Here is a 57,671-nt window from a genome sequence, read left to right as displayed (position 1 = left end):
ATGCGAGCGATTTTTCAGCTTGTGACCTGCACATTGCTGCTACTGGTCACCTTCACCGACTGTCGCGCTGACAGTACCAATACCAGAAAGCCGAACGTTGTTCTGGTCATCACAGATGATCAGGGATACGGGGATATCGCCGCGCATGGGAATAAGATGATCCAGACGCCAAACCTGGATCATCTGTATCGCCAGAGTCTGCGTCTGACCAATTTCCATGTCGACCCGACCTGTGCGCCGACCCGCTCTGCTTTGATGACCGGACATTACTCCACGCGGACAGGCGTCTGGCATACAATTATGGGTCGCTCGCTGATGAATACCAACGAGGTCACCCTCGCTGAAGTGATGCAGAGTAACGGCTACAAGACGGGCATGTTCGGGAAATGGCACCTGGGCGACAATTACCCACTGCGTCCCCAGGACCAGGGTTTCGAAACCGTCGTGCAGCATGGCGGCGGGGGAGTCACGCAGACCCCGGACTACTGGCAGAACGATTACTTCGACGACTCTTACCTGCGTAACGGCAAGCCGGAGAAGTTCGAAGGCTATTGCACGGACATCTGGTTCCGGGAAGCGCTGAACTTCATCGAAACGAACAAGTCGGAACCGTTCTTTGCTTATATCTCGACCAATGCCCCTCACAGCCCGTACCTGGTTGATCCCAAATACAGTATCCTCTACGAGCGGAAAGGGGTGCCGAAGCAGATGGCTGCTTTTTACGGCATGATCACCAACATCGATGAAAACATGGGGCTGCTGGAACGTCGTCTCAAGGATTGGGGACTCGATGAGAACACGATCCTGATCTTCATGACCGATAACGGCACCGCAGCCGGTTTTAAACGTCCCCAGCCGGAAGACCTTTCCAAGAAACAGCAGCGACGACTTTCCAAAGGCAAACCGATCGTACTGGAAACCTGGCCCGGATTTAATGCGGGCATGCGGGGTACGAAGGGTTCAGAATACGACGGCGGACATCGCGTCCCGTGTTTTATTCGCTGGCCGGCCGGAAAACTGGACGGGGGGCGGGATATCACCCAGCTCTCGGCGCATATCGACATCCTGCCCACACTGGCCGAACTCTGTCACCTGACGATCTCCAGCGAGCTCAAGCTGGACGGCACCAGCCTGGTACCCATTCTCAAAGGGAAGAAAGACGCGTTGCGTAATCGGACCCTGGTCGTCCACTCACAACGGATCGAAACGCCGGAGAAGTGGCGGAAATCCTCTGTGATGACCGAACGCTGGCGACTGGTAAACCAGACGGAACTGTATGACATTCAACACGATCCCGGGCAGACCAAGAACATTGCGCCTGAATTTCCCGGCGTGGTGAAGTATCTGTCTGCGGAATACGAAAAGTGGTGGGAAAGCCTGAAGCCCCGCTTCACTGAATACGTGGCGATCGGCGTCGGTTCCCGGTTTGAGAACCCCGCCCATCTGACCTGCCACGACTGGCATGCTCCGATTCAGCAGGTCCCCTGGAATCATCAGCAGATCGCGAAGAATCCGATCGCCAACGGCTTCTGGATTGTCAACGTGGAAGAGCCGGGCACGTATGAAATCACCCTGCGGTGCCGACCGGAATCGGCCCATCATCCACTGAAAAAGGGTGTCGCCCGGATCCAGATTGGCGATCAGAAACAACGGCAAGACGTCGATGAAGGCGATCTTTCGACGACCTTCACCCTGGACCTGACGAAGGGACAGAAGAAGCTGCAGACCTGGCTGGATGAAGGGAATGGCGTCTCACGGGGTGCCTTCTTCGTCGAAATTTTTCGTAAAGAAAAGCCGTAACGTCGCAGACGAGATTCGGGTTCAGGCAGTTCGTGCCTGGGCGATCCCCATGCGGGCCTGAATGCGATCGGTCTCGATCAACTGCTTGAGTCGCCGCTGATTTTCTTCCAGTTGATCACGCGAATTCTCCGGGTGCCAGAGGTGAAATACGGGGGCTGCAAAACGGGCGTCTTTGTGAAACACTCCGTTACGGATCAGACGCAGGACGAGGTCTGAATCTTCCATGCCCCAGCCGGTGTAGTCTTCATCGAAGCCATTCACGGCGAGCAGATCTGCCTTCCAGGCGGAGAGATTACAGGTTTTGGCGCCTTCCCACTGCCGGGCAGTCCGGTGGCGGTAGTGTCGTCCCAGGGGCAGACGGCACAAAGGCAACAGACGGTTGATACTCCCCTCGCGTCGGGCGGCGAACCATTGCGCCCAGGTCCAGACTTCCACGGGCAGATTCTCTTCGAGTACCCGTTTTGAAAATGACTCTGACAGCAGCACCCGGTTCCCCGACAGAAACCAGCCGGCTTCCGCGTGCTGTTCGTGTTGGGCCAGGAACCAGCGAGCGGGAATGCAGTCCCCATCGGTGAAGACGATGTAGTCGGCCTCGGCAGCTTCGATGGCCCGATTCCGAATTGCTCCTGCGCGGAAGCCTTCATCGGGGTGCCAGATGTGTTTGACGGTGAACGGTGCTGTTGCCTGGAATGCTTCGATGACCGTTCGGGTTTCGTCCCGTGAACCGTCGTCGGCGATGAGCAGTTCATCCGGTGCACGCTGCTGACTCAGATAACCTGCCAGCACTGCTTCCAGGGCAGTGGGCCAGTTGTAGGTGGTGATGACGACAGCAAGTCCGGCCATGGAATTTCAGAGCTCTTCCTGTTTTTCCCGATTGAGAACCATCAGCTTCAGGTACCGATAGTAGGTGCCTTCCGCGTTGGATATCGCCAGCATGAAACCTTCTTTCCCGTCCAGAAAACCGGCCCGCAGAAAGTAGGTGCGGATAAAGGTCCACGTGCCGTGACAGATGGCCTTGCACAGGCTGGCCTGCTGCTGTTCTTCCGCCATCATTTTCGCACCCGCGGTAGAATAGGAATTCATCGTATTCAGAATCTGTTCCAGCGTGAGCAGAGATTCGTGAATGATGGGTTCCTTGAGTTTGCCTACTTTGCCCTGCACGACAATCCGCTCGTGGACCAGATCGTCGCTGAATTCGGCTTTGCCCCGACGAAAGAGGCGCACCACATGATCGGGCCACCAGCCACTATGCTTCATGTATCGCCCGCAGTAGTTGGACCGGCGGGGCATGGAATAGGCATCGTAGCGTTTGGGCATCTGGATGACGCGTTTGATTTCGGTCTGCAGGTCGTAAGAGATTCGTTCGTCAGCATCGATCGACAGGACCCACTCATTCGAGGCGTATCCGAGTGCGCGGTTTTTCTGAGGTCCAAATCCGGGCCAGTCGGTTTCGTAAACGTGCTCTGTGTATTCCTTGCAGATGGCCACCGTCTGGTCAGTACTGCCGGAATCCAGGACGATGATTTCATCTGCCCAGGCAATCGACGCCAGGCACTCGCGAATCGTAGATTCTTCGTTTTTAACAATGACGATAACCGATAACGACATAAAGCTGGCTTTTAAACTTCAGTAAGAATGGTCTATGTTTCACAGGAAGGTCGAACAAACATCAAGATTGTCAACCGCGCGCGATCCTGTTAAAAGAGGAATCCTGATCGATGTGAATACTATTATGATCAATTATGCCTTTTCCTGAAAGCTTGCCATGAGTTTGGCAGGAAACTGTAATCTGGAAAAGGGCAATCATCGAAATCATGAGATGCCAGGGTAAAATTGTCTGAATCCCCTCCCGCAGCACCACACCACTTTTCCTTATTTGATGACAGCGTTCCCTATACAACCATTCGCTGTCTCAAAGAAGAAGACTTACGTTCCGTGTGGCTGCTCGATATTCAGGGACGCGGACTGACTACAGTCAAACGCTGGCCCGCTGACTGGAAGCTCCGCTGGAAGTCACTCTTTGGTCAGTCACAGCCGCAACGCCAGGTGACGGGTGCCTGGCGACTGCTGCAGGCAGGGGTCAACACTCCTCAGCCGGCGACGCCCCTGTATCGTTCCGGCCCATTCTATCAGCTGGAAATGCCTTATATTGAGGGGACGACGGTTTACGAGGTCTTCAAAGCAGCCGCTCCGGAATCCAAGTCAGAGCTGTACCCTATCGCGCGGGAACTGGGGTCGATTGTACGTCGCCTGGCAGATGCTCAACTGCGGCACCGGGACCTCAAGCTGGAAAACATTGTTCTCAAGCAGGGTGAATCAGGGCAGAGTGTGCCCGCGCTGTGGCTGATCGATCCGGTGGGAATCCGTCGCTGTGCTTCGCTGGAAAAATCGCTGATCTGCATGCTGGACCGACTGGCGATCCAGCCACTCAATGAGGGGCTCCCCCTGCCCCTTTCGCTGCAAGTCATCTGTATACGTGCAGCGATTGAAAATCTGCCCCGGGAACACCGCAGGCATTTCTTCTCAAAGCTCAAAAATCAGCTGAAACACTCTACAGAACAGGGGGGGAACCGCTGATTGATCTTGCCCTGTCTGGCGAAAAGCAATACAAGCGGGGGCGTCGTTTTTCCTGCATGATCTCCCCCCGCCTTAGCATGCCTGTCTTCGCATGTAAGGCACCGATTCCTCAGGCCTGACATGAATCAATTGCCCGATAACCCACTGTATTTTAAATCTCCCCAGGTCGAAGCCACTTCCGGAGCCATCTGGCTGAAGCGGGCGCTGATCTTATGGGCCGTATTGTGGGTCGTGGTGAGTGTGAAATTTATCGTTCAGCCCGAACGAAAATCGGTTTATCCCTGCTTTGCAGACTCTTCGATCAACTGGTGGGCCGACCGCAACCTGTATGACAACGAAGCCTACAGCACCGGGTTTCGCTATAGCCCCACATTTGCGGTGGCATTCTCAGCTTTCGCAGTTTTTCCTCCGACCGTCGGGGGGATTCTCTGGTCCGCTTTGAACATCGGTTTGCTGGTCTGTGCGCTGCGACTGCTGGTTAAGGAAATCTTCCCCGGCTCTTGGACACGAATGCAGGAAGCGGGCTTTCTGATCCTCTGCTTGGTCGGTTGTACGCGCGCGATCTGGTCAGCCCAGAGTAATGCCCTCGTCTTTGCCCTGGCGGCGCTAGCGGTCGTCTGTCTCAAAAAAGAGCGCTGGTGGGGAGCCGCTTTTATTCTGGCTGCCGCCGTGCATATCAAGCTCTGGCCAGCTGCATTGGCGTTACTGTTGATGGCTCGCTTTCCGTTTCAGCTGGGTCCCCGCTTTGCGACCGCCTGTGCAGTGCTGGTGCTGCCCCCATTTTTGACACGCCCCTTGCCGGTCGTCGTTCAGCAGTACCAGAACTGGTATGACCTGTTGACCGGTCCGTATCGTACACTCAGACAGGCGGGATTGCGGGATGCTTACACGATTGCCGAGAACTTCGGGACCTACATTGACGATCGGGTCTACACACTTCTGCAGTTAGGAATGGCCGGACTGGCGCTTTCGTGGTGTCTGCGTCTGGCCCGCATCGCCACCTCGAAAGAAGCGTATTTCACCGGCGTCTTGACCACCTGGGTCTGCTGGCAGCTACTCGTTGGTCCTGGTACCGAACGTTTAACGTTTCTGCTGGCCGCCCCCATCGCCAGCTGGGCGCTGATCGTGAGTATGCAGGAACGTTGTTACCGTGGACTCGCTCTGACAGCCTGGCTGTTACTCGTCCCCCTGGGAATGGGTGCTGTGGAACGCGTCCTGCTGCCGGTCGCTGCCTGGTCACCGGCGATTTTACCGCTGGGAATTCTCCCGTTGATGGCCTGGCAGATGGCCTATTTTGAAAGCCGGGCACGCGAAAACCGGATGAGCCAGTCAGAGGGAGCAGACACGACAGAGGCTGCTCAGAATGCTTCCCTGGCCGCTTAAGAAGTATCTAAGCGGCTTTAGTCTGCTGTTGTTCCAGCAAAGAAACGACCGCATCAAAGACCTGATTGGCGGATAAGTCTTTCATACAGCGATGATGCCCCAAAGGACAGACCCGCTGCTGACAGGGACCGCAGTCCATCGCAAGCTGGAGGTGTTGTCCGCGTTCGTAAAACGTTTCACTCCACATAATATGTGTCGGGCCGAACAGGGTCACCACAGGCACATCAAACGGGGCTGCGAAGTGACGGGGACCGGAATCGGTGGTTACCAGTAACTCGGCCTGTTGAATCGCGGCCTTCGTGAGCCCCAGGTGCAACGGTTCCTCCGCCAGCGAAGTCACCAGGGGATGACTTGCCTGCGCGACGATCTGCAGGGCTTCCTCTTTTTCAGCGGGTCCACAGACCACCAGCACGGAACGCTGTAAGTCCGTGGCCAGGCGGTGTGCGAGTTCCGCGAAATTCGCGACCGGCCAATGTTTGGCAGCGCCGAACGCGCCACCCGGATTCAGACAGATCAGTGGATGACGTTGAAACTCCGCTGACTGTTTATTCCAGAAGCTTGACCAGCGCTGTTGATCGGCGTCGGTCACAGCCAGTTCCATTTTCCGCGAGAGCCCGGAGCCTGGTTTTGAATCAGCCTGCTCTACACCAATGATATGCGCGACGATCCGCAGGTATTCATCGATCGCCGGATGAGGAACCTGACGATCACCGGCTGGAAGCGCATCGGTCAAGAGCCAGCCCCGTCCATCCCGCTGGATACCCACGCGTCGGGGGATCCCCGCCAGAAAGCTGAGACAGGCACTGCGAAAGGAATTAGGAAACAAGACTGCCAGATCGAAGCGTTCCCGTCTGAGTTGACTCAGCAACTGGAACTGCGATTTCAGACTTTTCTCATTACCGCTGGCCAGGGAGCGATCGACCAGATCGAGTCCATTGAGGACTTCAGCCACGTATGGCTTCTGAATCGCTGTGATTTCCGCGTTGTGAAACTCATCACGTAATGCCCGTAAGGCGGAGGTCGCCATGACGGCGTCTCCGATCCAGTTGGGTAGAAAGACTGCAATTTTCATCCGGCTTTTCGTTTCGGAGGCTCAATAGGTTGATGGAGAGGCAGGATATCGGGCTGCCCGGCGGCTTCCCCGCGGATAATGCCCAGAATCTGTGTAGTGGAAATGCCCGGGGTAATTCCCAGTGCTTTGACTTCCCCGCCGTAGGCTTCGACCAGTTCCCAGCCGACAATTTCCTCTTTCGAGTAAGTGCCACCTTTGACGAGTAAATCTGGTTTGAGTTCATTGATCAGTTCACAGGGCGTCGACTCATCGAAGATGACGACATAGTCGATTCCTTCCAGAGCCGCCAGCATCAATGCACGATGTTCCTGTCCGAAGATTGGTCGATCCGGTGCCTTGTTCAGAGAGCGTACGCTTGTATCACTGTTGAGCGCGACGATCAGGCAGTCCCCTTCTGCGGCCGCCTGTTCCAGGTAGGAAACATGTCCCACGTGCATGACATCGAAACAGCCGTTGGTCAGGACGACTTTCTGTCCCAGTTTCTGCCGGGCCGAAACGTGCCGTTTGAGCTCTTCCAGCGAAAGCACTTTTTCACTTGTTGCACGGGCTCCCATGAGCAGGTCAGCCAGCATTTCTTCGCGGCTGATCGTGACGACGCCAATCTGTTCGACTTCCAGGCCGCCAGCCACATTCGCCAGGCGGGCAAGGTCCGCGGGGGCAATTCCAGCGGCACTGCCGACGCCGATGGTTGCCAGCACCATATCTCCGGCACCGGTGATGTCGTAAACTTCCCGTTTGCGGGTCGGCAGCAGTTCTGTTACACCGTCGGCCTGTGTTAACGCGATGCCATCACTGTCGAGCGTGACAAAGACATAGTCCAGGTTCAACTGTTCGCACAGCAGCTTACCAGCACGAAAGGCATCCGATTCGTTTTCAATTTCAAATTCGACCGCCCGGGATGTTTCGAGTCGGTTCGGTGTGATCGCGGTGGCACCTGAGTAGATCTGGTAATCGCGGCCCGGACAGGGGTCTGCAATCACGGGCACATTTGCCTCGCGGGCTGCCTGAATCACACAAGCCAGCACGTCCGGAGTACAAACACCTTTGGCATAATCGCTGACCAGGATCGCCTGTTGTTCGGGAATTAAAGGCAGAATTACGTTGAGTAACTGTTCGGAAGCGGTCGCATCAAGGGGCGTATTCACTTCCCGATCGACACGTAGAATCTGGTGCGGATGACGCTGCTGCGCCCGTCCGATGAACCGCTGCTTGACCGTGGTGGGTCGACTCGCATCGGCGATGATGGCCGAGCAGTCAACGCCCCGCTTCTCCAGGGCTTCCCGGATCACAACGCCATCCAGATCGGTGCCTGTCACCCCGGCCATGGTCACTTCCGCTTCCAGACCGATTAACATGTTGGCTACGTTGGCGGCTCCGCCCAGGCGGACTTCCTGGGTATCTTCCCGCAATAGAATCACCGGTGCTTCCTGGCTGATCCGTTCGGCATCTCCCCAGGTATAGCGGTCCAGAATCAGGTCTCCCAGCACAAGGATTTTCGGATGACCCAATTTTTGAATTGTATTGATTAAATGATATGACATTGATCGGCGTTTCAGACGAAGTGATAAATCCAGTTCAGTCAACGTGATCTGAAGAGAACTTCAGCCGCGGAATCATCATCAGAACGCGATTTTGAGTCAATGCCTTTTTTGTCAACCTGGCGACTTTAGAAAGGATAGCAGCCAAGTTTTCGCAGGTGACTGATGCAGAACCGTCTTGCCCCTGTGAAAACAGGAAGCAGACCGTTTTTTCTGCTGAGTTACTCCCCAAACTGGAGCTTGAGCAGTAGATCTTTGACTGCGGTCATGGGGATTTCGTCCTGCTCAATCGCCTTGGAAGAGCTGATAAAAACAGGCGCTTCCGCGTCTTCCCGCCCCGGTGTCGGCAGGCGACCGTGGCTTCCTTTGACCAGCGTTGCATCCAGACTGGTCAGATCCATGTAGTAGCGAAATCCCAGTTTCTTCCTGGCAAGACGACGGGCCAGGCGAAGTTTGGGGAATTTGATTTCCGGATCGATAAACAGTTCCACAGGATCGTACCCTGGTTTGCGATGAATATCGACGGTCCGTGCGTAATCGGGGGCGAGCCGATCATCCAGCCAGAAATAGTAAGTGAACCAACTGCCGGGAGCCGCCACGACGACCAGTTCGCCCGAACGTTCATGGTCGATTCCAAATTCGGCCTGTTGTCCTCGATCGAGGATCATCTCGATGCCGTCGATTTTTTCGAGTAGTGCTTTGACTTGTGCCACATCCTCAGGCTTTTGCACGTAAACATGGGCCAGTTGATGATCGGCGACGGCAAAAGCAGGTGAGGCACCGCAGTCCATGGTTTCCCAACCCAGGGCTTCCTGTCTGACCTGAAGCCAGCCGTGTTCCCTTAAAATGCGGTTGATGTGCACCGGCTGAGCAACATCCGTGATGGCATATTCGGAAAGCACCACTACTTCAGCACCGGCGTTTTGAGCGACGTTAATCAGACGTCCCGCTTCGTGATCGATGTCGCGGATATCCTGATCGATGACGGGATCTGATACGCCCAGACGTTGCAGGTTATAATCCAGGTGAGGCAGGTAAACCAGGTTCAGGTCTGGTTGTTTCTCCCGAAACACTTTGATGGAGGCATCGACAATCCAGCGGGAACTGGAGATATCCGCACCGGGGCCCCAGAACCGTAGTAAGGGAAAAACTCCCAGGTCAGACTGTAGTTCATCCTTGAGAGAAGCGGGCTGGCTGTAGGAATCAAAGACTTTCCTGCCATCAGCTGGATAACTGGGACGAGGTGTAACCGACCATTCCACCGGGGCATACATGTTATACCACCAGAACATTTTCGCTGTGGTGTAATCGGGGGCTCGTTTTCTGGCTGCTTCGTAGACTCGTTCTCCCTGAACGAGCTTGTTCGACTGCTTCCAGAACATGACCTCAGCCAGATCGCGGAAATACCAGCCATTCGCCACGATGCCATGATCGCGCGGCATCAACCCGGTCAACAGGGTCGACTGAGCAGAACAGGTCACCGCAGGTAATACGGTCCCCATAGGTCGCGAAAACCCCTGCCTGGCAAGGCGAGACAAGTTGGGCGTTCGTTCTCCCAGCATTTCATGGGTCAACCCGACAATATTGATCACAACCAGAGGTTTACGCATGAATCAGACACTCTACAGAAAGCTTTAAATAGTTTTAACTTAGTACATTGACCAGTCAGCATAGTCGATCAAAACGGAGATTGAAAGGTGTTCCAGACCGAGTAAAAAAGAGATATTTTCCGCCAGAATAATTGTTATAGACAGTTAGATTCCAAAACTCGAAACGTCCCTCCCAAAGCCAATTGTCTGAATAATTAATCTTAAGGAAATGAGTGTTCATCGTTTCAGATAAGTGATATACAGTAAAACTGAATTGAAATCCAAACGGCTCAGCCTCTCTATGTAACTACTATATTTAAACTTATAACTTTATATCCCGGAGATCCTTATTGTTCCCGGTTCGAATATTCCCCAAGCCAGAAAAGCTGTTTTTACAGAGATAAGTGTTTATCTGAGTAGATTTATATTGACTACTCATATTGTCTATTTTAGCTTATTTGTCATTTGTGTGATAATTGGAAAATTCCACATTATCAAAAAGGTTAGCTTCTAAATTTGTAAATATTTGAGTGAGTACTGATAATAATTTGACCATTCTATAACGACTTGAATCCTCTTCTGCGATTCGCGTAACAATTTGTTAGAGAGACTGAAACTATGGTTGTGGGCCGTCCATCCTTCGTGTCATATCTTCGCCGTCCGATTTCTTTGCTGAACTGTCTTCGCAGAGGTCAAAAAAAGCGACAAAGTCGTGAGAAACTTCGCAGTTATGTCAGTACTTACTCCACAGCGGAACTGTTAGAAGACCGCACGCTGCTGGCAGGTGCCTCGCTCGTCAATATCGAGCCGAACATTGATCTCTCGCTGACCGATGGAGAGGTTTATAACCAGGCCCCTTCTGAGCTCACTTTCAAATTCACCCCCGGCCAACAGATTAACCCTGATACTCTGGGCGCCATTCAGATTGTCCGCAGCGGCCTGGACGGAACTTTCACAGACGGCAACGAAGTTCCCATTACTCCCGGCTACATCGGTATTGGCGAAAATCCGAATGAAGTGATTCTCCGTTTTGCGGAATCATTGCCCGATGATCATTACCAGATCACGATTCTGGGAACCGGTGCGAATCCCTTGCTGAATCAGAATGATGAAGCATTCCAGGACGGCGTGGACCAGGTTATCGATTTCGAACTGGACCTGGGCGCGAAAGTAGTTGCTGTTGTCCCCCAGCCGGTCTCTGGAGGTGGAACAGGCAGCCTGACCCAGGCCAAGGATCAGATCGACGTCTACTTTAATGCAGATACGCTGGATCAGGCGTCCGCGGAAAACGTCCAGTTCTATCAGTTGATTGATACTTCGTCGAATACACTCATCAATCCTGACAGTGTGACTTATGATTCTGCCACGAATAAAGCCACGCTGACTTTCGCCGCCGACATTGCAGATGGTACCTACCATTTACGGATCGGCGAATCAAATACACCCGATTTCACTGCAGCCAGCGTAGTAGCTGTTGGCGATGTTAATTCCAGCTTCGATGAAGCTGATGCAAATGCAGACCTCGGTGTTCTGGGAACGCAGACCATCCAGGTGAATGGAGAGATCGAACCGCAGTCTGTGTTGCAACCGCAATTACCCGGCGGAAATGATGAGCCTGGTCACCGCGAAATTACCATTGAACAACACATTAGTGCTTCGGGGACGACCCCCTCGGCTCCTTTAGATATCCCCACCATTCAATTTTATTTCCCAGACTTCTATGGAAGTGATTTGTTTGGTAATCCACTGTATAACGAGATTACGGAAAATCAAAAGCAGCGTACTCGCGAGATTTACGAACTCTACAGCTTCCTCACAGGATTTGAAGTTCAGGAAACCGCGAATAGTGGCACCGCCATTGTAACTGGTGACATCCGTGTTCTCGATCCAGGCACTCCACCATTAGCGGTTGGGGGGATCGCCGGAGGTGGCATGGCCATTATGAATGGTGCGCTCGACTGGGCTGACAGTCCCTATGGGGGGAGCTGGTTCGGTACCGCGTTTCATGAAATTGGACACACACTGGGCTTGGAGCACTCCTACGACCTCCCCTCAGTAATGGGGTCCTCAGGTGGTGATGTCGGTGGAACCATAACAGGAGAGCCGATCTTCCCCTCAAATTTTGACATCACTCATATCAACCGCCTTCATCCCCCGCTTGCGAATGATATTGATCTTCACAAGTTTGAATTAGCTACTGCAGGTCGATTCACTGCAGAAATTACCGCAGATCGTTTACCAACAAAAAGTTTTCTGGACAGCGTGCTGACTCTGTACAAGGAAACTTCACCGGGTGTCCGTGAAATCATTGCCCGGAATGATGATTTCTTTGGCGAAGATGCGTTTCTGGATCTGGAACTGGAAGCCGGTAATTACTATCTGGCGGTCACCAGTGTGGGGAACATCGACTTCGATCCTAATGTGGCTGATTCCGGCTACGGTGGGCGGACCGATGGGTTGTACTCGTTGGACATTAACTTCACCCCAGCCCCCATGGCGAACACCTTCATGGTGGATTCCACAGGCGTAGCCCTCGATGGGGACGCCGATGGGACACCGGGTGGTGTATTTGACTTCTGGTTCCAGTCAGGTGAGACCATCTTCGTCGATAAAGCGACTCAGTCAGCAGGTCCCGCTGATGGAAGCCTGACGAACCCTTACACCAATATCGACGATGCCCTGCTTGCTGCGGGTAACAGCGCAACAGCGAAGATTGTCCGCATTGTCGGCAATGGTGGAGTTGATGGTGACATCAGTACTGTTGCCGACAACGAAGCATACCTCGTCGGTTTGACCGACAGCTTCCAGCCGCTCGAAGATGGAGCGACTTTTGATATCCCCAAAGATGTTACGGTCATGGTCGATGAAGGTGCGGTGATTAAACTGCAAAGGGCTAATATCGATGTGGGATCCAATAACCTGCTGGATGATCGCAGCCAGGGTGCGCTCCAGATTCTGGGGACGACTGAAAATCAGGTCTATCTGACAGCCTATGGCAACGATGCGATTGGCGGTGATGACGATGGTCTGAGTGATGGTGCCAATCCTGGCGACTGGGGGGGCATTGTATTCCGCGATGACTCCGGCCTCGAAGATCAGGGTATCTTCCTGAACTCGGTCAACAATGCCAACATCAGCTATGGTGGGGGTAGTGTGTTTGTCAACTCGGTTCAGCAGGTCTTCTCTGCCATCCATGCCGAGTCCGCCCGTCCCACGATCTGGCAGAATACAATCGCTTTCAGTGCCGACTCCGCCATCTCCGCTGATCCACGCAGTTTCGAAGACAGTCAGTTCACCAACGGCTCATTCGTCATGGACCGGCATGGTCTGGAGATCTTCGATAACCATATCGCAAACAACTCGGTGAACGGGCTGTTTGTCCGCATCAACACCCCTTATGGCAGCACGATTAACAAACTGGATGTACCTGCCATCTTCAATGACAAGATCACACACGTCATCACTGAAAATCTGCAGATTTACGGAGCCCCCGGGGGACAGTTGGATGAGAATGACAATCCGACTATCAATGGTCGTCTGAAAATCGATCCGGGCACCGTGGTCAAACTGTCGGGGGCACGTATTGAAGCGGAGCGTGGCAGTGCTCAGTTAATCGCAGAAGGTACCGAAGCCAACCCGATCATCTTTACTTCGCTCAGCGATGACCGCTACGGCGCAGGTACGACGTTCGACACGTCGAATGACGGCTTTGATACATCCGACCCGGCGAACCTGCCTTATGGCCCCGGCAACTGGGGGGGCATCATCTTTAATGCAGCATCTTCGGGTAGTATTGATCACGCTCTGATCACCAACGCCGGCGGTCTGATTCCGATTGAGGGGGGGTTTGCGAACTTTAATGCCATCGAAGTTCATCAGGCTGAGTTTCGTATCTCCAACAGCATTCTGGAAAACAACGCCAGCGGACAGACAGGCTCCAATCGTAATGGCCGGGGATCAAACGATGATGCTACGATTTTTGTGCGTGGTGCCCAACCAATTATTGTCGACAACATTTTCCGCGACAATGAAGGAACTCTAGTCAGTATTGATGCGAACTCGCTCAATTACAAATTCAAAGGTGACTATGGACGTTCGACAGGCTTCACTGAAGCGTACACACAATACACGGATAACCATGGTGCCCTGGTTCGTCTGAACCGGATGGAAAACAACGGTCTGAACGGTATGGAAGTCCGCGAGGCTCTGCTCGATACGGAAACCGTCTGGGATGATACGGATATCGTGCATATCCTCCGGGGTGAGATTCAGGTTCTCCAGCACCATACCTTCAGCGGCATTCGTCTGCAGAGCAACCTCGATGAAGGCCTGGTAGTCAAACTGGACGGCGCGGATGCTGGTTTCACCGCCGACGGCGTACCACTTGACATCGAAGATCGAATCGGCGGCACCGTCCAGATCATTGGACAGCCTGGATTCCCTGTGATTCTGACATCGCTGGCTGATGATACAGCCGGAGCCAGTTTCACTCCCGCTGGTCTCCCCCAGACTGACACCAACAATGACGGAGATGCATCCACCCCCTCTGCAGGAGATTGGCGCAGTATCCGGCTGGACCGCTACAGCAATGATCGAAACGTCGTAGAACGTTTTGAAACTGAAGGCAATAATACAGGTGGGGTCGACACCAACAGCAACCCCGGCTTCGCCCAGAATCTGGGCATCCTGGCTCCAGATGAAATCAGTGGAGACGAGAATCGCGCACTGGGCTTTAACGTTCATGGTAATATCAGTGCTGACGCTCCGGACGATGTTGATGTTTACAGTTTCACGGGGACTGCTGGAACCCGCATCTGGATCGACATTGATCGGACCTCATCCGCGCTGGATACCATGGTCGAACTGGTGGATCTCTATGGGAATGTGCTGGCACGCTCACTCAACTCGTTTGACGATTTGACGCTCAGTGGCCTGGCAGAACCTCTCCTGCAGGATGATCATCTCCTGGGAGACTTTTATTCCCAGAACATCAATGACGCCGGTTTCAGCGTCGTCCTGCCCGGGCCTGCGGGTGCTACCGGTACCTTCTTCATCCGGGTACGCAGTCAACCGGTCGCCGGCGATGAAGCCAACCTGGAAGGTGGTCAGACATCGGGACAATACCAGCTACAGGTTCGCCTGAGACAGGTCGATGAGAAGCCCGGTTCCACCGTCCGTTATGCAGATATCCGCTACCCCACTAATGGGGTCGAGGTACTTGGTCAACCAGCCCATTCGCCTCTGCTGGGTGAATCCTCTGAAAAAACTGCGAATAACGAATCAATCGACAACGCCCAGGGACTGGGGAATCTGCTGACCAGCGACCGTAATACGCTTTCGGTATCCGGTTCCCTGTCCAACGGGTCTGATGTCGACTGGTACACTTTCGAAATGGGCTATGACCTGGTTCAAGTCATCGGAGGTCGTAGCGACGGTGGTAAAACCTTTGCCGCCATCTTTGACATCGATTACGCCGATGGTTTATCACGTGGCGATACAACGCTCTCCGTTTTTGACGATCAGGGGCGCCTGATTCTGGTCAGCCGCGACTCGGACATTCAGGATGACCAGGCCGACGGTGATACCGAAAATCTGGCTGCGGGGAGCTTCGGGAAACTGGATCCTTACATTGGCACTGTGCAGCTGCCTTCTGCAACTCCCGGCAGCACATTCCGCTATCACGTTGCGATTTCATCCAATGCCCGCCTGCCACAAGCGCTGAATGCAACCTTTGTCTCTGGCGCCTTGAATTCTCAAATCCGCCTGGAACCGGTCAGTTCCGTCCAGCGGATTGTTGAAGATCATATCGGTTTCAGTGGATACACTTCCGGCAATTCGCTTGCCGGCTCGACTTATGTCGTCCCCCCCACCACCAGCAGTATTTTTGATATCTCGGATGAGATTTCTCTCTCGACCAACGTCACCGCATTCACACTGGAAGACGTGAATCTCTATGTTTCGCAGAGTAACCGTCTGCGTATCGTAGACGCTTACGATGGTTATATTATCGATGAGATTGATGGTATCGATCTCTCTACTATTCCAACCAGTATATTGAATAGCTTGCTGCCGCCAGGCGTCTCAGCCAGTGATCTTCGATCGATTAACATAGGAGCACTTTCCACAGGCAGTAACGATAATACCTCAGACATTACAATCCGCTCCGACGGGCAGCTCTACAGTTATGAAAGTCTCACCGGAAATCGAAACGGGACCGCAGGCCGCTTCCGGGAACTCGATCCGGGTAATGCTTCAACCATCTCTTCCACGAATGATGGCATCCCCGATCTCCCCACGACAGGGACCCCAGACCCGGTAGACATCACAACCAGCAGTGTCGGCGCCCTGGCCTTCCAGCGAACTGATGTCGCCACCTACAACCTGTTTTACGCCGTTCATGATCCGGGTGGATTTACCACACTGTACCAGGCCAATCCCAGCACGGGTGCTTCTGGCCAGGATCTCTTGAACAGCCAGGGTAACGATGCGGGCAACACCTTCACGGTACTCGGCGATATTACCGGTGTCGGACAGATTACCGGCATGTCGTTTCGTGGGATCAATGCCGGTTCCAGTCAGTCTCAATTATTCGCAGTCACAAACACGAACCAGTTTGTGACTATCAACCAAAGCAACGCAACGCGACGAACTGTAACTGGTTTCACTCCCATCGACCTGTCAGGCCAGATCGATGGTACCTTACAAGGTCTGACCGCCGCCCCTCAGAACCTGAACAATGGTGCGTTCCAGAATTTCCTGTTTGCAATTACAGACTCTGGCAACCTCTACTGTATTGATCCATCGGACGGCAGTATTCTCACCACCGTTAATGATCCAGTGCTGGGTACCGTTGACATCTTCAAGGGTGGCGCTGACCACATGTTTGTTGGCGAGACCGGTATCACCGGGCTCGCGTTTTCACCACTGGACTTCAATCTCTGGCATCCTACGTTCCGACGCAATACTGACGCCGGACACGGAATCAATAACACGTTCGATCAGACTCGAACCGACGTCGGCGGCAATGACCGCGACACGTTCCCCAATGGTCTGCAACAGAGCGAATCGCAGGGGGGAGCCAGCTTCTACTTTGGATTCGAAGAATGGCTGCAGAACAATTCATCCACGAACGACTACATCGATTATGTTTCCAACGCTCAATATGGCGTGATGCATTCAGATTTCCAACGTGATCTTTCCAGCAACCCCGATATCGGTGATAACTATAACATTGCTGGTGGTGCACGCGGTAGCCTGGAGTCGGGTTCATTCAGTCTGGACGGTTATGAATCAACAGACCTGCCGACACTCTACTTCAATTATTTTCTGGAGACTCAGAATGCCAACTCTATAACCGGGAACATGCGGGATTCCGCACGCGTCTTCATTTCTAACGACGATGGAGCAACCTGGACCGAACTGGCAACCAACAACTCGACGTTAGCCCCCGCAACAAATCCAAATGCGGGAGAATTGTCAAGCTACCTCACGACATCAGAAAGAGAGGGAGTCGGAAACGGCAATCAGCAGGTCCAGGAAATGTTTGACAACTCTGGAGTCTGGCGACAGGCCCGTGTTGACCTCGGCAAATTTGCCGGCGACGCGAATCTGAAACTGCGATTCGATTTCGCTACCTCTGGTACCTTCAGCTCTGCTCTCTCTACCTCCGGAGATGGACTACCTGGTGACATCTTTGGTAACATTCTCAGCAATCAGCAGGCACAGAACAATAATTTTGAAGGGTTCTATATCGATGACATCATCATCGGTTTCGCAGAGCGCGGGGAAATGGTCACGGGAGCCCAGGCTGATCAAACGGCCTTCTTCAACCTGCCCCAGAATCCAACATTCGGTGCGCCTACTCAGCTTCTCTCGGGTGGGTATCAGTTGGAAATCCGACGTGGAACGGAGTACGCCGCACCACCCAATGGTCAATTACCTGACCTGACAATCTCCACCCAGTTCGACACCAATGACCGACTCATTCGGGAAGTGGAAGCCACTGTGCCTTCGGACTTCCTGAATGGTCAACAGGGCGATCGTAACCTGGCTCGTCAGCAGGGTCATATTTCGATTGAATCCAACTCGATCTCCGGCGCTTCTGAGTATGGGATTAACATCGATGCCGGTCAGCGTGAATCTGTTGCGGCTGGCCCGAACGGTGGTGTGACTGCCCGGTCTCAGGCTGGGGGCGTGATTAACGTTCCGGAACTGAATGACTTCTTCAATGGCGGCCTCGGCTTCGCTCCGGGTGTGACCGTTCAGAACAACGTCGTGACAGATTTCTCGAATGGACTGGGTGGAATTCGCGTGAGTGGCGATGCAAACAGCAGCACTCAGAACAACCCCGCAGCAGTTTCCTACACGAAGGTCGTTAACAACACCCTGTCCGGGGCTAACGTCACCGTCACACAGTCTTCGGCTCAAATTGACGTGGTCTTCATAATCGATATTTCGACCAGTATGGGAACGGCGATTTCGAACGTGCAGGCGCAGCTGCTCAACTTTAACTCACAGATGCTGGCAGCTGGCATTGATGCCCAATACGGGCTCGTGCTAATGCCTAGCCCTGTTGGTTTCAGTGATGATCCAACGCAGGTACAGGATATTGTTGACTTCGCCACGTTTACTGCTCCCGGAAGTCCGTTCCAGACGATCCCGATTACCGGGGCTACGGAACGCGGTAGTGACGCCATCCTGGAAGCCCTGAACCTCTTCGATCCTGATGCTGGACCTACAACGTTCAACTACCGGCCAGGCTCACGTATCGTCCCGATTGTCCTCACTAACGAAGATGATGACAGTACCACGCAAGCCGCCATCGATGCCCAGGCCGCTCTGCTTTCGACAAACTCATTGTTCTACGCGATTGCGGATCCGTCATTTTTCAACACGGCCAGCACGTATGGTACTTTCGCCACTTCGACCGGTGGTCAGCTCTTTGATATCAACAACTTCCTGCTCGACCCCACCAATTTCTTCAACACCATGACAGCCGATCTGATCGGTCAGATCGCAGTAGGAGCAGCCGGACAAGGGATCCTTGTCGAAAACTATGCGACGACAACCATCCTGAATAATATTGTTGCGAATACTTCCACTGCGATTGACCTGCAGTCATCCGGGGGCATTCCTAATGTCGTCGGTGCTAACGTCTTCAAAGGTAACAGCACCATTGGAACTGTTGGCACAAATGCGATCCAGCTGGGAGCCAATGACCCGCTGTTTGTGAATCCATCCCAGGGTAACTACTACCTTGCAGACAACAGCCAGGCCATCGATAGTGCTTTAAACAGTCTGGCCGATCGACCTGATTTCGTAAACGTCAAAGACTCGATCGGGATGCCCAACTCGGATATCTTTGCTCCGACTTATGATGCGTTCGGGCAGTTACGCGTTGACGACCCAACTCAAACTCCGCCTCCTGGTTTAGGTTCCAACATCTTCAAGGACCGCGGGGCGATTGAACGAGCTGATTTTGTCGGCCCGACTGCGATCATCTCGTTACCCGAAGATAATGATGTCGACGGAGTTGATCAGAACAGCGATCCCAATTCGGTTTACATCACCAACCCTGAGCTGTTCACAACCATGATTGTGAAACTGAAAGATTCAGGCATCGGCATTGATGACAGTCTGGTGAATTCGCTGCAGTTCACTCTGACTGCACGGACAAGCACTTCTACCCGCACGCTGGTAGAAGGTCTGGATTACATCTTCAGTTACAACCGCAACACTGACGAAGTCATCTTCACATCCATCGCCGGTGTCTTCGGTATGGATACGCTCTATACCATTGATGTTGACAATTCAACTTCGAACGCTGTCAAAGACCTGGCAGGGAATCTGTTACAGCCAAACCAGACAGATGGTTCGACATCCTTCACAATCCTGGTGAGCGATGGCGTGAATGCACCGCCGATCAACCACTTCGACGCTACGCCGATTCCGGATTCACCGAATGTCACTGTGACGACAGATCCCGGCTTCTCGGTCGTGTTCTCAGCTGCCAACGGAAATGCACTAACGGTAACCGACCAGGACTCCTTCCTCGGTACTCAGGGGATCCCGACCACACCTGCCACAGACGGCATGATCACGGTCACTCTATCGACGCTGATGACCGAAGGGAAACTGGCTGCAGGCCCCAATACCAGCAATGTCACCATCAACCTTACCGATGATGGCACCAGCTATTTCCTGGAAATCACCGGTCTGATCGAAGATGTCAACACAGCCCTGGATGGAGTCTCGTGGACACCGCTGTCGACACCGATAGACGGTTCAACCTTCGCGGGAGCGACCGCTTCACTGACGATGACCACTGATGATAACGGCAACTTCTTTGGTGACCCGTCTCAGACAGACACTGATGTGATCGACATCGTGGTAACAGCTTTGCCTGAAGTCTTCTTCAACACCCCTACCTACAGCCTGAATGAAGATGGTACAACTACCGTTACCGTTGAGCTGGAGCGGGATAAGATCGGGCTGGTAACCACCGTCGACCTTCTGTTCGGAGCCGGAGATACCGAAGGAATCGACTTCACCACGCCACCACCGGCACAGGTCACATTCGCTGCGAACGAGCTGACGGCGGAAGTCGTGTTTACCATTTTCAATGATGATATTGTTGAGCTGGATGAACAATTCACTATGACGATTGACACTGTCGACAATGGAACCAAGACCGACGGCCTCATCGATGACGGGCTGGGTGGAACACTGACGGTTTACGACCAGACAACGATCACGATCATAGATAACGACACAGCTACAATCACCTTCGTCGAGACCGATCTGACCGTCGCGGAAGATGTCGCCACCGGCTATGTCGAATATACGGTGCATATCTCCAACGCGGTTGAGAATGATGTTCAATTCTTTGTCACTTCAGCTGATGGCACATCTCTCGTTGTAGACAACGCCAGTGACGAAAACACTGACAACGATTACACCAGTGTCAATGAACTGGTCACTTTCACCAACTCCATCACACCGGCTGCTGACCAGACTTTCCAGGTCTTCATCACCGACGATAACAAACTGGAACTGGATGAAATCTTCAATCTTTACATGAACAGCCTGACCGCTGGCGGACTGGAATCCAAGATCACTCTCGGCTCACCAGCAGGCAATCCGGCACAGGTGACCATCACAGATGAAGACACTGCCGTCATCAGCTTTGTTTCCGATGACCTGAATGTAACGGAAGACGATGGTGCCACTGTCACGTTTAATATTCAGATCGACGATGGTTCCGGCGGAGCGATTACTCTCGCGAAAGATGTCAGTTTCTATGTTTCGACCGCTGACGGCACCTCGAGCGTGGATCGCAATGCAACAGTTGCCGACAACGACTACACAGCGAAAACGGAACAGTTCACCTTTGCGGGATCTGCAGACGCAGACCTGGTTACCGGGATTCAGAATTTTGTCATCACAATCAACAACGACGACAAGCTGGAACTGGATGAAGTCTTCAATGTCTTCATGAGTCAACTGGCAGCCAATGGTCTCGATTCCAAGATCACGCTGTCCCATCCCATCACTGAGCCTGATTCCAACAACTGGGCACAGGCAACAATTACGGATGAACTGGACACCGCCAACATCACCTTCCTCAACAGCAGTATCACCGTCAATGAGCAGGCAGGGGCGATTGCTCTGTTGACCGTTCAGATTGATAAATCGATTGCTGAAGATGTGAGCTTTGATCTGTTCACACAGGATGGAACTGCCACAGATGAAATCACCGATGACGATTACAAATCTGATCGCAAGACCTTCACCTTCCTCGGAACCCCCGACACCGATGTGGTTCCCGGGGTCCAGACCTTTGTCGTTAATATCACCAATGACGACAAACTGGAGCTGGATGAAATCTTCAACGTTCTGATGGACAGCCTGTCTGCCAACGGCCTGGACAGCAGAATCAACCTGGATGGCCCAGCTGATGTCACAATTAAGGATTTGGACACCGCGTTCATCTCCTTTGTCAATAACGATGTCTTTGTCGACGAAGAAGCGGGATCGGTCACATTTAACGTCTACATCTCGAATGCGATTGCAGTCGATGTTGGCTTCGATCTGACGACGAAGGACGGTACTCCTCCGTTACCCGCCGGTTCCGGAATTGCCACCGATGAGTCGCTGGATGATGACTACAAATTCAAAACCCAGAGCTTCACCTTCACGGGTACTCCGGACACCGATAATGTCCCCAGTGCTCAGGCCTTCACTGTCACCATTACACCTGACGAGAAAGTGGAACTGGATGAACTCTTTAACGTGTTCATCGACAACCTGAATGCCAACGGGCTCGACTCCCGAATTACTCTGGGGGCAGACGCCACCGGTATCATTCGCAACAATGACTCGGCAATCATCACGGTTGACCCTGTGATCTCAGCCGGTGTTAATGAAGGCAGTGCTACCGGCACTACCAATATCACTTTCAATGTAAATATTTCCAAAGCGATCGACACGAATGTCAGCTTCTTCCTCTCCACCCAGGACAACACGGCTACGGTGGCAGACAACGACTACCTTCCCGTGCTGAACCAGCTGTATACATTCCTGGGTTCTCCCAACTCCGACGTTGTCCCCGGACAGCAGACATTTACCGTGCAGATTGCCCAGGACAAAAAAGTCGAACTGGACGAACTCTTCAATGTCATCGCAACCAATCTGAATGCGTCAGGACGCAACGTCACACTGGGACTGCCTGCAGCGGGTACGATCATCAATGATGACTCGGCGACCGTCACAATCAACAATGTCTCCAAGCTGGAATCCGAAGGGAACTTTGTCTTCACCGCGACTCTCTCGAATCCGGTCGATTCGAATGTTTCCGTTGAAGTCTACACCCAGCATGGTACGGGACTGGTCACCGACAGCGACTACAACGCCGTCGATCCTCTCGCTCCCATCCTGCTGAACTTCACTCCGAATGGTGCCCTGACTCAGAACTTCACGATTACCGTCAACGATGACAACATCGTAGAAGGTGATGAGTTCTTCTCCACCATTCTGGCCAACCTGGACGCTGCCCTTCGCGATGTTTCGATCATCAACGGAACCGACCAGGGACACATCCGGGATAACGACTCAGCGAAACTGTCGATCACTCCGGTCATCGACACCGAAAACAACAGTCCGTTCCAGTTCCTGGTCCAGCTGTCCAATCCCGTTGACGTCGCGATTACCGTGGACGCATCAACCATCGACGGAACAGCCACATCTCCGAATGACTACCAGGGAATCTCAGGTCAGACTCTGACCTTCGGCCCCGGCGTGACGCAGGTTCCGCTGAACATCACTGTGTTCAACGATATCTTCACTGAAAGCCCGGAAACGTTTGACGTCATCCTGGACAATCTGGTTCCAAATGGACGTGCAGTCTTCCTGACCAGTGTCGAGTCGCTCAGCAGTGTTACTACTTCTGATGCTGCGGTCGCCGTGGATGTCGTTGGTAATTACGCTTATGTGGCAGACCGCGATGGTGGCCTGCAGATCTATAACATTGCCAACCCGGCTGCTCCTTTCCATGTTGGTGAGTATGACTTCAACAACCAGGGCATCGCCCAGGCAATCGATGTAGTCGGCAACCTGGCTTATCTGGCGGTTGGTGAAGCAGGACTGCAGATCATCAACATCGCGAACCCGGCTGCTCCGGTCTTCGTCGGCAGTATCGCCACTCCCGCCCGTGCCCGCGGCGTACAGGTTGTCGGTAACCTGGCCTATGTCGCAGACGACAGCGGAAACGGTGGCGGTCTGCAAATCGTCGATGTCAGCAACCCGGCCGCTCCCTCCATCCTGGGCAGCTTTGGAGTCTCTACTCCCGGCGGTCTGGCAGGGGGCGTCGAAGTCATTGGCAACGTCGCCTACCTCACCGATGGAAATAACGGGCTGCAGATTGTCAACGTCACAGATTCATCCAACCCCACCCTGATCAAAAATGTCCTGACTCCGGGTGGAGCCGCGATTGGACTGGATGTCGTCGGAAACTACGCCTTCGTAGCGAACCGTGAAGGTGGTCTGCAGGTGATTGACATCTCAACCCCCGCCACCGCCTCAATCGTGGGTACACTGAATACTCCTGGCGTCGCCACGGGTGTCCAGGTTGATGGCAACTTTGCCTATGTGGCAGATGGAGCGACCGGCCTGCAAGTGGTTGATATCACCAACCCGACCAGCCCGATTCTGATCAACACATTTGATACGCCCAGCAGTGCCCGCAGCCTGTTTGTGAACGGCACCCTGGCATTCGTTGCTGACACCTTCAGCGGTCTGCAGATCCTGGAATTCTTCCCCTCGACCACCGCGACGGGAACGATCCTCGATCCATCCGGCCCGCCGTTGACAGGTACTGCATCTCCCAATACCACCATCAGCACTTCGATCGTGAAATCACAGACAACGACTGATGCGAACGGCGAAACCGGTTCCGTACCGGAAAGCGAAGATTGGGTTGATGAATGGGACAGCTTCTGGGTTGAAGTCTGGGGTACCACCACAGACGGATCCGGTATCACGGGCGGCTCGTTTGACCTGGAATACAACACGGACTTCTTTACTGCGACCGCCATCGACTTCGGTTCCGCATTCGGGAACAGCAGTTCGTCCAGCATCGATGACCAGACCGGCATCGTTTCGGGCATCAGCGGTCAAAACGGCGTGGGCACACTGGGGTCCAGTAAGCAGGTTCTGCTGGCCCGCGTGAAGTTTGAATCGCTGGCCGATGATGGTGTTGCCATCGATACAGTCTCCGGCTTCCTCGGACCTCACAACCTGGGCATCCGCGTGATCAACGCTCAACTGGATGTGGCAGGTACCGGTGCTGTGACCGCATCAGTGGCGACTGCACCGACCACCGATCTGTGGGCTGTTCCGTTTGACCTGGATGACAGTGGTGTCGTCGACTTCAAGGATCTGATCCAGTTCACAACCTTCTATGGAACGTCTGTGGTCAACGCTTCCTCCGGGCTGGCCTGGTCACTCGACTTCGACAAGAGCGGCCAGATCAACTTCAAAGACCTGACCTTCCTGGCAACGAACTACAACCGTTCCAAAGCCAGCGGTCAGTCGGTCATCTTCCCGCCGAACTTCCCGCAGGAATGGTATGGTTCTTCCATCACCACAGACGGGGATGACTCGCTTGACGATCTGATCGACGCTGCCGTTGATGAATGGAAAACCGCCACCGGAAATCAAGACCTGTCAGTTCAGGTCGTGGTTACCGATCTGGGTGGTCAGCAACTGGGTGAAGGACACATCCTGGAGCTTGACGAAAACGGGATTCCCGTCAAGGGACGCGTTTACATCGACGACGATGCTGCCGGCCTCGGCTGGTACTCGTCTATCGAAGGACTCTCCTTCGACAGCAATGGAGAAGCGATCGCCGGTTCTGCCGCCGACGGACACTACGACCTGTATACCGTCCTGCTGCATGAAATCGGTCACGCAGCCGGCTTCACAACGGGCTATTCTGCCTACGCTGACCATGTTGAAACCAGCGGTTCCGGCCAGGTTCAGTTTGTCAGTTGGGATCTGATTGCACCGCTGACCGACGACGGCCTGCACATCGATGAGAACTTCTATCCGGATGACCTCATGGGCGAATTCCTCGACCCCTCGGTTCGGAAGTCGATCTCAACCCTCGATGTTCGCATTCTGCAGGCTGCCTATGCAGACGCCGCGGGAGCCGTAATCAGTCCGCTGTCAGCTCCGTTGACTGGTGCTGGACTCGATCCGACTCCGCTGATGACCTCAGCACCTGTGGTTGATGCTCCGGCTGCGACCACTCGCACCAAGCAGTCTGTCGGTGTTGCTCCCGCACCTGCCCTGGAACCGGCAGCCGAGCCAACAACCGTCGAAACAGCTTCGGACTGGGGTTACACCTCGCTGACCGTACAGGATTCGGTACTGAACCTGGATCAGTCCAGCGGACTGGATCAGTTGGTTGGTTCGCTGCTCGATAACTCTTACGAGACAGATCAGCTGCTGACCAACGACTTCGAGAGTCTCGAATCAGACGGATATGACCTTGGTTTCGAATTCGAAGATAACCAGGATCTGAACGCCGGCTTCGAACTGGAAACCGCAGGCGAAGAAGTGGATGACCTCTTCGCAGACTGGTCAGGTCCGCTGATCTAAGCAGTCGCCTGTCAACTGGAATAATGAGAGACGGAGAGGTGTGAGCGAAAGCTCCACCTCTCTTTTTTTATTATATAGGCAAATGTCTGGCGTGTGGTTACCATAAAATGGATTGTATACAGCTAAGCCACAGGTTAATCATCAGGACGAGTTGAATGCATCTCGCGTTTCTGCATGCCTTCCCCCTCGATCATTCGATGTGGGACGAACAACGCGCGATTGCCCCTGGACGTTGCACGACTCCCTGTCTATATCAACTGGGAGACTCCCTCGAAAACTGGGCCAGCCGTGTGTTGGATTCTATTGAGACACATTCCCTGATTGCCATCGGCTCCTCGATGGGAGGTTCCTGTGCGCTGGAAATGGCGCGTCAGGCCCCCGATCGGATCGCGGCGCTGGTACTGGTTGGAACCAAAGCAGGCCACCGCCCGGAGCCTGCTGCACGCGACGCTTATCTCGACACACTGCACCATCAGGGCATTCGCGGGATGTGGCCGGAAATCAGCGGCTGGTTGGGCGCCGCTGCACAGCCTGAGGTCGTCGAGAGGATTGAGTCACTGGCTCTGTCACAGGAGACCGCAGACCTGATCAACGCTGTCCGGGTCTTTCACAGCCGCACTGATCACACCGCGGTCGTTGCGCAGTGGGAGAAACCTCTGCTGGTCATGTGCGGTGATCACGACCCGGTGATTACCGAGGAGAAGGCGATGGCCCTGTCGTTCCTGGCACCGCAGGCGGAGTTGCATGTCATGCGTGGTTGTGGGCATTTCATGAATCTGGAACAACCGGACGAATTCAATCAGGTGCTTGCTGAATTTGTGCGGCGTGTGGAAGCGGGACGCTCCGCTGGGGCATAAGAATGTAGAGTTTTTCCAGGCGTAGTCTCGCCAACTCTGTCCACCACAATCAAACTCGCTTCACTCTCCCTCGTCCTACCACTTTAGCTCCTTCTCTAACAAGAAAACTCATTCCGATTTTGATTTGGCCGGAATGAATTTCATCCCACTGTCGCTTTGGAAAACGAATGAGTACTGACACCGTGCTTCCCAGTTCGATCATTTCGTTTTCCAGGAAATCTGGAAAGAACTGCCCCCCATCATGATCACCACCATCATAGTGGAACTGTCCGCGATATCCATTAAGTACGCCGTTATTGCGACCGCCCTCCTCTGTGGTTAAATAGTAGACTTCGGCTTCAATTTCATGGTATTTCATGCGAGGTCATCTTTTTCATTGCATTGGGTCATGAAGACCGGGAGGCAGCAAGTTCAACTAATTACGCCCCCTATCGCTTCTCGATCTATAGCCAAGGGAACAGGTTGCATTACAGCATAATGCCCGATTGGTTTTCTGGGTTCCTGGTTACAGGGCCTGTTTCCCTCCGGAGTCTTGCTGATGGTGTAAGTCATCAGGCGGGAGGACACATGGGTCCTCCCCTACATTATTGGAAATCGAATTCGGGCAATTGATATTTTGTTTGCACTGCTAATTTTCTGCTTTTGTTGTGCTGAGCTCTAATCAGATTGTGAGCTCGCCGTCTGGAATCAAAAGTTCTTCAGCAACGACGGAGTATCGCAAAGGGAAAATGTCGCCCGGGTCTTCAGAAAGTAAGCGAGCTAATCGATTCAGGTCGTCTTCCGCGAGTTCCGGAAGAAGCCTGTTAAATGTAAATGACTGCTCGCCGGACAGGACCTCGATCGCAAATACGTCATCAGTCAACGGACTCATGATAATCAACCCCTGCAATCTTTTTGCGGAGGGAGTTTTGAACTCGGAATGGATGAGTAAGGAATCGGCCAGTGCAATCGCTTCAGCGGTTAACGGCACTGGGATCAGCGAGTCCTCGGGCTTGAAAGGATCGCTCTCCCACGTCCAGACCGCACTCAGATCTAAATGTTCTTCTCTGAATTCGCTACTTTTAATCGCAGTCATATATTCGTCGTGCATTGATGAATGGTTGTCGGGATCCGGGAGTTTCCATTCCACATTCGCTCCGTCTCCCTGTTCAGCTTAACAATTTTCAGCTACGGGGACAGGTTGCTTTCCAGTAAAATACGGGATTGATTTTTCGGATTTCGAGTCACGGATCATGTTTCCCCTGGAAGTCTTGTTGATGTTGAAAGTCAACAGGCGGGCGGACGCACGGGGCCTCGCCGACATTGTTGGAAATCGAATTCGGGTTCGGAGTGTTTTGTCTCCACAGGCGGTTTTCTGCTCGCTGCGCTCGGTCCGAATTTTATTTGGGGCCCTCGATTCTGTGAGCGGAATGGCGCCAGTCACCGGTTCTAATGTCCGCGTCACCCTGTGTTGCTGGCGGCCAGTGCCTTGCCGCTCCTGAGGATGTGTTTTATGAACTCCCATTATGAATTAAAGCATGTGGACTGTGGTGAGATGGATAGACTCACCGCTGCTGTCTCTGCGTATGATTTGATGACGGATGCTGATTGTGTTGAACGGCACCGGAGGGTCAAGACAGAATTTTGTCCCGTTGTGACCGGATTTTGTCCACGTCTGTCCCAGATTTTGTCCTGGTCTGACCGGTTTGTGTCTCAGTCTGCCCTGAACAGCGGAGACCGAACATCGCGAACCGGTTCGAAATACTCCAGTAAGCATCAGGTGAAAAGCCACTCAGATTCAGGTGCTGTTTCGTCAGTGGTGCGCCTGCATGCAGTGCACGCTGCACCCGTCTCGCGCGCGAGCCAGAAGGGAATCAGCATACGCTTCGGGATGCGCGGTTCAAGTTCAATCTGTTCAGAGGAGCGGCGCAGATTTTCAGTGGGGGATGTCGCTCGACGGGATCAACGAACTCACGGCTCTGCGTTTTCGTCAGACACAAAACTCCTGGTAGTCCAGACCAAAGGTCGCGGCGACCGCACGGTTGGTCACCTGTCCGTTGTGCACGTTGACCGCGGACAACAATCCGCTGTCCTGCCCACAGGCGGCTTCCAGCCCCTGGTTTGCCAGTCTGAGTGCATACGGGAGCGTGACGTTACACAGGGCATAAGTGCTGGTACGCCCCACGGCGCCGGGCATGTTGGCGACACAGTAATGTACGACACCATCCACGACGAAAGTGGGATCCGAGTGCGTCGTCGGACGGGATGTTTCGATACAACCTCCCTGGTCAACGGCGACATCGATCAACACCGCCCCCGGTTTCATCATCTTCAAGGCAGACTGGGGAACAAGCATGGGAGCCCGGGCACCTGGAATCAGGACGGCACCGATCACCAGGTCCGCCAGCTCGAGTTGCTCGCGGATGTTGTGTTTGTCACTGTAGAGTGTATTCACGTTGGCAGGCATGATGTCTTCGAGATAACGCAGACGGTCCACGCTGATATCCAGAATGACGACGTCCGCCTGGAAGCCGGCTGCAATCTGGGCCGCGTTCTTGCCGACCACACCTCCACCCAGAATCACGATATGCGCGGGGGGCACGCCGGGCACGCCTCCCAGCAGAATGCCGCGTCCCAACTGGGGGCGTTCCAGATACTTGGCGCCTTCCTGAATGCTCATACGTCCGGCGACTTCGCTCATGGGAGTCAACAGCGGAAGCTGACCATTTTTCCCTTCGAGCGTTTCGTAAGCGACGGCGGTGGCGCCCGTTTCCAGAAAGCCGCGGGTGAGCTTTTCGTCGGCGGCGAAGTGGAAGTAGGTAAACAGGATCTGACCCGGTCTGAGCAGGGGCCATTCGGAGGGCTGCGGCTCTTTGACTTTGATGATCATGTCGGCGCGGGAGAAGATTTCTTGAGCCGTTTCAACAATTTCGGCCCCGTTTTCTTCGTAGAGTTCATCGGGAATCCCACTCCCCTGCCCGGCTCCCCGTTCGACCAGGACGGTATGCCCGGCGGCCGTCAATTCCTCGGCTCCAACCGGAATCAGAGCGACGCGGTACTCGTCCTGCTTGATTTCACGAGGGACTCCGATAATCATGTGCTTCTCCCGATTACATGTCAAACTGCAGACTGCTATGATACGATAAGTACTTATAGCTATTATCGTTTAATTCTACGTCTGATGTTAGTCAGATGCTGGAATCAGAATCGGAATGCCCCTGAATCGGCGCGTTCCCAGACCCCCAAAAACAGAGATGCGCACGTGACAGTTCCCTTTACACAGCCCCACGAGGCAGCAGCCCGTACCCTCATCAAACTGAGCCTGGCAGAAGATCTCCAGGAGACCGGCGACCTGACCTGTCAGGCCCTGATTGAAGATACCGACCAGGCTGAAATTCAGATCGTCGCCCGCCAGAGCGGAATCCTGGCTGGCTCTCCGATTACCTCGCTGATTTTTGCAGAACTCGATCCGCGAGTGACCTGCGCGCATCATCTGGCTGACGGGGCTGCCCTGGAACCGGGATCCGTTATTTCAACGTGTGCCGGGCCCCTGGCATCTTTGTTGACCGGAGAACGCACCGTCCTGAACTTTCTGACACATCTGTGCGGCGTAGCTTCACAGACGGCGGAGTATGTCAAAGCCATTGAGGGAACCCGGGCCTGTATTCTGGACACGCGGAAAACACTGCCTGGCTGGCGGGTACTGGAAAAATATGCGGTCGCAGCCGGCGGGGGAACGAATCACCGGATGGGCCTGTATGACGGGATCCTGATCAAAGACAATCATCTGGCTGCCTGGGCCAGTCGCAATTCGCATCCCACCATTGCTGCTGCGGTCCAACAGGCGCGGGAATCGGTCAACGGGGAAAAAGGAGTGGAAGTCGAAGTCGACACGCTCGAACAGCTGGCCGACGCACTTGAAGGGAAGCCCGAGATCGTGCTGCTGGATAACATGTCACCCGAGACCATGCGGGAGGCGATTCAGATGCGTGATGCCCAGTCACCCGCGACGCTGCTGGAAGCATCGGGGGGCATTAACCTGGAAACGGTACGGGCCGCTGCGGAGACGGGAGTGGAACGGATCAGCGTGGGTGCGTTGACTCACTCTGTCATCTCGCTGGATATCGGTTTCGACTGGAAACGCCGCACCTGATTTTGAAAAGACCCGATTTTTAATTTCGTTGAAGACACTGATTACTGCCAATGAATAAGCCATCTGTAGACAGACCGCTGGAGTCACTGGAGAAAGATTCCCCGCTGTTCCTGAACGGAGCCCTGGTCTGGCTGCTGCTGTTTTTTCTGATCTACCTGTCTGTTCCACTGACGAATAACAGGGAGATCGACCGCTGGTACATTGTGCCCGAGATGCCTTTCCTGCTGCTGGATCTGGTCGATCCGCTGCCGGAAGAGAATCCGCATCCCGCCGGCTGGGCTTATTTTCCGCAGCGGATTCCGTTGATCGGAGTCGCGTCGATCATTCTGCTGGGCGCCTGGGGACTGGGACAACTCGTAACACGGTTGATCCGCATACCGCTGGCCCCCTTCACTGCAGAACGCACGGTCTTCGCCGCGGGCCTGGGAATTTCATTCGTCACACTGCTGACACTGGGAGGGGGCCTGATGGGCATGCTTTCCCAGGGGCTCTGTTACGCCGTACTGATATTAACTGCGATCGTGGGCATAGGATCGGCACTGCAGGAAACGAAACAGAAAACGGGCTCGCTGAGTTCTTTGAAGCTGGAACTGCCGGAAGCGATCACGGTCGATACACTGTTCCGCGTGGGCTGCTGTCTGCTGATGAGCCCGTTTGTGCTCAGCATGTTTCTGGGATCAATGCTGCCTTCGACTGACTATGATGTGCTTGAATATCATTTTGGGGGCCCGAAAGAATATTATCTGCAGGGATATATCAGCTTCCTGCCCCATAACGTGTATACCAGCTTTCCGTTTCTGACCGAGATGGTGACGCTACTGTCGATGACGCTCAAAGGGGACTGGTTCACGGGAGCCCAGGCGGGCAAACTGGTGCTGATGAGTTTCGCGCTATTTACCGCACTGGGAATCTTCACCACGGCACGGCACTGGTTTGGTTCAACAGCAGGCTGGATTGCAGCCACGGTGTTCCTGACGAATCCCTGGACTTACCGGATGTCGATCATCGCGTATACCGAAGGAGCACTCTCCTTTTATCTGCTGGCGAGTCTGCTGTGTCTGATTCTGACGATTGCGGTTCTGCAGAAATGGAAAGCAGAGGCGAACGACACAGGAGGCGATTCCACTGCGAAGACGTCCCGTCTGCCGGGCGAACTCTGGAGCTTTACGTTAATCACGGGACTGCTCTCCGGTTCGGCGATGGCGACCAAGTACCCGGGCGTGCTATCCGTTGTGATTCCACTGGGACTGACGCTGCTTGGTTTCAGCTGGTTCCTGCTCCGGGAGAATAAAACGCTCTGCTGGTCTACTACCTTAAAGCTGGGAGTGGTGTTCGCGATCGGGACCCTGATTACCATTGGTCCGTGGCTGTTAAAGAACCTGGTGGAGACGGGCAATCCGGTTTACCCGCTGTTGTATTCGGTGTTTGGTGGATACGACCTGACGGAGGCATTGAATGCCAAGTGGAAAAACGGGCATGGCATGAAAACGATCGGTCTGGCTGAATTCAAGCATAGTCTGCTGGATGTCACGATGACCAGCGACTGGATCAGTCCGCTGCTGTTCTGTCTGGCACCGCTGGCCTTTCTGAACCGACAACACCGGCGGCTGATGTACTGGCTCTGGATTTATATCGGATTTCTATTCTTTTCCTGGTGGTTCCTGACACATCGGATCGACCGGTTCTGGGTGCCGATGCTGCCGGTGGTTGCGGTACTGGCGGGCATTGGTGCGACGTGGAGTTCGAAACTACTCTGGCGTACCGGCGTGACTGTCGCGGTGCTGTTTGCTGTGATGTTCAATCTCTCAATCGTCACCAGCGGACTGGGGGGCAATAACGCGTATCTCGATGATTTCGCTTACGCGCGAAAGTTCACAGGCAATCTGACGGCTCCCGAGATAGAGTTACTGAACCAGATGGAGCTTGGCCCTGACCAGGTCGTGTTGTTTGTGGGAGAAGCGAAGGTCTTCAACGCCGAGTTCCCGGTGATCTACAACACGGTCTTCGATGAAGATATTTTCCAGCAGTGGACGGCGGAAGCAAATCCTGAGTTACCTGCGAAACAACTCAAGATGAAACCGGCTGCAGCAATCAAAAAGAAATTCCAGGATGAGCATATCGCGTTTGTGTATGTGAACTGGTCAGAGGTGTTACGTTATCGTCTACCGGGATCTTACGGGTACACTGACTACGTAACGCCGCTGCGTTTTGAGAAACTGGTAAACGAAGGCGTACTGCGTCCGCCTCTGGAAAATCGTTACGGTTATCAGAAGTTTGAATCTTTATCTGATAACAAGAAAAAAGAAGTCGAACAGTGGGCGCCGGAACTGATTTTGGAACGCGACGGCGAACGTTACTTTGTCTCGGCGCAGATTTTCCCCGTAGCGAAATAGCAGGAGGCACTCACTGAGCAATTAACCAACAGGAGGTGTGAAGTCATTGAGCTCGCGATGGGCAGAACGGAGAATGTGAGCGAAATCCGGAATGATGATATCGCTGTCATCCAGATTCTGGTAGCCATGGGTTTTGTCATCCAAAAGACAGAAACGTTCCTGTTCATCGATATGAATCGAATTGGAATTGATGGCTTCGTCGAGTTTTTGATTAGAAGTGTTCATGTTAATTCTCCCCCTCTTAAGTTGTGAAACAGATCGTTCCACAGAACGCGTCCTGTATTTTATCGATCTTTTGAGGAAAATCCTACTAAATTACGACTGGACACCACATTTTTCAGGTCTACAACGACAGAAGAGCATGATACAAAAGCAGATACAGCAAAACGACCGACCGGAAAAATGGAAAAACCGGATCGAACCTTTTCCGATTCTGAAGGGTCCTGTGGGCGGGCATTGACCATTGCCACGCGGAATTCAATAATGGTCATTACCGCTGTTTTAATGATATTTTACTAGTGAATTTGAGCCAGATATGACAACCAGCTTATCGAATGTGCCTGATGCCTCCGGTCGCTTTGGAGAATTCGGCCGCCGCTTCGTCCCCGAAACACTGATGCATGCCCTGGAGGAATTGACCCAGGAATACGAGAAGGCCAAACAGGATCCATCATTTCAGGCGGAGCTGGATGACCTGCTTAAGAATTATGTAGGACGCCCGAATCCGCTCTATTTCGCGGAACGTCTGACCGAGCATTGTGGCGGAGGCAAGATCTACTTCAAGCGCGAAGATCTGAATCACACCGGTGCTCATAAGATCAACAACACCATGGGCCAGGCGCTGCTGACCATGCGGATGGGTAAAAAACGCGTGATCGCCGAAACTGGAGCCGGCCAGCACGGCGTGGCTTCTGCTGTGGCGTGTGCCCGCTTCGGACTGGAATGCATCGTCTATATGGGCGAGGAAGACATCCGCCGCCAGAAGCTGAACGTATTCAACATGAAAATGATGGGCGCTGAAGTCCGTGGCGTTTCCAGCGGTTCCAAGACTCTACGGGACGCAGTCAATGAAGCGATGCGGGACTGGATGTCGAGTGTGGAGACCACCCATTACATTATCGGTTCCGTGATTGGTCCGCATCCCTTCCCGATGATGGTTCGTGACTTCCAGTCGGTCATCGGAAAAGAGGCCCGCGAACAGTGCCTGGCGCAGACAGGTAAACTCCCCGATCAAGTGATTGCCTGTGTCGGCGGCGGTTCCAATTCGGCCGGCATGTTCTATCCCTTTATCGACGATGAGGGTGTGAAGCTGACCGGCGTGGAAGCGGGTGGCCGCGGTCCTGAACCGGGAGAGCATGCCAGTACGCTGAGTTATGGAGCCAAGGGTGTGCTGCATGGCAGTTTCGGATATGTGCTGCAGGACGATGACGGCCAGACGATGGACGTGCATTCGATCTCTGCAGGCCTCGACTATCCCGGCGTGGGTCCCGAACACAGTTACTGGAAAGACTCCGGCCGCGTGAATTACACCGCGATCACCGACGATGAAGCCCTCGAAGGCTTTCAGACCATGGCCCGCCTGGAAGGGATCATCCCGGCGATTGAATCGTCGCATGCGATCGCTTACGCCATCAAAGCAGCCCGCCAGGCCAGCCCCGATGAGACGATCGTCGTCTGCCTGTCCGGTCGTGGCGACAAAGACGTGAATGAAGTGGCCCGCCTGCTGGAACGGGAAATTTAATCCCCGGCCGGTTTTGTCGTGACAATAAAAATCATCCTTCTGAAATTCAGTTAAAAGCAGTACCCCCCATCGTGACAACTTTGATCTCTGAAACTTTTGCGAAGTTAAAATCTGAAAACCGCATGGCGTTCATGCCTTTCATCACCGCCGGCGATCCGGACCTGGCAACCACCGTTGATGTATTGAAAGAACTGGCCCGACAGGGAGTCGATCTGATCGAGGTAGGCTTCCCGTACAGTGATCCGATTGCAGATGGTCCGGTGATTCAGGAATCGTATACGCGGGCTCTCAATAACGGCTTCCACGTACACGACCTGTTTGAAGCTTTGAAAGAACTCTCTGCAGATGAGTCTGTCGATCTGCCGGCCCTGGTCGGCATGGTTTCGTATGCGATTATCTTTCGTTATGGTGCAGAGCGTTTCCTGAAAGAAGCCGCTGAAGCCGGGTTCTCGGGTCTGATTGTTCCCGATCTTCCCGGAGACGAAGCGGCGGAGTTCGTGGAAATCACCAGAGCGTCTGAGTTGGACCTGGTTCAACTGGTCTCCCCGCTTACGCCTGAAGATCGCACGAAGCGAATCGTGCAGTCCGCCTCGGGTTTCATTTACTGTATCGCTGTCGCCGGCACGACAGGTGTTCGCGATGAACTGCCTGCGGAACTGACAGCGCATCTGGAGTCGTTACGCTCGCTGACGGATCTACCTTTGGCGGTGGGCTTCGGCATCAGTAAGCCCGCGCATGTCGACACGCTCCGCGGTAAAGCCGACGGATTCATCATTGGTTCGGCGATTGTCAAACAATTCGCTGCTTTTTCTGACCCAGACCAGACGCGGGAAGCCGTGATTGCGTCGATCGGAAAATACGCAGGTGAGATGGCAGCCGCAACAAAAGGCTGAGGAACGGTTCCCGAACCGTTTCTATTTCTGGCGGGTCCCGGTCTGCTTGCGGACGAAGGGATAGAACCAGACTCCGTAAGGCAGGAACTGCGGCACGATAGGCGATTTGATGCGTTTGGGATTCGCGAGCTTCCAGCCGTATTTGCCCTTGAGCAGAGATGCGGGGACGCCTGATGCTTCCGCATGTTCAGCGGTCGCGGGGAAGGAATCGACGATCTCGACGGTGCCGATCAAGGTGCCCGTCGGGAGGGTCTCGGTGGCGATTTCCGCTTGCGCTGCTGCTTCGATGGCGTGTGGTGTCTTCGCGAGAGTCTTTGAAGCATAGACGTAGATCGTCCCGCGGATCTTAGTCTGACTGGAACGGAGCTCAATTGTTTTCACGCCCCGCATAATCAGTTCTGCCCAGGGTTGTCTGATTCCGAGAGCCGGCAGACTCTTGTCGGGATGTTGAATCGCTTTCGCCATTGTGGAATTAAACCTCGAACGATTGCTGATACTGGGGGATGATCGGTTCCTCATCGACCTCATCACGGATCAAGGCTGCCAGCGCCGTCGCCGATTCCGGTTCTCCGTGGACGAGGAAGACCTGGCCGATGTTTCCCCGTTTCGCGGAGGTTTCGTACCACCATTTAAAGTCTTCCACGTCGGCATGGCCTGACAGACCGCTGAGCTGAACGACCCTGGCTTTGACCTGGTAATAGCGATCAAAGATTTTCACTTTGGGATCGCGCTGCTGCAGACGCCGGCCCAGGGTATGCTCTGCCTGGTAACCCATCAGTACGACGGTATTCTCCGGATGTTCCAGGCCGTTCTTGAGGTGATGGCGGATACGACCGTTCTCACACATCCCACTGCCGGCGATGACGACGAACGCCCCTTCACGTTTATTGAGTTCGATACTCTGCTGACGGGTCGAAACGTAATCCAGCAGTGAGAAGCCGAAGGGATCCTTGTCTTCTTTCAAAACATCGCTGACGTCCTGATCCATATCCTGCAGATGATGGCGGTAGACTGAAACCAGGCGTGTGGAGAGGGGACTATCGACAAAAATCGGAATGTGTGGCAGACGGTTTTCGTTATACAGATCGTTCAAATAGTAAATGATCTGCTGGGTACGTCCGAGACTGAACGCGGGAATGATCACACGCCCTTCAACACGATAGGCTTCATCGAGAATGTGGTAGAGTTCCTCTTTAAGGTCCGAGGCTTTTTCGTGGATCCGGTTGCCGTAGGTGCTTTCTGAAATCAGAATCTCGCAACCCTCGATCGTATCCGGATCGCGCAGCAGGGGCAGATCGCGGCGACCCAGATCGCCGGTGAAGACCAGATGCCGCCATTCTCCCTGGTCCTTGATCTTCATCTCAATGATCGCGGATCCCAGAATATGGCCGGCATCCAGCAATCGTACCCGGAGGTCGTCCCCCAGGTCGTGCCATTCATGATAGTCCAGACGCTCGAACTGCTTCATGACCTGTCGCACATCCTCTTCATCGTAAAGCGGTTCGATGGGCGGATGCTTTTCATTCAGTTTGCGAGACAGATAACGGGCGTCTTCATCCTGAATACGGGCGCTGTCCTTGAGCATGATCTCCGCGATGTCCGCCGTCGCGGAGGTGCAGAAGATCGGTCCCCGAAAACCCTTGTTGTACAACCGGGGAATATTGCCACAATGATCCATATGTCCGTGCGAGAGGATGACGGCATCCAGGGACTCAGCGGGATAAGCGAAGCGGCAGTTCTTTTTGAATGACTCTGCCCGGTGACCCTGAAACAGGCCACAATCGAGCAGAATCCGTCGCCCGTCTGTCTCGATCAAATGTTGGCTGCCGGTCACCTCACCGGCGGCACCGAGGAACGTAATTTTCATCTATGATTTCATTCCCAGACAGTGGACTGGAGGCCATTCCAGCCCGGACAGGATTACAGGATAGAGACAGTTGGAGATGTGCCAATCAGATAATGATCTCCTGCTCGTTTTGAGAGGCGGTTTCCGTTCGTTCGGAAATGCTGTAGGTGTCCTGATGACGGCCGGTATAGGCGACAATCAGTTCAGCCAAGAGCCCCAGGCTGATCGCTTGCGCTCCCAGGATGGTTGCGGCGACAGAATAGGCCAGCAGCGGACGGTTTCCAATCGGTCCCAGTCCCAGACCAAACAGATTGGTCAACAACCAGACAACCCCCAGGTAGCCCAGTCCGAGGAATCCGAGCATCAGACAGCTCAAGCCGATGGCGCCCAGCATGTGCTGTGGACGTTGTCCATAACCGGTAAGGAAGCGAACTGTCAGCAGATCGAGGAACCCGCGCAGGAAACGTCGCACGCCATACTTGGAATAACCGTGCTGTCGTTCGCGGTGATGGACGGGAATCTCGGTCACTTTAAATCCACGGGCATCTGCCAGCACGGCGATGAAACGGTGCAACTCGCCGTAGATACGAATTTCCGCAGCGACCTCTTTACGGAACAGTTTGAAGCCACAGTTGTGATCGTGCAGTTTGAGCCCGGTCAGTTTCCAGATCATCCAGTTAAAGACTTTACTGGGATACACTTTATGCCAGGGGTCGAGGCGGCGCTCTTTCCAGCCATTGACGACATCGTAGCCTTCGTTGAGTTTGTCCAGAAAGCGGGGTATTTCTTTCGGGTTATCCTGCAGGTCGGCGTCCATCATCATGATCACCGAACCGCGGGCGGACCGCATGCCTGCAGTCAGCGCGGCTGCCTTGGCGAAGTTCCGACGGAAACGGATCCCCGAAACGCGTTCATCCTGCTTGGCCAGTTGCGAGATCAGTTCCCAGGACTTGTCGGTCGAACCGTCGTCAATAAAGATAATTTCCAGGTCAATCTGATGCTGCTGGCTGGTTTCGCAGATCTCCTGATACAGTTGTGGCAGACTTTCCGATTCATTCAATACCGGAATCATAATCGAGAGCACGACGCAGACCTTTCACTCAACAAACAGAAATCACAGGGAATCAATGGACTGGGAATCGGCGGCAGACTGTACGGAATCATCCACGTCTGAAGTCGATTTACCAAAGCTATAGTATAGAACAAAAGCAGCCAGAATTTCACTAGCAAATGAGACGATCCGGATCAGTAAGGCAGCGACAAACGCATTTGCAGGACCAATCAGGGCGGAACCGGCGAGAATCGTGGTGATCAGACCTTCCCGTACTCCCAGGCCGGCAGGTGCGAAAATCGCCAGAAAGCCCAGGGCATACGCGGCGGAGACTGCAGCGGTCCAGCGTGGCCATTCCTGCCATTCGAGTCCCGCTCCGTTGATGGAGGCGAGTGCCAGACCCAGGCTGAGTCCATGCAGCGTCCAGCTCACAAGAAACAACAACACGCCCGCATAGAGCAAACGTAAAGAGAAAGCAGCGGGAGGAGCTGGCTCGGTCGCTTTGACATCGGACTTTGTAAATTTCTTCGCGAACAGATTCAACAGACGAGACAACAGTGGCAGAGAGACAAACAGCGCCAGTAGAAACAGACCGGGAACCAGCCAGGGACGGGCCTGTACGGACTGCATCCACTCAGGCCACTGCTGAACCTGCTCTGCATTCAACACAACCGGAATCAAGGAAAGGAACACAACCAACCCGACTCCCATGACAGCCAGCGTCTCGTAAGCAGCCGTGAGGGCCGAAACAGAAACGCGTACGCCAAAATCTTTCAGCAGGGTCGCCCGGATCAAGAGGACCGAGACCTTACCGGGAATGTATTTCCCCAGGTGCCCGCAGTAGTAGGCGCGAGCGACAGGTCCGAAGCGAACCTGTTCTCCGGAACTGAGAATCAACTGACGCCAGAACCAGACCGAGGGTAACCAGGCAATGAAATAACAGGCTGCAGATAAAACCAGCCAGAGCGGATCAATGCTGATACCGGTAAGCGTGTCCCCCTGCTCTGCGTATAGTTCCGCTCCCTGCTGCCAGACGAAGTACAGGACCAGCGCAAGCAACAGCCATTTGACTCCCCGCCAGATTTTCCGCGAGACGGAAAGGGATTCAACTGTGGTGGGAGGGTCGGACATCAATCGTGGGTTTCGTGAGCTGGCGGTAAAAATCAGGCGGTGGCCTGGTCGGCAGGACTTTCTGGTGGTGGTTGAGATTTAAATAGCGCTCTGACCGAGGGGCGTCGCAGAACCAGAATCGTCCAGATACCGATGATGGTTCCCAAGGGGATCAGGAGACATTCAAAAATCGCAACCATCATACAGAATTCATAGCTTTCGTGGCGGGACAGTGACTGACCAGCCAGAATGATACAGAACAGGATCGCAACGCCAACCAGAAAGATCACCAGCCCGAATCCCAGTTCCAGTTCCACCTGATGATCCGGCTTGGTCTGTTCCATCGTCTTGCGATACGCATCGAAACCAAAATAAATGGTCTCATAAAACAGATAAGTCACAAAAACATTGACGATCCCATAAATGACCTGAATCTTGGATAGCAGTTTCAATTGCCGTTCGTCTCGTTCCATCCGTTCTACCTGTCGTCTGAAAAAAGCGGGGATTAGCTGGTCACTGAATGACGCTTGTACCTGTTGTTATCGACGGATTTTAAGGGGCCGCCGCAGCTTCGACCTCAGGAATCGGCTGTGATTCACCAGATTCGCGAAATTTTCCGGTCTTGAGGAACCGCAGGGTATGTGAAATTGACTGGGGATCATTCATCATAAAAGAGTGCAGCACGGGCAGAAGAACAAAATCCGCAGCTCCCGGCAGTCGCGTGCTACTGACGCTGACCGTACCGTCATCGTCACCTCGAATCAGAGGATTAAAGCCTTTCAACGTATCTCGCCCGCCGGCGACGACTCCAAATGGAAAGGGAGGTGTCGGCAGACTCGAAATGAAGTCCCCGTTCAATTCGGTCACCAGCTGCTGGCCCGCTGGCCCGTACACAACTTTGAACAGCAGATTCGAACGAAAGCGGTCTGCCATGTCTGCCCCCCGATTGGGGACTCCCAGCATGACCATGCGTCTGACACGGGGATCGACTTCCTCCTGCTGATCCAGCCAGGAGCGTACCACGAGACCGCCCATGCTGTGCACAACCAGATCGATCTCCTCAACGCCTTCCAGCGACTGGATCACCTTCTCCAGGAACTGGGCATTCTCTGGGATCGTCTTCTGGGTACTGGGATAATCGAAGGGAATCGTAATCCAGCCCTCCTTGAGGCAGGCCAGTCTCATTTTTTCAAAGGATTTGGAAGAGCGGATGATCCCGTGAATCAGAATCACCGCCCGGCCCTGCATCGGAGGAAGCCTGCGGGCCTCTCTGATTTCTGCGAGCTTCTGCCGGCATTCCTCAAGCGTTCCACTGGCATGCCGTTGATCGCTGGGATCAAGCAGGCGGTAGTGCTGGCTGATCACATTCTGTTGAATTTTCCAGCCTTGAAAAAACTGCACATCTCCCCAGAATTGACGTCCACCCATTGTTTTCATTGCCGGTACCTTCTCAGAGAGGTGCTTCCAGAGTTCGTTCAGATTCTGACTGTCGGGCAGGTCTTGTGCCTGACAGACAGTCGCATAAGCCGACAGCCATACCACGACTGCCCAGGCTGCAGATCGCTGTAACATAATTCGATTTCCACAGATCCGAGAGTCCCTGCAGCGGGTTTTCCACTGCGACAAACTGTACACATAGCATTGTATCGATTTGACGAATAGATAGAATGCCTTTTCAATCGAACCTGAGATATTTTATGATGAACGCACGGAATTGATTTCCGACGAAGCACACAGTCTGCCTCGAACCAGATTTACTGAAGCAAACTTAAGGAAGGACATTAAAACGTTATGGATCAGCAACAGCCTCTGTCAGACAACCCGCTTCTGGAACTGGAGGGCCTTCCCCGCTTCGATGAAATTGAGCCTGAGCATATTAAACCCGCAGTGAAATCCCTGCTGGAACAGTCGGAAGCAAGCCTGCGTAAAATCGAAAGCCAAGCACAGCCGAGCTGGGAAGGCTTGATGCAACCGCTCGAAGAGCTCGATTATCCCTGGGAACGCTCCTGGGGTTCCGTGGGACATCTGCTGGGAGTGAGAAACACACCTGAATTACGGGAAGCCTATGAAAGTGTGCTCCCCGAAATCGTCGCTTTTTCGCTGAGTGTCAGACAAAGCAAGCCGATCTATGAAGCCATGAAGTCCATCCGGGATAACGGCTCCTGGGATCAGTTGAATAATGCCCAGAAACGCATTATCGAAAAACGAATCCTCTCTGCAGAGCTGGCTGGTATCGGTCTCTCGGGAGATGAATTAAAGCGATTTAATGAAATCGCCACAGAGCTGTCCCAACTCTCCACCCGTTTCGCCAACAACGTGCTGGATGCAACCAAGGCCTATACACTGCTGATTACAGAGAGCAAAGATGTAGCGGGATTCCCCGACAGTCTGAAACAGCTCGCGGCTCAATCGTATAATACCTGGGACGATAAAGACGCAGATACCGAAGCCACCGCTGATGCGGGCCCCTGGCGAATCACCCTCGACTTCCCCTGCTTCGGTCCTTTCATGCAACATTGTCGCAACCGCATTTTGAGAGAGCAGGTTTACCGCGCATTCATTACCCGTGCATCGGAAGGGGAATACGATAATACATCGCTGATTCCCCAGATCCTGCAGTTACGCCAGGAAAAAGCAAAGCTTCTGGGCTACGCGAATTTTGCGGAAGTCAGCCTGGCAGAAAAAATGGCGCCCGGTATCGATGCTGTCCTGGAAATGGAAGAACAGCTGCGAAGTTCTTCCTGGGATAACGGACAGCAGGACCTGGCTGATTTGCAGGAATACGCGAAAGAGCAGGGAGAAACGGAACCCATCATTCAATGGGATTTCGCATTCTGGTCCGAGCGGCTCCGTGAAAAACGCTTCAGTTACACCGACGAACAGCTGCGGCCTTATTTCTCACTGGAGAAAGTTCTGGACGGCCTGTTCAGCCTGGTAAACCGGATCTTCGGCATTACGGTGACTCCCGCGTCAGAGACCGTTCCACTCTGGAATAAAGATGTGCGTTTCTTCCACATCGCGGATGAAGCCGGCAAAACAATCGCCGGTTTCTACCTTGACCCCTATGCCCGTCCGGCAGACAAGCGGGGCGGCGCCTGGATGGACGACTGCCTGGGTCGCAAACTGGTCAACGGGGAAGTTCAACTCCCGGTTGCACATCTGGTCTGTAACTCCACTCCCCCCGTAGGAGACAAGCCTTCGCTGATGACCTTCCGGGAAGTGGAGACCCTGTTCCATGAATTCGGACATGGTCTGCAGCACATGCTGACCACCATTGATGAAGCCGATGCCGCCGGCATTAATGGCGTGGAATGGGATGCCGTCGAGCTGGCCAGCCAGTTCATGGAAAACTGGTGCTATCACAAACCGACCCTGCTGGGGATGGCCAAGCATTACGAAACGGGTGAAACCCTGCCCGATGAACTGTTTGAAAAAATCAAGGCGGCACGCAACTTCCAGGCAGGAACTCAGATGCTGCGTCAGATTCAGTTCGGTGTAGTCGATCTGAAACTGCACAGCGAATTTGATCCTGCGGGTGAAAAATCGGTCTTCGATGTCCAGCGGGAAATCAGCCAGACGACGTCTGTTCTGCCGATGCTCCCTGAAGACCGCTTCCTCTGTTCGTTCCAGCACATTTTTGCAGGCGGGTATGCAGCCGGTTACTTCAGTTACAAATGGGCCGAAGTACTCAGTGCAGACGCCTTCAGTGCCTTTGAAGAAGCGGGTCTGGATAACGAGCAGGCCGTTGCCGAAACCGGCAGACGCTTCCGGGATACCATCCTGGCGATGGGAGGCAGTCGGCATCCGATGGATCTCTTCAAGGAGTTCCGCGGACGCGAGCCGAGTCCTGAACCATTGTTACGCCATTCCGGACTGCTGTAACCGGAGTGAAACAAAGCCATACCGACAGGCCAGTTGGATCCGTTTCAGCTGGCCTGTCGTCGTATTTCATAGTTGCCAGCCCTGCTTTTTGTCTGGACATCTGCTCCAAAAACAATGAGATTCCGCTGTGATCCGGCGACTTCTGCCGGTCCGCTAAAATGCTTGCACGAAATAAGTTCGACTGATATGATCCGCCCCATTCAGCTGCACATTTACCTGCATTTCAGAATTAAGCAAGGACGATATTCAGATGGCAAATCAGCTTGAGCAGGCGATCAAGGACAAATCAGCAATTATCGGCATTATCGGCCTGGGCTACGTCGGGCTCCCGCTGATTGACGCGTTCGTCAACACTGGTTTCAAAACGATGGGGTTTGACGTTGATCAGAACAAAGTCGATCAACTGCAGGCCGGCAAAAGTTATATTAAGCACATCCCATCCGAAACCGTTGCCAAGTGGATTGCGAAAGAACAGTTCGAAGCGACCGCTGACTTCTCCCGGATGAAAGAAGCAGACGCCCTGCTGATCTGTGTTCCAACACCCCTGACCACCAGCCGGGACCCCGACCTGACCTATGTGGAAAACACCGCGAAAGTCATCGCGGAAACCCTGCGGCCCGGTCAACTGGTCGTACTGGAAAGTACCACTTATCCCACGACGACCCGGGACGTCATGCTGCCCATTCTGGATAACGCTGGTCTGAAAGTCGGCGAAGATTATTACCTCGCCTACAGCCCCGAACGCGAGGATCCCGGTAACCCCGACTTCTCTGCAGCGGGCATCCCCAAAGTGGTCGGCGGTATGGAAGAAAACAGTCTGAGGATTGCTTCGGCCCTGTACTCACACGCTGTTGTGAATGTGATCCAGGTCTCGTCTCCGGAAGTCGCCGAAGCCTGCAAGATTCTGGAGAACACCTATCGGGCCGTCAACATCGCGATGGTCAACGAGCTCAAGACACTCTTCGATCGCATGGACATCGATGTCTGGGAAGTCATCGACGCTGCCAAGACCAAGCCTTTCGGTTTCCAGGCCTTTTATCCCGGTCCCGGACTGGGGGGCCACTGTATTCCCATCGATCCGTTCTACCTCAGCTGGCTGGCACGTAAAGAAGGTCAGACGACCCGCTTCATCGAACTGGCCGGTGAAGTCAACACTCGCATGCCACGCTACGTGATTGACCGTCTGGCTGAGTTCATGAACGAAAAAGCAAAACCGCTCAAAGGCAGTAAGATCTGCATGCTGGGCGTGGCTTATAAAAAAGATGTCGACGATCCGCGTGAAAGTCCTTCGTTCCACCTGCTGGATCTGCTGATGGAGCGGGGCGTGGACTTCACCTACAACGATCCCCACATTCCGAAACTGCCCAAGATGCGGCATCACGATGTACCTGCGATGGAAAGTCAGGAACTCACTCCCGAGTATCTGGCAGCTCAGGACTGCGTACTGATCGCGACAGACCACAGTGCTTATGACTATGACTTTATCGTCAAGCACAGCCAGATGGTTCTCGACACTCGTAATGCGACCAAAAATGTGACTGAAGGCCGCGAGAAGATCTTCAAAGCCTGAAGCACAACAGCAAAAACTACAGCCCGGGACGATTTTGCCCGGGCTGTTTTCGTTTCCAGAATCGACAGATTGAGTTCAGCTCAACCGGGTTTCCAGGGCCTGTTTCTGCTGCTGAAACTGTTCCTCGGTCAAAACCGGCGTCGCCCCCTCTGTCGAATAAGCCTGAGTAAGTTCTACCCAGGAACGGCAACCGCCGTAACGGGCTTCATCTTCAATCTCAAAGGGCTGCGGCATCTGATACGCCCGAACCAGCAGAACGTATAACCCGGGACGCTTATACGCAAAGCGTTGTGCGAGCGTCTCCTGGTTGAGGACCTGCAGTTCTTCCAGACCGGCCAACTGCGACTCCTCTTGCAACTCGAGCACCTGCTCCACCACGGCGTACAGCCCAAGCCTGATCTGACCGGCTGCAGGTTCCTGCGCATAAGGTTGCGACAACAGGCTCTCCTGCCCTGCCTGCAGTTGATCCGCGCCCTGATGGAAGCGGGTCGGGAACAGCCAGAACTCACGATGTTCAACACGAAAGCCATCGCGGCCTTCATGAATGCCCCCCTTCCGTACAATCAGTGACTGTCGACCCTCTGCCAGGGAAGCACAGATGGCTCCCCACTCTTTAAAGGCGATCTGATTTTCTGCCTGCATTCTGCTACCAGTTTTCTCTTTTGGTCGAAGTTACTTTTCAGGTGAGTTCGGATTTTTCATCCAGTAGAGATAGCCGTCTTCCGCCCCGACAATCAGATCACGAACGCCATCCTGATTCCAGTCGACCGTGCAGGGACTGCTGGTATGACCGGCCAGTTTGCGCTGACTGAGCGGCCCTTCATTCTTCAGAACCACTTTCCCATCCACGGACTTCAGGTTGCGGTAGAAGTCTGCGTTCGTGCTGTTGACCAGCAGGTCCAGGCGACCATCACCGTCCCAGTCAACCACGTGCAGTTTGTAGCGTCCACTGCCTCCGGCCCGCTTTTTGTTCATCTGAATCGGCTTGAGCGATTCATCGACAAAGATCCGCTCACCGGGCTGAAGCTTGAGCTGATCTCCCTCTTTGACTCGCTTAAAGAACGCGAGATACCCTTCGTGATCCAGCATCACCAGGTCCATCAGTCCGTCCTGGTTCCAGTCGACGGCAACGGGAGTTGTCCGCCACTGAGTGACCAGTTGTTTTCCCCGTGGATCCCACCAGTTCCAGGCTGGTTTGGGAGCTGCTGCTTTCCACTCGACGTCAATCGTCTGTGCCGGCGCCAGTTTGGGCTCCGTCCGGGTGCCGATGTTTTTAAACAGTAGAATCTCTCCCCAGATCGAATTCACCAGCAGATCCGGCAGTCCATCCTGATCCCAGTCTGCCACGGTCTGTGTCGTATAACCCCACTTCGCTTCACAGGGGCCCTGGATCGAACCATTGGGGCCCGCCTGAATGCGAATCGGTCGTCCTCCAGCCTGCAGATAGCGGGGAGCTGCCAGTCGTGGCGACCGAGAATGGCCATCCAGATTTTCGAAGAAGCCAATGTAACCGGCAGTATTTCCACAGATCAGATCTTCGTCCCCATCACCATCCCAGTCGAAGGCATAAGGAGTCGCCAGGGCACCAAATTTGACGCCAGCCGCTTTCTGACGGAAATAGCGGGGTGGTAAAAATTGGGGGACGCCACCAATCAGTTCTCCAGTATTCTCGATGAAGGCAACGCGGCCATCTTCATCACCGACGATCAGATCGATATCGCCATCCTTGTCCCAGTCAATCGCCTTGGGAACGATCATCTGCAGATCCATCTGAATCGGATCCCCATTGCTCGCCAGACGCCGCCCGAGTGTATACCGCGGCTCAGTCCGCGAGCCGGTGTTTTCGAAGTAAGTCAGCTGATCCAGAAATTCTCCACAGATCAGGTCCAGGTCACCGTCGTCATCGAAGTCAGCAAAGTTGGGAGAGGGCCAGCCAAAGACTTCGAGATCCTTATCACCCACTTTGATACGGGCTGGCTTAGCATAGTCCGGTTTGGCATCTGTTCCCTCATTGTTGAGCACATACACATATCCGCGAAGGGGGCCGTTGGTCCATTGCCCCAGTTGATTGTAGGCATCGTCCCAACCGTAGTCGCTCCAGTCGCCGACACCGACCACCAGATCCTGGTCGCCGTCGCCGTCGTAGTCTACGTAATACCATTGATTGGCCCGCACCTTGCCGCCGTGCACATTCCGTTCAACAGGCAGTCCGGTGAGTTTATCAAACCCATGCTGTTTAAAGTCGACCACTTCACGACCGGCGACCAGCACACGTGGTTTGCCGTTCACAAAGGAAAGACACGTGTTATGATAGCCTTTGCCCAGTCTGACCCCCGGCTCAAAAACCGGCATCGAATCTTTACCATCCGACTTGTTTTCAAAGAAATAAGTGCCGTTCGATGGTTTGTCGGGACAGGAAACAAGCAGATCCAGATCGCCGTCGCCGTCGTAGTCCATCGGTAAAGGCCAGGCCCATAAGCCGACGCCCAGATCCACTTCCAGCTGTGGATTCTGATACGTCAATTGTTCAAGTTCCTCAGCCTGGGAAACAGCAGAGGCAGATAGAGCCAGACAGAACAGACAAAGGTATAAAGGCGTACGGAGCAGGTGTCGAGCGAGCATAAATGGAATTTCCTAAATCGGAATGAGTGGTATCGTTCCCGAAGAACAGACGTGCTATAATCTTTGCTTTTATAGATCTCTCTATATATTTAACTCGAACAGACTGGAAGATTCCAGTCGTTCCTGACCGCACTAAATCAATAAGTTGAAATCGAATGAATTGGTTGCTTCTCTGCCGACTGCTGGGCCTGGTAGGCATGCTGGTCGGTGCGTCAATGGTATTCAGTCTCCCCTGGGCATTCCCCTTTTTTGGAGAGGCTGTCGAATTTGAGTCTGCGGGTTTCTGGGGCATCTGTGGGGCGATTGCCTGCAGTCTGGTCTCCGGCTCCCTGCTCTACCTGGCCGGGCGAAAAGAGCATGGCACGATCCTGCGCAAAGAGGCACTCGCCGTCGTTGGTTTGAGCTGGATTTATTCCGGTGTCCTGGGCTGCCTCCCCTTTCTGTTCTCCGGTTCGATGGTCTCCCCCGACGTTCCGATGACAGTTCCCGATGCATTATTCGAATCAATCTCTGGCTTCACAACGACGGGAGCCTCGGTACTCAGAGAGCTGGAAGATCCGAAGCTGATACCGCGCTGTGTCCTGTTCTGGCGAAGCTTCACCCACTGCCTGGGTGGTATGGGAATCATCGTGCTGTTCGTCGCAATCCTGAGCCATCTCGGCGCGGGCGGAAAAGCGCTCATGCGGCGTGAGGTCCCCGGCCCGACGAGTGAAGCGGTCCGCCCCCGAGTGCGTGAGTCAGCGATCGTCATGTGGACCATCTATGTCGCCTTTACCCTCGTGCTGGCGCTGATCCTCTGGCTGGAAGGCATGAGCGCCTTCGATGCATTCTGCCACAGTTTCGGATCGATGGCGACCGGGGGTTTCAGCACGCACAACGCCAGTGTCGGGTATTTCAACAGCTCATTGATTGAATTTACGATCGCGGTATTCATGGTGGCAGCGGGAACCAACTTCTCGCTCTACTTCCTGTCGTTAAAAAATATGCGTTCGCACGACTTCTCCTGGAAGAGTATGATTGCCCCGCTGCGTAGCGATATTGAGTTCCGCACCTACCTGTTGATCCTGAGTGGCGCGATCATTTTTCTGACCTATAACCTGATCAACAACCATATTTACGACACCCTGCCCGACGCACTGCGTTATGCCGGCTTTCAGGCGGTCTCCATCATGACCACCACCGGCTACGGGACAGGCGACTTCGACACGTGGAATGAATCGTCCAAAATGCTGCTGCTGTTACTGATGTTTGTGGGAGGCTGTGCCGGTTCGACGGCGGGGGGCATCAAGGTGATTCGCGTTGTGCTGTTTGCCAAGATCATCTGGCTGGAAATCGAGAAATCGTTTCGCCCGAACGTGGTCCGTCCCCTGCGAATTGGCACCACGAACATCGAACAGGGAATTCGCAATGACGTCACCGTGTACTTCAGCCTCGTGCTGGTCATCTTCATCTTCAGCAGTCTGTTGTTGACCGCCATCGAACCCAATACGGAGTGGCAGACAAACAAACCGGAAAAGCTGATCGACTGCACCAGTGCCGTGGTCGCCACTTTGAATAACATCGGCCCGGGGGTCGGCGAACTGGGGCCGACCGAAAACTATGCCGACTTCACGCTCACGGGGAAAGTCATCCTGACGATCCTCATGCTACTGGGCCGTCTGGAACTGTTTGCCATCCTGGTCCTGTTCGTTCCCTCCTTCTGGAAGAACTACTGACGGTACATTAAAAAAGCCCGCAGCTTTGTCGCCACGGGCTTCAGGATCTGCACAGTCTTTCCAATCAGAGTTTTTCCGGTTTCAGCTCTGTTTTATATTTTTTCGGCCCAGTGCCGGAGTTGTTCGGATCATAGTCATCGACGGTATCCGTTTTTGCTCCCTGGGAGGGAATCTCTGCTTCCCTGCCCAGCGCCCACAGAATTCCATTTAATGCCAGCTTCCGTACGTTGGGATCTTTGAAGTCAAAAGGGTGCGCAGTCGTGGTGAAGAAGACACGGCCCCGGGTTCCGTCTGCTCCCTTGTAAGTCTTGGTCCAGGCGACCGGATTGGTCAGCGGATACTTATCGAGGTTCCCTTTCTGCTCATGTCCGGATTTGAGTGAGCGTCCCGTCAACAGGGGCTTGCTGTCCCCCGCCAGTTGATGCCCTTCGCTGCCACCATCCACATGATACAACCAGGAATACGCCTTGTACGGTTTGACGCCCCGCAAAATCGGATGATCTGCAGCCTCCTCATTCACCATGACCTCCGTCAGGTATTCGTGCCCGTCACCGAAATGTCCGTGGTGAGTGATCCACTTCTGCCCAACCAGTTCGGCGATTTTCTGATCGTTCCACGCCTTGAAGGGGCTCTTCGGATCTCGGAACATGAAAGCATGTGTGGCTGTCCGGAAACCGACAATCGGCTTCCCCGACTTCACAAAGTTCAGGAAATGCTGGAACTGTTCGGGAGGCAGATCGCGAAACCGCGTGAAGAGCACCATCAGGTCTGCATCGTCGAGGGCTTCCAGGCCACTGATCGATTTCTGATTCCCGGGTGAGATATTGCCCTCATCATCCAGGGAATAACAGACAGTGACATCGAAGCCATAATCCCGTTTCAGAATCTTGGCCAGCATCGGCATCGATTCCTCCGACCGGTACTCATCATCGCCGGTAACGAACACCACATGCGGCTTCTTCTCTGCCCGGGCTTCACTCACAAAGACGGTCCCCAGTAACAAGGTGGATAAACAACACGCGATCAGAAAAGACAACGATTTCATAACAACTCCTGCCAGCGCTGCGGGCTCTTTGTATATGTAATATTGAGACACGGTAAATTGAAACAGGCATCTATCGTATCGAATCCCTGAACCTGAAATCAATTGTTGCCCGGTAGAACTCTTGACCTGGCCCCCCGAATTCTGCATGCTGGAAGAGGCTGATATTGGCCTTTCACCGCGGTACTTTCCAGTTTTGTTCTTTCCATTTTGAGCTCGCCCGACTATGAACTATGCCCGATCCCCGTTTCGTCTGCTGTCTGCCCTCCTCTGCCTGGTTTTATGTCATGCCTCGACTGAATTGATCGCAGCCCCTCCGCAGAACCTGCCCGAAATCTCAGACAAAAACATTCATCTGCGTGGCAGCTATCAGAACAGCAAACAGAAATTCGAATCTACTAAAACGGGCCACGTCGCTTTCCTGGGTGGCTCAATCACCGAAATGAACGGCTATCGGCCGATGGTCTGTGAGTTCCTGGAAAAGACATTTCCCGAGACCAAATTCACATTTACCAACGCCGGCATCTCCTCCACCTGCTCGAACACGGGTGCGTTTCGTACGAATCGCGATGTTCTCAGCCAGGGGCCAGTCGATCTCTTCTTTGTCGAATTCGCTGTCAACGACGATCAGGATGCCGGGCACTCCAAGGAAGCAGCGATTCGCGGGATGGAAGGAGTGATCGCCCAGATCCGGCGGCACAATCCTTATGCCGACATCGTCATGGTGCATTTCGTAAACCCTTCGATGCTGGAAACCATTCAACAGAAGAAAAAACCGCTCTCCAGTTCCAGTCATGAGCAGGTTGCAAAACACTACCAGATTTCAACCATCGATCTGGCCAGTGAAGTCGCCCGTCTGATCGACGCCGACCAACTGACCTGGAAACAGTATGGCGGAACACACCCGGCTCCTTTCGGTAATGCAATTTGTGCCGCCATGATTGAAAAGCTGCTGACACGTGCCTGGCAGGAATCCGGACCAAAAGAAAAACATTCTACGCCGGATCAGCCGCTGGATGTCTTCAGTTTCCGCAATGGCCGTTTGATTGACGTTAAGCTTGCGAAACCAGCATCGGGCTGGGAGATCGAGGTTCCTGCCTGGGAATCCATTCCGGGTAGTAAACGCAGTCGCTTTACCAGCATCCCCATGTTGTGTGCAGAGAAACCGGGTGCCGAACTGGAGTTGGACTTTAAGGGAACCGCACTGGGCGCGTTCATTGTCGCCGGCCCCGATGCAGGTCAGCTGGAAGTCAGCATTGATGGTGGACCGTTTCAGACACACGATCTGTACCATCATTACAGCAAAGGCTTGCACTATCCCCGCACGGTCGTCTTTAACAGCGAACTCAAACCAGGCAAGCATCAGGCGAAAATCCGGGTGAGTCCGAAATCGTCCAGCACGGGACATGCTGCCCGCATCATGTACTTCACCGGCAACTGAAACTGTCTGCCTGGTTGATACGTCCGGCTCTCCTAAAAATCGAGCCGGGCATCGAACAGCTTCTGCCGATCACCGCGATCACGGAAATCGTCGAGCATTGCTTTCATATCGGGACGCAGGAAGTCATTAAACTGGGTCTTGTTATCGACGTGGACTTCCAGTCGTTTGTCGAAATCGACCAGTTCCGGATTGAGCCAGAGTGAATAGGACTTACCCCCCGATTTCACATAGATCACGTTGCCCAGCTTAATACTGACTCCCAGCGTGACCGGACGGGCACGGATTCGGCCATTGCCGACGTACTCAGGCCCCTGCATGATATGGCGGGGGAACTTATCGGTGCGGACCCAGTAATACCGATTGTCCAGCGGACGGAGAATTTTGGCTTCGATCTCTTTGGGATATTTCACGCGCTGATGAAGTTCCATCCAGTCAAACAGCCGGTGGATTTCTTCATAATAATGCTCATACCCGCGGCCCTTATACTCTGCGTAAATCACATCGTGTCCGTTGCGCATCATCCGGTTGACCAGCAGTGAATTATGCTCCAGTGTATCGCGGTCGAGCTCACCTCCTACAATATACCAGGCCAGGTCACTGGCGTTCTGCCAGTAATGCAGGTTGAACGCGCTGCTTTTCCCCGCGATCGGAATCACGCCCGCAAAGAGTCCCGGATGCGACATGCCGATATCAAAGGCAGCATCAGCGCCTGTCCCATGCCCGGCCAGAAAGACACGGTCGGAATCTACATTGAAGCGTTTGCGGGCATCGCGAATGGACTGAATCACAGCATAATGGGCTGTCGCATTATCAGTATATCGGTCTCGTCCTTCCTGCAGATAATCGGGGGCAATCACGATATATCCACGGCGTTGTGACTGTCCCGGTCCATCTTTATACTTCCCCCACCAGTGCAACTCCATCTCCGGTTTGGCACCTGCGGTCGGTAACGCCACTATCATCGGGTACGTATGATGCGGATTGTATTCCAGCGGCAGCAACACAGTATAAGACACGGGGAGCTCCGCTCCAGGATCTGTCACCTGAATCGGAAACGCAGTTTCTGTATTTCTGATGGGGGCATCGAGGATCGGAGGCAGCAGAGGAATCATCTGCTTGACCACCGCCGTCGAAACACCTTCCAGCTTCGAAAGTGTTTCGATCATGTTGACATCCAGCTGCTCATCTTCATTGCGCAGGTATTCCAGTACATGCGCCCGGGCCGTCCAGAGGTTGAGAGCCGTATCCAGATCGGTCACCACGTTGGCTGCACCGACGATCCAGCCGGAATAGGCCAGCGCGAGTTTTTCACGCGACGAGAGAGAATCATCACTCTCCAGGTTCAGGAACGCTCCCAGGCGATCGATCGATTCATAATTCAACTGGCTCATTACTTCGCGTCGACAGGCCTGCAGCAGAGATTTGTTTTTGACCTCTTCAATTTCTGCTTCGAGTTCCCCCAGGCGGAACAGTGCTTTCTCAATCCGTTCGCTGCGTTTTGCGTAATCCGATTCCACCTCGCGGATCTGGCGGAGAATTGACTGGTCGACATTATTCGTGGGGAATTTGGCGATCGCGGTCTGTGCCAGTTGATGCTGCCCTGCCTTGCGGCGCTGTTCCAACTCATTCAATAACTGCTGGCCGTGCAGCGTCCGCAGTTCAGTGACGAAACCTGCAATCTTCTCCTTGTACTCAGGGAAGTTTTGCTCGATGTAATCAAACTCTTTACCGGCCGGCAGATAGAGGCCAGCCTGGATGTAGAAGCGGGCGATTGCGATCCGATCATTGGGCTCCAGCGGATCGATGTTCTTTTTCAGCATGGCATCCAGGATCTCTTCCTTGACAGAAGTCGTCCGCATCCCCAGGTTCCACTGCTGTTTGAGCCCGGTAATCTTCAGGTAGTGCGGCGTGATCTCGGTCACTCCCTGTAACAAAGGCATCAACCCTTTGCTGGTTCGGAGAGTGACTTTCCGCCGCCCGAACTCATCGAAGTCGGTCACATCCTCATAATTGCCGACGACCTTCAGCATCTGTCCCCGTCCGGTCACCCGTTGAGGCAGTTCGAATGTTTCATACCGCGAAAGATCCTGATCGTTGTTAAGCCGCTGCATCTCACGTCGGGACACAAAATAACGGACGACTCCATCATCGACCATAATGATTGGATACCCCTCCAGTTTTCGCTTGGGGATCGCAACTTCGGTATCGCCGTACTCCAGACGGGATGCCAGGGCGTCGGTCAGCCCCAGGATGGGCACAATGTCACCGCGGAGAATCGTGCCGTGCTTGACTTCCACTTCCCCGGCTCGCGTCGGGAGTGCGTAAAGCAGGGCGAAAATCAGGCACAGGCAGCCTGCTGCAAGAATGCAAGGTGACCAACGTGTCGTCACATTATTTTGAGACGACAACAGTCCGGATTGAGGAAATAATCGTACAGTCATACTGATTTCATCGACACTCTGACCGCCGGAATTTGAGAATTTAAAAAGCCTGTTCCTTTCCTACGTTACCAGAAACCGTTTATTGGCTAAAAAGTCCGTCTCCCTGGAGTTTTTCACGGATTCGAGAGCCAGATTTCCCACGGATCAGCCTTCAGAATACCATCTTTTCAGAGGCGATCCCAGACTCTCATCGTATTTCAGTAGAACAGACTCTACGCACCAGGTCTGCATATGCACAAAAACCAAGTATCTGTCGCTGTTTAGGTCGAAGACGAAGAATCATGTCGACACAAGCAGCATAATCGACGCAACCCGCAGAACTGGCACCTTATACGCTGGGCTTACCAGGTACATTCCCCGCTGGTCAGCATTTTGTATGCTTCAAAATACTTCTCGCGCGTCTTTTCGACAATCTGATCGGGCAGCACAGGTGGAGTGCTGTTCTTGTCCCAGTCGGTCGTCTCCAGCCAGTCGCGAACAAATTGCTTATCGAGCGAAGGCTGTGCGCCACCCGGCTGGTAGGTCTCCGCAGGCCAGAAACGGGAGCTGTCGGGAGTCAGAACTTCATCAATCAGAATCGGTGTTCCGTCCAGCAGACCGAACTCAAACTTGGTATCGGCCAGGATGATGCCACGTTCCCGGGCATATTCAGAACCCTGCTGATAAATCTGGATACTCTTCTCCCGCAGACTGTCAGCCAGTTCCTGACCGATGGCCTGACTCATCACTTCAAATGAAACGTTTTCATCATGGCCGGACTCCGCTTTGGTAGCCGGCGTAAACAGGGGCTCGGGTAATTGATCACTCTGTTTGAGACCCGCTGGCAAATCAATACCACATACGGCTCCAGTCGCCTGATAGTCTTTCCACCCAGATCCGGATAGATAGCCGCGGACGACACATTCAAAGGGAACCACTTCGGTCTTCCGAACCACCATACAACGGCCCCGCAGCGCTTCGAGATCAGCATCAGCAGGGAGCGGCAGATCGGCTGGATCCATGCTCAACAGATGGTTCGGAATTGTGGAGAATCGTTCAAACCAGAACCGACTGATCTGGGTCAACACCCGCCCCTTGTCGGGAATTCCCGGTGAGAGAATCCAGTCGAAGGCACTGATTCGATCGGTGGCCACAAACAGCAGCCGATCGCCAAAATCATATACATCGCGGACTTTTCCCCGTTTAACGGGAATGCCGGTGAGTGAACTTTCGGTAAACGCGGAGGATGTCATGTTTCGTGACCACATTCATGAAAAACGGATGAATCGAGACACTGGAAGTTTAGCGAGAACCAGCAGGCTAAACAATTGAGTGCTGTTCATAACCGCTAAATCCCTGCTAATTCGAGTGATCGTCAGTTTCCTGCCAGCCGCCGGCCCCAACCAGCCCAATGTACATACATACGAGTCTACACTTGCCACCAGTGCTGCAAACGCGATAATGGGAGAAGTAGTTTGAAGTTAACTTCTTAATTCGAAAATCAGAGAATGATTGTGACCCGTTCTTATGGGCAACTTGCGCTTTCTAATTGCACCTACTCAAGTACCTGAAGACTGGTCTGATCTTCACCGCGCTTATCTGAATGCTGTCGACGGACGTGTGTTTCCGACACGGATTGAGGTGGATGGAAATGTTCTCACTTTCCGCCGCCAGACCTCGCAAAGTTGCAAACTGAATATCGTCTGGCACGTCACAGACTTTGGCCGCCCGATCGTGCGGACCGCATCCCTTGCAGAGCGCGAAGAGCCCTACGTGCTCTCACTGGAACTGGCCCGTGGAAAAATTTCCACGCTCAAAGACCAGTTAAGCAACTGGCAGATTGCCGGTCTGGTCATTCCCCAGGCACTCATTAAGCTGCACGACGAAGCCTTCCATGCATTTTCCCAGGCGGCCGTCATCCAGGATCAACTGGAACGCTGTTCGGAACTCGCCGACCTGGCCCTGCAGAAAGCGCATGCCGCTGCTGAAATGCTGGTCCAGCTTTATGCACGACAGCGACTGACGATTCTGCACCAGCGGGCACAGTCACTAAAACTGCCCGTTTCTCTGGGCTGTAACCTGGGAACCCTGATTCCTGACAGTTCCGAACGGGCTCAGATCTGCCAGGCCTTTGATGCCGTCAATGTGGATCTGGTGAACTGGAAAAACATCGAACTCTATGAAGGTGACCAGAACTGGGACCTGTGCGATCAGCAGGTTGACTGGTGCGAAAAAAACAATCTGCTGATTCGCGGAGGCTGCCTGCTCGATTTCGCCCCAGAGGGACTCCCCGACTGGCTCGAGTCCTGGAAGCTGGATATGGTCAACTTCCAGAGCATCGTTTCCCATTTCATTGAGACCGCGATCACCCGGTATACGGGCAGTATTCGAAACTGGACGCTGGTTTCTGCCATGAACACCGGCGGTGTCTTCGGACTCAATGAAGAGACCCGTCTCACTCTCACCGCCCGCGCCATCGAAGTTGCTAAACAGACGGATGACTCCATCCAGTGTTTCATCAGAGTGGAACAGCCTTGGGGAGATTACCTTTCCAAGGGGCAGCACCAGCTCTCTCCCATGCAGTTCGTCGATGCCATCGACAGACTGGGAGTCGGGCTTTCCGGAATCGATCTGGAACTGAGCATCGGTTATTTCCCGAACGGCTCGCATCATCATGACATGCTGGATATGTCGAAACTGATCGACAAATGGAGCATGCTGAATCTGCCGCTGCACCTGACCCTGGGTTTCCCCAGTGACGATACGGTCGTCAACGAACGGAACAAAAGCATCTCGCGGGTCCAAACCAGCCAGTGGAAAACCGGCTGGAGTGAAGCAG

Annotated in this window: 34 protein-coding genes (1 of these 34 only partly in view); 14 read left to right on the top strand and 20 right to left on the bottom strand. The window is 53.8% G+C overall.

Annotated features, from left to right (window positions below):
• Positions 1-1,800, top strand: coding sequence for an arylsulfatase (locus RID21_RS21485; RefSeq protein ID WP_350192444.1), 1,800 nt, complete (start codon positions 1-3; stop codon positions 1,798-1,800).
• A gap of 21 nt (positions 1,801-1,821) precedes the next feature.
• Here the strand turns inward: RID21_RS21485 and RID21_RS21480 are convergent, their stop codons facing one another.
• Positions 1,822-2,643: a glycosyltransferase family 2 protein gene (locus tag RID21_RS21480; RefSeq protein WP_350192442.1), complete on the bottom strand. Its 822-nt coding sequence runs from the start codon at positions 2,641-2,643 to the stop codon at positions 1,822-1,824.
• Positions 2,644-2,649: 6 nt separating this feature from the next.
• The gene (locus RID21_RS21475) at positions 2,650-3,408 is read right to left on the bottom strand and encodes a glycosyltransferase family 2 protein (RefSeq protein ID WP_350192440.1); all 759 of its coding nucleotides are present in this window, start codon (positions 3,406-3,408) and stop codon (positions 2,650-2,652) included.
• A gap of 225 nt (positions 3,409-3,633) precedes the next feature.
• Between RID21_RS21475 and RID21_RS21470 the strand changes: the two genes are divergently transcribed.
• A complete protein-coding gene (locus RID21_RS21470) occupies positions 3,634-4,377 on the top strand; it encodes a BUD32 family EKC/KEOPS complex subunit (protein ID WP_350192438.1) in 744 nt (247 codons plus the stop codon).
• A 120-nt stretch (positions 4,378-4,497) separates the two neighbouring features.
• Positions 4,498-5,760 (top strand): glycosyltransferase family 87 protein, encoded by a 1,263-nt coding sequence (locus tag RID21_RS21465; protein ID WP_350192436.1) that lies wholly within the window; start codon positions 4,498-4,500, stop codon positions 5,758-5,760.
• A gap of 7 nt (positions 5,761-5,767) precedes the next feature.
• Here the strand turns inward: RID21_RS21465 and waaF are convergent, their stop codons facing one another.
• The 3 genes from waaF to RID21_RS21450 form a co-directional block, all read right to left on the bottom strand.
• Positions 5,768-6,832, bottom strand: a complete 1,065-nt coding sequence (gene waaF, locus RID21_RS21460) for a lipopolysaccharide heptosyltransferase II (RefSeq protein ID WP_350192434.1) — start codon at positions 6,830-6,832, stop codon at positions 5,768-5,770.
• Entirely contained in the window at positions 6,829-8,373 is a 1,545-nt protein-coding gene (locus RID21_RS21455) for a PfkB family carbohydrate kinase (RefSeq protein ID WP_350192432.1), read from the bottom strand. Before RID21_RS21455 ends, waaF begins: the two co-directional genes overlap by 4 nt.
• A 218-nt stretch (positions 8,374-8,591) precedes the next feature.
• Positions 8,592-9,980: an alkaline phosphatase family protein gene (locus RID21_RS21450; RefSeq protein WP_350192430.1), complete on the bottom strand. Its 1,389-nt coding sequence runs from the start codon at positions 9,978-9,980 to the stop codon at positions 8,592-8,594.
• A 621-nt stretch (positions 9,981-10,601) separates the two neighbouring features.
• Here RID21_RS21450 and RID21_RS21445 point away from each other — a divergent pair.
• The gene (locus RID21_RS21445) at positions 10,602-26,117 is read left to right on the top strand and encodes a Calx-beta domain-containing protein (RefSeq protein ID WP_350192428.1); all 15,516 of its coding nucleotides are present in this window, start codon (positions 10,602-10,604) and stop codon (positions 26,115-26,117) included.
• A 155-nt stretch (positions 26,118-26,272) separates the two neighbouring features.
• Positions 26,273-26,974, top strand: a complete 702-nt coding sequence (locus RID21_RS21440) for an alpha/beta fold hydrolase (protein WP_350192426.1) — start codon at positions 26,273-26,275, stop codon at positions 26,972-26,974.
• A gap of 49 nt (positions 26,975-27,023) precedes the next feature.
• On the opposite strand, the gene RID21_RS21435 is transcribed toward RID21_RS21440, so the two are convergent.
• The 3 genes from RID21_RS21435 to ald all read right to left on the bottom strand — a co-directional run bounded on the left by RID21_RS21435 (position 27,024) and on the right by ald (position 30,050).
• Positions 27,024-27,332 (bottom strand): EF-Tu C-terminal domain-related protein, encoded by a 309-nt coding sequence (locus RID21_RS21435; RefSeq protein ID WP_350192424.1) that lies wholly within the window; start codon positions 27,330-27,332, stop codon positions 27,024-27,026.
• A 303-nt stretch (positions 27,333-27,635) separates the two neighbouring features.
• The gene (locus RID21_RS21430; protein ID WP_350192422.1) at positions 27,636-28,103 is read right to left on the bottom strand and encodes a hypothetical protein; all 468 of its coding nucleotides are present in this window, start codon (positions 28,101-28,103) and stop codon (positions 27,636-27,638) included.
• Between the two features lie 840 nt (positions 28,104-28,943).
• Positions 28,944-30,050 carry an alanine dehydrogenase gene (gene ald / locus RID21_RS21425; RefSeq protein ID WP_350192420.1) on the bottom strand — a complete coding sequence of 369 codons (1,107 nt, stop codon included), beginning with the start codon at positions 30,048-30,050 and terminating at the stop codon, positions 28,944-28,946.
• Between the two features lie 165 nt (positions 30,051-30,215).
• On the opposite strand from ald, the gene nadC reads away from it, so the two are divergent.
• A complete protein-coding gene (gene nadC, locus RID21_RS21420; protein ID WP_350192418.1) occupies positions 30,216-31,106 on the top strand; it encodes a carboxylating nicotinate-nucleotide diphosphorylase in 891 nt (296 codons plus the stop codon).
• Positions 31,107-31,156: 50 nt separating this feature from the next.
• A complete protein-coding gene (locus RID21_RS21415) occupies positions 31,157-33,499 on the top strand; it encodes a glycosyltransferase family protein (protein ID WP_350192416.1) in 2,343 nt (780 codons plus the stop codon).
• Between the two features lie 21 nt (positions 33,500-33,520).
• Here RID21_RS21415 and RID21_RS21410 read toward each other — a convergent pair whose 3' ends face one another.
• Positions 33,521-33,724, bottom strand: a complete 204-nt coding sequence (locus RID21_RS21410; protein WP_145036523.1) for a hypothetical protein — start codon at positions 33,722-33,724, stop codon at positions 33,521-33,523.
• Between the two features lie 310 nt (positions 33,725-34,034).
• Here RID21_RS21410 and trpB point away from each other — a divergent pair, with 310 nt between their 5' ends.
• Positions 34,035-35,240 (top strand): tryptophan synthase subunit beta, encoded by a 1,206-nt coding sequence (trpB, locus tag RID21_RS21405; RefSeq protein ID WP_350192414.1) that lies wholly within the window; start codon positions 34,035-34,037, stop codon positions 35,238-35,240.
• A 71-nt stretch (positions 35,241-35,311) separates the two neighbouring features.
• Entirely contained in the window at positions 35,312-36,133 is an 822-nt protein-coding gene (trpA, locus tag RID21_RS21400) for a tryptophan synthase subunit alpha (protein WP_350192412.1), read from the top strand.
• Positions 36,134-36,154: 21 nt separating this feature from the next.
• Here the strand turns inward: trpA and RID21_RS21395 are convergent, their stop codons facing one another.
• From RID21_RS21395 to RID21_RS21370, 6 genes are all read right to left on the bottom strand, one after another.
• A complete protein-coding gene (locus tag RID21_RS21395; protein ID WP_350192410.1) occupies positions 36,155-36,598 on the bottom strand; it encodes an ASCH domain-containing protein in 444 nt (147 codons plus the stop codon).
• Positions 36,599-36,605: 7 nt separating this feature from the next.
• Positions 36,606-38,000, bottom strand: a complete 1,395-nt coding sequence (locus tag RID21_RS21390; protein WP_350192408.1) for an MBL fold metallo-hydrolase RNA specificity domain-containing protein — start codon at positions 37,998-38,000, stop codon at positions 36,606-36,608.
• An 85-nt stretch (positions 38,001-38,085) separates the two neighbouring features.
• Complete coding sequence (locus RID21_RS21385; protein ID WP_194242851.1) at positions 38,086-39,051, bottom strand: glycosyltransferase family 2 protein; 966 nt, start codon at positions 39,049-39,051, stop codon at positions 38,086-38,088.
• Positions 39,052-39,093: 42 nt separating this feature from the next.
• Positions 39,094-40,161, bottom strand: a complete 1,068-nt coding sequence (locus RID21_RS21380) for a lysylphosphatidylglycerol synthase transmembrane domain-containing protein (RefSeq protein WP_350192406.1) — start codon at positions 40,159-40,161, stop codon at positions 39,094-39,096.
• Positions 40,162-40,193: 32 nt separating this feature from the next.
• Positions 40,194-40,613, bottom strand: a complete 420-nt coding sequence (locus RID21_RS21375; RefSeq protein WP_350192404.1) for a hypothetical protein — start codon at positions 40,611-40,613, stop codon at positions 40,194-40,196.
• A 79-nt stretch (positions 40,614-40,692) separates the two neighbouring features.
• The gene (locus RID21_RS21370; RefSeq protein WP_350192402.1) at positions 40,693-41,712 is read right to left on the bottom strand and encodes an alpha/beta fold hydrolase; all 1,020 of its coding nucleotides are present in this window, start codon (positions 41,710-41,712) and stop codon (positions 40,693-40,695) included.
• Positions 41,713-41,931: 219 nt separating this feature from the next.
• Here RID21_RS21370 and RID21_RS21365 point away from each other — a divergent pair, with 219 nt between their 5' ends.
• Entirely contained in the window at positions 41,932-44,022 is a 2,091-nt protein-coding gene (locus tag RID21_RS21365) for a M3 family metallopeptidase (RefSeq protein ID WP_350192400.1), read from the top strand.
• A gap of 250 nt (positions 44,023-44,272) precedes the next feature.
• On the top strand, positions 44,273-45,592 hold the full coding sequence (locus RID21_RS21360; protein WP_149343082.1) for a nucleotide sugar dehydrogenase: 1,320 nt from the start codon (positions 44,273-44,275) through the stop codon (positions 45,590-45,592).
• Between the two features lie 75 nt (positions 45,593-45,667).
• Here the strand turns inward: RID21_RS21360 and RID21_RS21355 are convergent, their stop codons facing one another.
• Together RID21_RS21355 and RID21_RS21350 are read right to left on the bottom strand one after the other, a co-directional pair.
• Positions 45,668-46,234: a DUF1802 family protein gene (locus RID21_RS21355; RefSeq protein WP_350192398.1), complete on the bottom strand. Its 567-nt coding sequence runs from the start codon at positions 46,232-46,234 to the stop codon at positions 45,668-45,670.
• 30 nt (positions 46,235-46,264) lie between these two features.
• Positions 46,265-48,214 carry an FG-GAP repeat domain-containing protein gene (locus RID21_RS21350; RefSeq protein ID WP_350192396.1) on the bottom strand — a complete coding sequence of 650 codons (1,950 nt, stop codon included), beginning with the start codon at positions 48,212-48,214 and terminating at the stop codon, positions 46,265-46,267.
• Positions 48,215-48,369: 155 nt separating this feature from the next.
• Here RID21_RS21350 and RID21_RS21345 point away from each other — a divergent pair, with 155 nt between their 5' ends.
• Positions 48,370-49,929 carry a TrkH family potassium uptake protein gene (locus RID21_RS21345; protein WP_350192394.1) on the top strand — a complete coding sequence of 520 codons (1,560 nt, stop codon included), beginning with the start codon at positions 48,370-48,372 and terminating at the stop codon, positions 49,927-49,929.
• Positions 49,930-49,993: 64 nt separating this feature from the next.
• Here RID21_RS21345 and RID21_RS21340 read toward each other — a convergent pair whose 3' ends face one another.
• A complete protein-coding gene (locus RID21_RS21340; RefSeq protein ID WP_350192392.1) occupies positions 49,994-50,974 on the bottom strand; it encodes a ThuA domain-containing protein in 981 nt (326 codons plus the stop codon).
• Between the two features lie 223 nt (positions 50,975-51,197).
• Between RID21_RS21340 and RID21_RS21335 the strand changes: the two genes are divergently transcribed.
• Entirely contained in the window at positions 51,198-52,412 is a 1,215-nt protein-coding gene (locus tag RID21_RS21335; RefSeq protein WP_350192390.1) for an SGNH/GDSL hydrolase family protein, read from the top strand.
• Between the two features lie 32 nt (positions 52,413-52,444).
• Here RID21_RS21335 and RID21_RS21330 read toward each other — a convergent pair whose 3' ends face one another.
• Positions 52,445-54,853, bottom strand: a complete 2,409-nt coding sequence (locus RID21_RS21330; protein ID WP_350192388.1) for a hypothetical protein — start codon at positions 54,851-54,853, stop codon at positions 52,445-52,447.
• Between the two features lie 341 nt (positions 54,854-55,194).
• Positions 55,195-56,085: a phosphoribosylaminoimidazolesuccinocarboxamide synthase gene (locus RID21_RS21325; RefSeq protein ID WP_350192386.1), complete on the bottom strand. Its 891-nt coding sequence runs from the start codon at positions 56,083-56,085 to the stop codon at positions 55,195-55,197.
• 274 nt (positions 56,086-56,359) lie between these two features.
• Here RID21_RS21325 and RID21_RS21320 point away from each other — a divergent pair, with 274 nt between their 5' ends.
• Positions 56,360-57,671: the 5' portion of an endo-1,4-beta-xylanase gene (locus RID21_RS21320; RefSeq protein ID WP_350192384.1), read on the top strand. The gene runs 194 nt beyond the window's last position; 1,312 of the gene's 1,506 nt are visible here — the first part of the coding sequence; it begins with the start codon at positions 56,360-56,362; the stop codon falls past the right edge of the window.

The sequence above is a fragment of the Gimesia sp. genome (genome assembly GCF_040219335.1).
GTDB lineage: Bacteria > Planctomycetota > Planctomycetia > Planctomycetales > Planctomycetaceae > Gimesia.
Note: the sequence above shows the minus strand (reverse complement) of the source record. Positions and strands in the feature narration are given on the sequence as shown.

Coding starts and splice junctions, on each gene's coding strand:
- RID21_RS21455 (WP_350192432.1), bottom strand. CDS start 8,373: ATGTCATATCATTTAATCAATACAATTCAAAAATTGGGTCATCCGAAA.
- RID21_RS21450 (WP_350192430.1), bottom strand. CDS start 9,980: ATGCGTAAACCTCTGGTTGTGATCAATATTGTCGGGTTGACCCATGAA.
- RID21_RS21335 (WP_350192390.1), top strand. CDS start 51,198: ATGAACTATGCCCGATCCCCGTTTCGTCTGCTGTCTGCCCTCCTCTGC.
- RID21_RS21350 (WP_350192396.1), bottom strand. CDS start 48,214: ATGCTCGCTCGACACCTGCTCCGTACGCCTTTATACCTTTGTCTGTTC.
- RID21_RS21365 (WP_350192400.1), top strand. CDS start 41,932: ATGGATCAGCAACAGCCTCTGTCAGACAACCCGCTTCTGGAACTGGAG.
- ald (WP_350192420.1), bottom strand. CDS start 30,050: ATGATTATCGGAGTCCCTCGTGAAATCAAGCAGGACGAGTACCGCGTC.
- RID21_RS21360 (WP_149343082.1), top strand. CDS start 44,273: ATGGCAAATCAGCTTGAGCAGGCGATCAAGGACAAATCAGCAATTATC.
- RID21_RS21440 (WP_350192426.1), top strand. CDS start 26,273: ATGCATCTCGCGTTTCTGCATGCCTTCCCCCTCGATCATTCGATGTGG.
- RID21_RS21415 (WP_350192416.1), top strand. CDS start 31,157: ATGAATAAGCCATCTGTAGACAGACCGCTGGAGTCACTGGAGAAAGAT.
- RID21_RS21385 (WP_194242851.1), bottom strand. CDS start 39,051: ATGATTCCGGTATTGAATGAATCGGAAAGTCTGCCACAACTGTATCAG.
- RID21_RS21475 (WP_350192440.1), bottom strand. CDS start 3,408: ATGTCGTTATCGGTTATCGTCATTGTTAAAAACGAAGAATCTACGATT.
- RID21_RS21330 (WP_350192388.1), bottom strand. CDS start 54,853: ATGACTGTACGATTATTTCCTCAATCCGGACTGTTGTCGTCTCAAAAT.
- RID21_RS21410 (WP_145036523.1), bottom strand. CDS start 33,724: ATGAACACTTCTAATCAAAAACTCGACGAAGCCATCAATTCCAATTCG.
- RID21_RS21325 (WP_350192386.1), bottom strand. CDS start 56,085: ATGACATCCTCCGCGTTTACCGAAAGTTCACTCACCGGCATTCCCGTT.
- RID21_RS21375 (WP_350192404.1), bottom strand. CDS start 40,613: ATGGAACGAGACGAACGGCAATTGAAACTGCTATCCAAGATTCAGGTC.
- RID21_RS21340 (WP_350192392.1), bottom strand. CDS start 50,974: ATGAAATCGTTGTCTTTTCTGATCGCGTGTTGTTTATCCACCTTGTTA.
- RID21_RS21395 (WP_350192410.1), bottom strand. CDS start 36,598: ATGGCGAAAGCGATTCAACATCCCGACAAGAGTCTGCCGGCTCTCGGA.
- RID21_RS21480 (WP_350192442.1), bottom strand. CDS start 2,643: ATGGCCGGACTTGCTGTCGTCATCACCACCTACAACTGGCCCACTGCC.
- RID21_RS21345 (WP_350192394.1), top strand. CDS start 48,370: ATGAATTGGTTGCTTCTCTGCCGACTGCTGGGCCTGGTAGGCATGCTG.
- RID21_RS21435 (WP_350192424.1), bottom strand. CDS start 27,332: ATGAAATACCATGAAATTGAAGCCGAAGTCTACTATTTAACCACAGAG.
- RID21_RS21380 (WP_350192406.1), bottom strand. CDS start 40,161: ATGTCCGACCCTCCCACCACAGTTGAATCCCTTTCCGTCTCGCGGAAA.
- RID21_RS21390 (WP_350192408.1), bottom strand. CDS start 38,000: ATGAAAATTACGTTCCTCGGTGCCGCCGGTGAGGTGACCGGCAGCCAA.
- RID21_RS21370 (WP_350192402.1), bottom strand. CDS start 41,712: ATGTTACAGCGATCTGCAGCCTGGGCAGTCGTGGTATGGCTGTCGGCT.
- waaF (WP_350192434.1), bottom strand. CDS start 6,832: ATGAAAATTGCAGTCTTTCTACCCAACTGGATCGGAGACGCCGTCATG.
- RID21_RS21485 (WP_350192444.1), top strand. CDS start 1: ATGCGAGCGATTTTTCAGCTTGTGACCTGCACATTGCTGCTACTGGTC.
- RID21_RS21355 (WP_350192398.1), bottom strand. CDS start 46,234: ATGCAGGCAGAAAATCAGATCGCCTTTAAAGAGTGGGGAGCCATCTGT.
- trpB (WP_350192414.1), top strand. CDS start 34,035: ATGACAACCAGCTTATCGAATGTGCCTGATGCCTCCGGTCGCTTTGGA.
- RID21_RS21465 (WP_350192436.1), top strand. CDS start 4,498: ATGAATCAATTGCCCGATAACCCACTGTATTTTAAATCTCCCCAGGTC.